The sequence below is a fragment of the Streptomyces sp. NRRL F-5650 genome (genome assembly GCF_000721365.1).
GTDB lineage: Bacteria > Actinomycetota > Actinomycetes > Streptomycetales > Streptomycetaceae > Streptomyces > Streptomyces ardesiacus.
The window spans coordinates 1-56418 of record NZ_JOGV01000034.1 but is presented as its reverse complement, the minus strand read 5'-3'; the positions used below and the strand labels follow the sequence as shown (position 1 = coordinate 56418).

Sequence of the window (56418 nt, the reverse complement as noted above, 5' to 3'; positions counted from 1 at the left end):
CTCCTGGCCGCGGTCATGGCGGCCCACTCGCGCATCCCCAACACCATCGGCAACCTCGGCAGCCTCACGGAGACCTTCCTGCCGTGGTTCGGCCTGCTGGTCCCCGTCCTGCTGGTGATCGCCCTGGTGCGCAAGTCGGCGACGGCGCTGATCGCGCTGGTGCTGCCGGTGAGCGTGTGGCTCCACCTCTTCGGCGGTCTGCTCTTCGACAAGACCGGCTCCGGCGGCGACCTCACCGTGGCCACGCACAACGTCAACGCCGACAACGCCGACCCGGCGGGCACCGCCCGCGCCGTCGCCGCGGCCGGCGCCGACGTACTGGCCCTGGAGGAGCTGAAGGCGTCCGCCGTGCCGACGTACGAGAAGGCGCTGGAGGAGAAGTACCCCCACCACGCGGTCGTCGGCACTGTCGGGCTGTGGAGCAAGTACCCGATCAGCGCGGTGCGGCCGGTCGACATCGAGATGGGCTGGAAGCGCGCGATGCGCGCCACCGTCACCACCCCGTCCGGGCAGATCGCCGTCTACGTCGCCCACCTGCCCTCCGTACGGGTGAAGCTGGAGGCCGGGTTCACCGCGCGGCAGCGGGACCGGAGCGCCGAGGCCCTCGGTGCGGCCATCTCCCACGAGAAGCTGCCCCGCAAGATCCTCCTCGGCGACCTGAACGGCACGATGAACGACCGCTCGCTCACCGCCATCACCGCGCAACTGCGGTCCCCGCAGGGTGCCGTGGGCGACGGCTTCGGCTTCAGTTGGCCCGCGTCCTTCCCGATGGCCCGCATCGACCAGATCCTGGTCACCGGCGTCGAACCCACGACGAGCTGGACCCTCCCGGCGACCGGCAGCGACCACCTTCCGATCGCCGCGCGTGTGAAGGTCGACACAACGGACTCCTGAAATTCGCCTGCGGAATACCCGCCCTGAGAGTCTTTGTTCCGTACGGGAACATACAGTCGTCCCCCTCACCCGTACGCACTCCGCTCTCGAAAGGCGAGACCCTTCATGCCCCTGGCCCTGCTCGCCCTCGCCGTGGGCGCCTTCGGCATCGGCACCACCGAGTTCGTGATGATGGGCCTGCTGCCCGACGTCGCGGACGACCTGGGTATCTCCGTCCCCACCGCCGGTCACCTCGTTTCCGCCTACGCGATCGGCGTCGTCGTCGGCGCCCCGCTGCTCGCCGCGGCGACGACCCGGATGTCCCGCCGCACGGTCCTCATCGGCCTGATGGCACTCTTCGTCCTCGGCAACGCCCTGTCGGCCGTCGCACCCGGCGAGGTCTCCCTGCTGGCCGCCCGCTTCGTCAGCGGACTGCCGCACGGCGCCTTCTTCGGCGTCGGCGCGGTCGTCGCCACCGGCATGGTCGCGCCGGAACGCCGGGCCCGCTCCGTCTCCCTGATGTTCCTCGGCCTCACCGTCGCCAACATCGTCGGCGTCCCCGCCGCCACCGCCATGGGCCAGCACCTCGGCTGGCGGGCCACCTTCCTCGGCGTGAGCGCGATCGGCGTGGCGGCGATGGCGGCGCTGGCCGTCCTCGTCCCGCGCGACCACGCCCCCGCCCCCACGGCCGGCCTGCGCGGCGAACTGGCCGCCCTGCGCTCCCTGCCCGTCTGGCTGGCGCTGGGCACGACGGTCGCGGGCTTCGGCGCGCTCTTCGCCGCGTACAGCTACATCACCCCGATGCTCACCGACGCCGCCGGGTTCGCCGAGACCAGCGTGACGCTGCTGCTCGCCCTCTTCGGCGTCGGCGCCACCGCGGGCAACCTGCTGGGCGGACGCCTGGCCGACCACTCCCTGCGCGGCACGCTCTTCGGGGGCCTGGTCTCCCTCGTCGTGGTGCTGGGGCTGTTCCCCCTGCTGATGCGCACGCCGGTCACGGCGGCCGCGTCGGTGGCCCTGCTCGGCATGGCCGCCTTCGTCACCGGGTCCCCGCTCCAGTTGATGGTGATGGAGAAGGCCGCGGCCGCCCCCTCCCTCGCCTCTTCCGCCAACCAGGCCGCCTTCAACCTGGCCAACGCCGGCGGCGCCTGGATCGGCGGCCTCGCCCTGGCCGCCGGATTCGGGGCCACCTCCCCGGCGACGGCGGGCGCCGCCCTCGCGGTCCTGGGCCTCGCGGTCGCGGGCACGGCATGGGCGGTGGACCGCCGCCGCGCCTCCCTCGCCCCGGCACCCGTCCGCGAGCGCGTGGTCGCGGGTCACGTGCCGGAGGAGACGGAGGCGGTACGGCGGTGACGCGCCGGTACGCGGTTGACGCGCCGGTGCGGGGGTGACCCGGGTGCGGGGCGTGCGGGCGATGCTCGGTGCCCGGCACGGGTCTGTCGCCCGGCACCCGCCCACGGCCGTTCCCGAGGCGTCCGGCTATCGGGTCGCCGCCGGGCGCCCGCGCTCGGCGCGAGGGTGTTGTGACCGGTGGCGAACACCGCGTGCAGGGTGTCCCGGCCCCCACCCTCCGCCAGGTCGAACCCCTCGTACCGGCCTTGCCCTGACAGCACGTCCGGGTGACGGGGTGACCGCATCCCGTCACACAGCGTCGCCGTTCCCTCTACCGTGTCGCACGTCGCGATACGACGCGTGGGACGGAGGGGTGCGGATGTCGGTGAACGGCGAGGCGGACGAGCCGGGTTGGGAGGTCGACCCGGACGACGAGTGGGGCGTGGCCGTCCTCACCACCGTGGGGAGGCAGTTGAGGCTGCGCCGCGAGGCGGTGGGCCTGCGGGCGGGCGACTTCGGGGTGGCCGTCGGCTACGGGGAGGACCTCGTCTACAAGGTGGAGGGCGGGAAACGGATCCCCCGGCGCGAGTACCTGGAGAAGGCCGACCAGGTGCTGCGGGCGGGCGGCCTCATCGCCGCGGCCTGGGAGGACGTGAAGAAGGTCCGGTACCCCAAACAGGTGCGGGACCTGGCGAAGCTGGAGTCGCGGGCCGTCGAGTCGCTTTCCTACGGCAGCTACAGCCTGCACGGGCTTCTCCAGACCGAGGAGTACGCGCGGGCACTGCTGGGCCGGCGGCGACCGGCCCTCACCGACGACGAGGTGGAGAGCGCTGTCGCCGCACGGATGGGCCGCAAGGCGATGCTCGAACGGGACCCGGCGCCGGAACTCAGTTTTGTCCAGGAGGAGGCGACCCTCAGGCGGCCGGTGGGAGGCATGATGGTTCTGCGGCGCCAGCTCGAACACCTGCTGGAAGTGCAGCAGTTGCGGCACGTGGAGATCCAGGTGATGCCGACGTCCCGCGGTGACCATCCGGGAGGTGGGCGGATGCAGGTGCTCAAGTTCGACGACGGCACCGCGGTCGGCCGCGCCGACGACGAGTTCGGCGGTCGGCCGGTCACGGACCCCCGGCAGTTGCGCATCCTCGAACTGCGTTATGGCAGTATCCGGGCCGAGGCGCTGCCCGTCAGGGAGTCGGTGGCCTTCATCCAACAACTGCTGGGGGAGACATGACCGGTAAGGACACATCCGTACACCTCGCCGACCTGGCATGGTTCAAGAGCAGCTACAGCGACACCAGCAACCCCAGCGACTGCGTCGAGGTGGCGAGAACGCCCGCCACCGTCCACATCCGCGACTCCAAGCGCCCGGACGGCCCCCGCCTCGCCGTCGGCCCGGCGACGTGGACGAGGTTCGTGGCCGGGACGCTCGCGGAATGACGGACCGTGCCTCCCGCCCCGCCGGCGGCATACCCGCCGAGATCGGTCACTACCGGCTGGAGCGGCTGCTGGGCGAGGGCGGGATGGGCCGCGTCTACCTCGGACGTACGCCCGCCGGGAGCGCCGTGGCCGTCAAGGTCGTCCACCGGGCGTACGCCGCCGACCCGGAGTTCCGCAGGCGGTTCGCGCTGGAGGTCGCGGCGGCCCGGCGCGTGCAGGGTCTCTACACCGTGCCCGTCGTCGCGGCGGACCTGGACGCCGACGAGCCCTGGCTGGCCACGGCCTACGCCCCCGGGCCCTCCCTCCAGCAGGCCGTCGGCGAACGGGGACCGCTGCCCGCCGCCGAGGTGCTCGCGCTGACGGCCGGAGTCGCCGAGGCGCTGGAGGCGATCCACGCCGCCGGAGTGATCCACCGCGACCTGAAGCCCTCCAACATCGTCCTCACCTCGGACGGGCCCAAGGTCATCGACTTCGGCATCGCCCGCGCCGCGGACGTCACCGCCCTGACCGCCACGGGGATGCGCGCGGGGACCCCCGCCTACATGGCACCCGAGTACATCCGGGGGCAGGAGGTCACCGAGGCCGGTGACGTCTTCGCGCTCGGCCTCGTCGCCCACTTCGCCGCCACCGGACGGCTCGCGTTCGGCGGCGGCAGTGACCACGGCGTGGCGTACCGGATCCTCGAAGCGGCCCCCGACCTCGACGGCTGTCCCGAGTCCGTGCGCGGCGTCGTGGCGCTCTGCCTGGAGAAGGACCCGGCCCGGCGGCCGACGCCCGCCGACGTGGTCCGGCTCTGCGGCCGGGCCGCGAACGGGGAGTTCGACGACGGCCGCACCCCCACCGTCGTCTCCGCGCCCCCGGCGACCGGCCCGGACGCGCCCACCGCCACCGCCCCGGCGCGCACCCCGGCCCCGGACACCGGCCTCGCGCCCCCGTCCACACCGCCGTACGCCGCCCTGCTCGGCGTCGTCGGGGTCGTCGCCCTGGTCGCCGTACTGGTCGCGGTGCTGCTGCCGTCCTCGGACGGCCCCTCGAAGAAGAAGCAGCCCTACCCCGTCGTCGCGGCGACCGACATCTTCGCCGAGGGGAGCACCGGCATCGCGTTCGGCCGGGACGGAAGGACGCTCGCCACCGGCGGCGAGGACGGCAGGATCAGGCTCTGGGACGTCACCACGCGCAAGGTGAGCGCCACGCTCACCGAGAAGGACCGGCGGGGGGCCGATGAGCGTCCTCAACGTGGCGTTCAGTGCCGACGGGAAGACGCTGGCCGCGAGGACCTACAACAACCTGGTCGGCGTCTGGGACGTGGCGGGGCGCAGGGAGATCCGCCGCATCGAGGAACACGCGTACGCCATCGCCCTCAGCCCCGACGGCAAGCGGATCGCCCTCGGCGACATCGTCGGCTCCGAACTGTGGGACGTCGACAGCCGCAGCGAGGAGGCGCGTGCCCACTTCACACAGGAGGTGCGCACGACGGACGTGGCGTTCAGCCCCGACGGGAAGGCCCTCGCCACCGTCGGCGACCCCTCCGACAGGCGCAGCTACCCGAACAACGAGCCGGCCAAGCTGTGGGACCTGACCCGGATCGACCCGGAGCCCCGCGGCCAGGGCGACCCCCGCCGCACCCTCGCCCTCGACGACGTCACCTACGCCGTCGCGTTCAGTCCCGACGGCAAGACCCTCGCCACCGGCGGACCGCACAGCGACGTCCGGCTGTGGGACGTGGCCACGGGCCGCCTCGAGGCAACCCTCGCCAACGACCGCGTCGAGGCCCGGGACCTGGCCTTCAGCCCCGACGGCCGGAGCCTCGCCGTCACCGCCGACGGCGGGGTGCTGCTGTGGAACCTGGCCGACCGCAGGCCGAGCGCCATCCTGTCCGACGACGACAGCGGCTACGGCGACGACGAGATCCAGGAGCTGGCCTTCAGCCCCGACGGTCGCCTCCTCGCCGGCACCACCCTCGGCGGCGTCGACGAGCCCGACGACGACTCCGGCGCCCCGGACGAGTACGGCCCCCCGGACAACCCCGGGGCGAACCACGGCGTACGCCTGTGGAAGGTGCCCGCGGGGGCCGCTCGTTGAGCGTGACCAGTGTGCGGCAGGCACGGAACGAGGCCCGCGGGAGGCGTGCGAAGCATCCCGTCCTGCTCGCGGTCGGCATCGGTTGCTACACGATCGCCGTGATCGCGGCGATGTTCCTCCTCGTCGGCGGAACCGGGCCCTTCGTCGAGACCGCTCTGTGGGTCGTGCACGGACTGCTGCTCCTCGCCCTGATCCGCGGGCTCGGTGCCCGGGAGTCCGGCACGTACGCGGCGCTGTTCGTCGTGGTCACCTCGGTGATGTCGGTGTACGTCTTCGACCTGGGGCGCGACGACCTGACCCTGCAGCAGCGCGGCGAAGAGGTCACGGCCACGGTGGTGAAGGAGCGGCTCGACCCGGCTGAGGGACGCAAGGCCCGCCACTCCCACTACGAGCTGCGGCGCAAGGACGGCTCCCGCGTGCCCGGGCCGGAGCTGGAGACGACGACCGACCTCTACGACGTCGGCCAGGAACTGACCGTGATCGCGGACCCGGAAGGCGCACTCCGCCCCCGGACGCCGGGGCAGGCGGACGCCACCGGTGAGCTGATCGGCGCGGGGGCGGCAGGTCTCGCCGCGCTCGGTGCGGTCGGGTGGATGGCATGGCGCGGCTCGGACGCCGCGAGCCGGCGGGAGGAACGCAAGCGCCCTGCCGGCGCGGGCACGGTGCACCGGCACGTCACCGGCGACTCCAGCACGCCGGATGAGCAGGAGCAGAAGCTGCGCGAAGTGCTGCGCACCCAACCCACCGACCGGCGCGGCTGTGTCAAGGTCCAGCCCGAGGAGTACCCCGACGTCCCCCAGCAGCGGGCCGCGCGCATCGCCTGGGAAATGGGGCTGCGCGCGGAGGCCCTGGGAAACCGGGGCTCGTGGCGGTTCGGTGAGACCGTGACCGAGGAGGTCCCGCACGACTGAACCGGGGGTGGCCGTCCGGCGCACCCCCGGTCCGCGGGGCGGCCGTCCGGCGCACCCCCGGTCCGCCCTACAGCACCGGCAGTGACTTCCGCAGTTCGAACGCGGTGACCTGGGACCGGTACTCCTCCCACTCCTGGCGCTTGTTGCGGAGGAAGAAGTCGAACACGTGCTCGCCCAGGGTCTCGGCGACCAGGTCGCTGCGTTCCATCAGGGCCAGGGCCTCGCCCAGGTTCTGGGGGAGGGGCTCGATGCCCAGGGCGCGGCGTTCCGCGTCGGACAGGGCCCAGACGTCGTCCTCGGCGCCCGGCGGGAGTTCGTAGCCCTCCTCGATGCCCTTGAGGCCGGCGGCCAGCAGGACGGCGTAGGTGAGGTACGGGTTGGCGCCGGAGTCGATGGAGCGGACCTCGACGCGGGCCGAGCCGGTCTTGCCGGGCTTGTACATCGGGACGCGGACCAGGGCCGAGCGGTTGTTGTGGCCCCAGCAGATGTACGACGGCGCCTCGCCGCCCGCGCCCGCCGTACGCTCCGTGCCGCCCCAGATGCGCTTGTAGGAGTTCACCCACTGGTTGGTGACCGCGGACGTCTCCGCCGCGTGCCGCAGCAGGCCCGCGATGAAGGAGCGGCCGACCTTCGAGAGCTGGTACTCGGCGCCGGACTCGTAGAACGCGTTGCGGTCGCCCTCGAAGAGGGACAGGTGCGAGTGCATGCCCGAGCCGGGGTACTCCGAGAACGGCTTCGGCATGAACGTGGCCTGGAGGCCCTGCTCCAGCGCCACCTGCTTCATGACCAGGCGGAACGTCATGATGTTGTCGGCCGTGGAGAGCGCGTCCGCGTAGCGCAGGTCGATCTCCTGCTGGCCCGGGGCGCCCTCGTGGTGGGAGAACTCCACCGAGATGCCCATCGACTCCAGCATCGTGATCGCCTGGCGGCGGAAGTCCATGCCGATGTTCTGCGGGGTGTGGTCGAAGTAGCCGGAGTTGTCGGCGGGGGTCGGCACCGAGCCGTCGACCGGCTTGTCCTTCAGCAGGAAGAACTCGATCTCGGGGTGCGTGTAGAAGGTGAAGCCCAGGTCGGAGGTGCGGGCCAGGGCGCGCTTGAGCACGTACCTGGGGTCCGCGAAGGACGGCGAGCCGTCCGGCATGAGGATGTCGCAGAACATGCGGGCCGTGCCGGGGGCCTCCGCGCGCCAGGGCAGGACCTGGAACGTCGACGGGTCCGGCTTGGCGATCATGTCGGACTCGTAGACCCGGGCGAAGCCCTCGATCGCGGAGCCGTCGAAACCGATGCCCTCGTCGAAGGCCTGCTCCAGCTCGGCCGGGGCCACGGCCACGGACTTGAGGAAGCCCAGTACGTCCGTGAACCACAGACGTACGAACCGGATGTCGCGCTCCTCCAGCGTCCGGATCACGAACTCCTGCTGCTTGTCCATCTTCCGCTTCCCCATCCTTGCTGGTCAGGCCGCCTGTCTCCGGTACGGCGGGAGGCGGTCGGGCACGTGAGCATCACACCACAGCGCCATTGCGTGGGCGTTGCCGACCTGTCTCACCGGCCCACCCCGTGACCGCAGCGTAGAGGCCACCTGTTCGATCGGGCCATTCCTGGGCCCCGGCCGCGACAGATCCTGTGCCCGCCCTACGAAGGACGGGCCCCGCGCCATTACGATCAGCGGACCCTCACCGCTCCTCCGTCCCGAGATTCCTTCCCAGAAGGGCAGCACCCCATGGGTTCCGCCAAGAAGAGCAGCAGCACGGCGCGCCAGGCCCGCATAGCCGAGATGCGGCGTGCCGAGGAGGCCCGCGACCGCCGGAGGAAGATCCTGGCGATCGCGCTCAGCACCGTGGTCGTCGCCGGTCTCGTCGTCGGCGGCGTCGTCCTCGTACGGTCGCAGTCGGACGACTCCGACGGCATGGAGTCCAAGGGCGACGGGACGAAGACCTCCGGCAAGTTCGTCACCGGCGCGGACGGACTGCGCACCTGGGACGGCGACCTGGGCCGCAACCACGTCACCGAGAAGGTGACCTACCCCGTCGAACCCCCCGTCGGCGGCGACCACAACCAGGTGTGGATGAACTGCAACGGCGACGTCTACACCAAGCCGCTGAACAACGAGAACGCCGTGCACTCCCTGGAGCACGGCGCCGTCTGGGTGACGTACACCGACAAGGCGCCCGAGGCCGACGTCGAGAAGCTGGCCGCCAAGGTCAAGAAGACCCCGTACTCGCTGATGAGCCCCGACGACAAGCAGAAGGACCCGATCGTGCTGTCCGCCTGGGGGCACCAGCGCACGGTGACCGGTGCCGACGACCCGAACGTGGACAAGTTCTTCGAGAAGTTCGTCCAGGGCGAGCAGACCCCCGAGCCGGGGGCCGCGTGCACCAACGGGCTGTCCCAGTGACCCCGAAACGGACCGGGTGGACCGTCGGGGCCGCGGCGGCGGTGCTCGTCGCGGCCGGCGGCATCACCTACGCGGTCGCCGGGGACGACGGCGGAAGCGAGGTGCCGGCCGCCGGCTCCGCGGACGCCGGATTCGCCCGGGACATGTCGGTCCACCACCAGCAGGCCGTGGAGATGTCGTACGTCGTCCGCGACCGCACCGACGACGAGGAGGTGCGGCGGCTCGCGTACGACATCGCGCAGACCCAGGCCAACCAGCGCGGCATGCTGATCGGCTGGCTCGACCTGTGGGCGCTGCCCAAGGTGTCGTCCGACCCGCCGATGACCTGGATGGGCATGGGCGACGCGCCCTCGGCCGGTGAGGGCTCGCTGATGCCGGGGATGGCCACCGACGCCGAGATGAAGAAGCTCGGGACGCTGAACGGCAGGCAGGCCGAGGTCTACTACCTCCAGCTCATGACCGAGCACCACAAGGGCGGCGTCCACATGGCGAAGGGGTGCGTCGAGCGGTGCACGGTCGGCGTGGAGAAGCGGCTGGCCCGGGGCATGGTGGAGTCGCAGGAGTCGGAGATCCGGCTGATGGCCGACCTGCTGGCCGAGCGGGGCGCGAAACCGCGGCCGTGAGGGCGAACCGCCCCGTGCCCGCCCCGGCCGGGCCGCGCCGCCGGTCGTCAGCCGTGCCGGAGGTCGGCCAGCACCTTGTGCAGCGGTTCGGTCACGCGGCGCCGGTACTCCTGGATCGCCCAGCCGTTGCCGTCCGGGTCCTGGAAGTACATGAAGGTCGCCCCGTCGTCGGGGGCGTACTGGACCGGCTCCGAGACCTCCAGGCCCCGCGCCGTCAGCTCCGCGTGGGCCGCCTTGATGTCGCCGACGCAGAGCGTGAGGGCCTGGTAGGAACCCGGCTGCGGCCGGGGCCCGCCCTGCGCCATGTCCCAGGGCGCGTCACCCAGGGCGATCGAGCAGCCGGAACCCGGGGGAGTGAGCTGGACGATGCGCTTCCCGGGCATGAGGTCGACGTCGACGTCGACGTGGAAGCCGACCTTGTCGCGGTAGAAGTCCCGCGCGCGGTCGACGTCGGTGACGGGAAGGGGGATGACTTCGAGCGTGAAGTCCATGCGTGACTCCTTCGGCCCCTGTGGTGCCTTTGTCCGTTGTGCCGGTCCGTTCGGGTACAACATGACCCACGGGCCCGGCCCGGACCACCGGGACCGGGAAGCGTCACTCTTCGGAGCTCACCCGCCGCTGCCCGGTTACGCTCACCTGTACGACCTTGATCCCCAGGGCACGTGGCCCGCACAGTCCGACAGGAGGCCGAGATGACGGCGCCGGGGCGCAGGAGCAGTACCTTCACGCGGCTGCTGCGGCACGGGTTCACCGACCCCTCCGCCGCCGAACGGCTCCTCGACGGCGCCGAGCTGGCCGAGCTGCGCGCCGATCCCGTCCTGCTCGACGCGCTGGGCGCCACCGCCGACCCCGACCTGGCCCTGCACGGGCTGGTACGGCTCCTGGAGGCGCAGCCCGGCCCCACCGCCCGGCGGGAGCTGCTGGACACCCTGATAGCGGCCAAGCCGCTGCGCGACCGTCTCCTCGGGGTGCTCGGCGCCAGCGAGGCGCTCGGCGACCACCTCGCCCGGCACGCCGGGGACTGGCAGGCCCTGGTGACGTTCGAGCCGCGGGACCTGCACCGCGGGGTCGAGGAGTTCGAGCGGGGGCTCGCCGAGGCCACCGACCCGGTCTCCCTGCGCGTCGCCTACCGGCGCTGCCTGCTGTCCATCGCCGCCCGCGACGTGTGCGGCACCATCGACGTCGCCGAGACCGCCGCCGAGCTGGCCGACCTCGCCACCGCCACCCTGCGCGCCGCCCTGGCCCTCGCCGAGGCGGCCGCGCCCGAGGACGCGGCGCGGTGCCGGCTCGCGGTGATCGCGATGGGCAAGTGCGGCGGCCACGAGCTGAACTACGTCTCCGACGTCGACGTGATCTTCGTCGGCGAGGCGGCGGACACCGGCCCCGACGCCGACGAGGCCAAGGCGCTGCGGTCCGCGACCGCGCTCGCCTCGCACATGATGCGGATCTGCTCCGAGACGACCGTCGAGGGCTCCATCTGGCCCGTCGACGCCAACCTGCGCCCCGAGGGGCGCAACGGCCCCCTGGTGCGCACCCTCAGCAGCCACGTCGCCTACTACCAGCGCTGGGCCAAGACCTGGGAGTTCCAGGCGCTGCTCAAGGCCCGCCCGGTGGCCGGCGACCCGGGACTCGGCGCCGAGTACGTCGCCGCGCTCCAGCCCCTGGTCTGGCAGGCCGCCGACCGCGAGAACTTCGTCCCGGACGTGCAGAAGATGCGCCGCCGGGTGGTGGAGACCATCCCCGTCGCCGAGGTCGACCGGCAGCTCAAGCTCGGCCCCGGCGGCCTCAGGGACGTCGAGTTCGCCGTGCAGCTCCTCCAGCTCGTGCACGGGCGGGCCGACACCTCCCTGCACAGCGGCACGACCCTGGACGCGCTGGAGGCCCTCGCCGCCGGCGGCTACGTCGGCCGGACCGACGCCGCCCAGCTCGAGGAGGCGTACCGCTTCCTGCGCTCCATGGAGCACCGCATCCAGCTCCACCGGCTGCGCCGCACCCACCTCGTCCCCGAGGACGAGGCCGACCTGCGCCGCCTCGGCCGCTCGCTGGGCCTGCGCACCGACCCGGTGAGCGGGCTGCTGCGCGCCTGGAAGCGGCACGCCTCCGTCGTGCGCCGGCTGCACGAGAAGCTGTTCTACCGGCCGCTGCTCGACGCCGTCGCCCAGCTCGCCCCCGGCGAGGCCCGGCTGAGCCCCGAGGCCGCCCGGGAGCGCCTGGTCGCCCTCGGGTACGCCGACCCGGCCGCCGCGCTCAGGCACCTGGAGGCGCTGGCGTCCGGCGTCACGCGCAAGGCGGCCATCCAGCGCACCCTGCTGCCCGTGCTGCTCGGCTGGTTCGCCGACTCCGCCGACCCGGACACCGGGCTGCTCAACTTCCGCAAGGTCTCCGACGCGCTCGGCACCACCCCCTGGTACCTCAGGCTGCTGCGCGACGAGGGCGCCGCCGCCGAGAACCTCGCCCGGGTCCTGTCCGCCGGGCGGCTCGCCCCCGACCTGCTGATGCGGGCCCCGGAGGCCGTCGCGCTGCTCGGCGACGGCGTCGCCGGGGGACTGCGGCCGCGCGGCCGGGCCGCCCTGGAGCAGGAGACCCTCGCCGCGGTCCGCCGCGCCGACGACGCCGTACAGGCCGTCACCGCGGTGCGCGGCGTGCGGCGCCGGGAACTGTTCCGCACGGCCGCCGCCGACATCGTCGGCTCCTACGGCACCGAGGCGCAGCCCGTCGAGGCCGACCAGGGCGCCCTGGTGGACCTGGTCGGCGGCGCGGTGTCCGACCTGACGGCGGCGACCCTGGCGGGCACGCTGCGGGCGGTGGTGCGGGACCGGTGGGGCGACGTCCTGCCGACCCGCTTCGCGGTCATCGGCATGGGCCGCTTCGGGGGACGCGAGCTGGGCTACGGCTCCGACGCGGACGTGCTCTTCGTGCACGAGCCCCGCGACGGGGTGGGCGAGCGGGAGGCGGGGGACGCCGCCAACAAGGTCGTCTCCGAGATGCGCCGCCTGCTCCAGGTGCCCAGCGCCGACCCGCCGCTGCTGATCGACGCCGACCTGCGGCCCGAGGGCAGGTCGGGGCCGCTGGTGCGGACCCTGAAGTCGTACGAGGCCTACTACCGGCGCTGGTCCCTCGGGTGGGAGTCGCACGCCCTGCTGCGGGCCGAGTTCGTCGCCGGGGACGAGGACCTGGGGCGGCGTTTCATCGAGCTGGTCGACCCCCTGCGCTACCCGGCAGGCGGGCTCACCGAGGACGCCGTGCGGGAGATCCGGCGGCTGAAGGCCCGCATGGAGTCCGAGCGGCTGCCGCGCGGCGCCGACCCCAAACTGCACGCCAAACTCGGGCCCGGCGGGCTCTCCGACGTGGAGTGGACCGTGCAGTTGCTCCAGTTGCGGCACGGGCACGAGGTCGCCGGGCTGCGCACCACCGGGACGCGCACGGCGCTGGCCGCCGCCCGGGACGCGGGGTTCGTGTCGGCCGAGCACGCCGAGATCCTCGACGAGGCGTGGGTGCTGGCGACGCGGGTGCGCAACGCGGTGATGCTGGTGCGCGGCCGGGCCGGGGACACCTTCCCGACGGACCCCCGGGAACTGGCGGCCGTCGGCCGCTACCTCGGCCACGGCTCGGGCCACGCGGGCGACATGCTCGACGAGTACCGCCGCACGGCCCGCCGGGCCCGGACGGTGGTGGAGGAGCTGTTCTACGCGTGAGGCCGCCCGGCCGCGGGCACGGCCGGCCGCGGGCACGGCGGCCCGTGGCCGCGGGCTACGCCCGCCCCGGCGACCACGCCCTTCGCCGCGCGGCGGCCGGCACGAGACGCGGCAGCGCGTACGGCAGCCTCCCGTACCACGCGACAGCCACCGCGTAGCCGAAGGCCAGGCACGCCACACCCCCCACCGCGTCCAGCCAGAAGTGGTTCGCCGTCGCCACGATCACCACCAGCGTCAGCACCGGGTACACCATCCCCAGCACCCGCACCCACGGCACCGACGCCAGCGCGAAGACCGTCAGTCCGCACCACACCGACCACCCGATGTGCATCGACGGCATCGCGGCGTACTGGTTGGACATGTTCTTCAGGTCCCCGGAGGCCATCGACCCCCAGGTCTCGTGGACCATCACCGTGTCGATGAAGTGCCCGCCGTTCATCAGCCGGGGAGGCGCGAGCGGATACAGGTAGTAGCCGGCCAGGGCCACACCGGTCGTCGCGAACAGGACCAGCCGGGTCGCCGCGTAACGGCCGGGATGGCTGCGGTAGAGCCACACCAGGACACCGAGCGTCACCACGAAGTGCAGCGTGGCGTAGTAGTAGTTCATGCCGACGATCAGCCAGGTCACCGAGTTCACGGCGTGGTTGACGCTCTCCTCGACGGCGATGCCGAGCTGCTGCTCGACGCGCCAGATCCAGTCGGCGTTGCGCAGCGCCGCCGTCCGCTGCTCCGGCACCGCGTTGCGGACCAGGGAGTACGTCCAGTAACTGAGCGCGATCAGCAGGATCTCGAACCACAGGCGTGGCCGACGCGGGGTGCGCAGCCGGCGCAGGAGTCCCTTCCCCGTCGTCCTGGTGACGGGGTGCGGAACGCCGTCCTCAAGGCGTTCCCCAGTCCTCACGGTCGCGTCACCCATAGGCATGAAGTCTGCCAGAAAAGCCTTCTGCCACCGATCATCCCCCAGGTCGGTCCGACCCGCATCCGGCCCGGACCCGCGACCCCGACAGGAGTCAGGGGCGGGGCCGCTCGCCCGGTGCGGACGCCGTCGAACCGCGTACCACCAGCTCCGGCATGAAGACGAACTCGCTGTGCGGCGCGGGGGTCCCGCCGACCTCCTCCAGCAGGGTGCGCACCGCCGCCTGCCCCATCGCCGGGACCGGCTTGCGGACCGTCGTCAGGGGCGGGTCGGTGAAGGCGATCAGCGGCGAGTCGTCGAAGCCGACGACCGAGATGTCCCTGGGCACGTCCAGGCCCTGCTGCCGCGCCGCGCGTATGGCGCCCAGCGCCATCATGTCGCTGGCGCAGACCACCGCCGTGCACTCCCGCGCGATGAGCGCGGCAGCCGCCGCCTGACCGCCCTCCAGGGTGTACAGCGAGTGCTGGACCAGTTCCTTCTCCACGGTCTCGGCGCTCAGGCCCAACTGCTCCTGGACGGTGCGCACGAACCCCTCGATCTTGCGCTGCACCGGCACGAACCGCTTCGGCCCGAGGGCCAGTCCGATCCTGGTGTGGCCGAGCGAGACGAGGTGGGTGACCGCGAGGCTCATCGCGGCCCGGTCGTCGGGGGAGATGAACGGCGCCTGCACCTGCGAGGAGAAACCGTCGACGAGGACGAACGGCACGCCCTGCGCGCGCAGTCGCTCGTAGCGCTGCATGTCGGCGGTGGTGTCGGCGTGCAGTCCGGAGACGTAGATGATGCCGGCGACCCCGCGGTCGACCAGCATCTCGGTCAGCTCGTCCTCCGTGGAGCCGCCCGGCGTCTGGGTGGCGAGGACCGGTGTGTAGCCCTGGCGGGTCAGTGCCTGGCCGATGACCTGGGCCAGCGCCGGGAATATGGGGTTCTCCAGCTCCGGGGTGATCAGGCCGACCAGGCCCTCGCTGCGCTGCCGCAGCCGCACCGGGCGCTCGTAGCCGAGCACGTCGAGGGCGGCGAGCACGGACTGGCGGGTGGTGGCGGCGACGCCCGGCTTCCCGTTCAGGACGCGGCTGACGGTCGCTTCGCTCACTCCCGCCTGGGCGGCGATGTCGGCAAGCCGTGTGGTCACAGGGGTGGACTGTACCTGTCGGCCGCCTCCTTGCACACCGATCGGGCGCCGTCGGCGGCCTGTTGGACGGCCCGTCGGACGGCCGGGCGCGGGCTGCTGCGTCATCGCGCTCCCTCGAGAAAGTGGTGGCAAGAGCTTGCAGAGTCTTGCACAACCCGCCGGATACCGCTCGGGCCCCGTAAACAAGCGTCTCATGACGGTCGCCAGGAGGTCACGCCCGGATAACTTCGGAGATCTCTTGCACATTTTTTCTGCAAGACCTTTCGCGGAGCTTTCAACGCTGTTACGTTCACGTCGCTCGGCGGCGGCAACGACGCGGCCGGCAGTGGCAGGAGCGGCGGACGGGCCCGCACCCTGCACCACACGGGCTTTTCACCCTCAAGGAGAACTCATGCGGCGTGGCATAGCGGCCACCGCGCTGGTGGCGTCCCTCGCTCTGGCGGCGACGGCGTGCGGCGGGGACGGCGACAGCGACAGCGAGTCGGGCGGACCGGTCACCATCACTTACTGGGACACCTCCAACGCGACCAACGAGGCGCCGACCTACAAGGCCCTGGTCAAGGAGTTCGAGGCGGCCAACAAGGACATCAAGGTCAACTTCGTCAACGTCCCCTTCGACCAGGCGCAGAACAAGTTCGACACCGCCGCGGGCTCCAAGGGCGCGCCCGACGTCCTGCGCTCCGAGGTCGGCTGGACGCCCGCCTTCGCCAAGAAGGGCTTCTTCCTGCCGCTGGACGGCACCGAGGCCCTCGCCGAGCAGGACAAGTTCCAGCCCAACCTGATCGAGCAGGCCAAGTACGAGGGCAAGACCTACGGCGTGCCGCTGGTCACCGACACCCTCGCCTTCGTCTACAACAAGGACCTCTTCGAGAAGGCCGGTGTCGAGGCCCCCAAGACCTGGGACGACCTGAAGAAGGCCGCCGCCACCATCAAGGACAAGACCGGCGTCGACGGCTACTGGGCCTCCACGGCCGGCTACTACGCGCAGCCGTTCCTCTACGGCGAGGGCACCGACACGGTCGACGCCGACGCCAAGAAGGTCACCGTCAACTCGCCCGAGGCCAAGAAGGCCTACGGCACCTGGCTGAGCCTCTTCGACGGCAAGGGCCTGCACAAGGCCGACACCACCGCGGACGCCTACGCCCACATCCAGGAGGCGTTCGTCAGCGGCAAGGTCGCCTCGATCATCCAGGGCCCGTGGGAGATCACCAACTTCTACAAGGGCTCGGCCTTCAAGGACAAGAACAACCTCGGCATCGCCACCGTCCCGGCCGGCTCCACCGGCAAGGCGGGCGCCCCGACCGGCGGCCACAACCTGTCGGTCTACGCCGGCTCGGACAAGGCCCACCAGGAGGCGGCGCTCAAGCTCGTGAAGTTCATGACCTCGGCGAAGTCCCAGGAGACCGTCGCCCTGAAGAACTCCACGCTGCCGACCCGCGACGACGCCTACACCGACAAGGTCAAGACCGACCCGGGCATCGCCGGCTTCCAGACGGTCCTGCCCGCCGCCCAGCCGCGCCCGGCGCTGCCCGAGTACAGCTCCCTGTGGACGCCGCTCGACGACGCGCTGCCGCAGATCGCCGGCGGCAAGAAGTCCCTGGACGACGGCCTGGGCGACGTCGAGACCGCGATCGCCAAGCTGGTGCCGGACTTCAGCAAGTGAGTCCGGGTGGCCGCCGGGCCCCCACCGGAGGGGAGGGGCCCGGCGGCCACCGGCCGTGCGCCGCACGCCCGACGTCCTGATCTTCCCCATGCTCCCGAAGGTGTCGAACCATGACAGTCGCCATCGACCGCGCGACCGGCAAGCGCCGCGGTGACCGCACCCCGCGGCCCGGCCTCGGCCGGCGTCTGAAAGACGGCTACCAGAAGCACTGGTACGCCTACGCCATGATCGCGCCGGTGGTCGTCGTGATCGGCGTCCTCGTGCTGTACCCGCTGGGTTACGGCCTCTACCTCACCCTCACCGACGCCAACAGCCTCAACAGCGCGCGCACCATCGGCGTCAACGAGATCGAGGCCACCTACAAGTTCGTCGGCCTGGACAACTACGCCGACATCCTGTGGGGCCCGACGGCCTACGACCGCTTCTGGTCGCACTTCATCTGGACCGTCGTGTGGACGGCCGTCTGCGTCGGCCTGCACTTCTTCATCGGCCTCGGGCTCGCCCTGCTGCTCAACCAGAAGCTGCGCGGCCGCACCCTCTACCGGCTGATCCTGGTCCTGCCCTGGGCCGTGCCCACCTTCGTCACCGTCTTCGGCTGGCGCTTCATGCTCGCCGACGCCGGCATCATCAACACCGCCCTGGACTGGCTGCACCTGCCGACCCCCGCCTGGCTGGAGGACACCTTCTGGCAGCGGTTCTCCGCGATCATGGTCAACACCTGGTGCGGTGTGCCGTTCATGATGGTCTCGCTCCTCGGCGGCCTGCAGTCCATCGACAACAGCCTCTACGAGGCCTCCGAGATGGACGGCGCCAACGCCTGGCAGCGCTTCCGCTACGTCACCCTGCCCGGCCTCAGGACCGTCAGCTCCACCGTCGTCCTGCTCGGCATCATCTGGACCTTCAACCAGTTCGCCGTGATCTTCCTGCTGTTCGGCAACACCGCCCCCGACGCGCAGATCCTCGTCACCTGGGCGTACCAGCTCGGCTTCGGGCAGCAGCCGCGCGACTTCGCGCAGTCCGCGGCCTACGGCATCCTGCTGCTGGCCATCCTGATCGTCTTCACCTCCTTCTACCGCCGCTGGCTGAACCGCAATGAGCAGCAGCTCGCGAACTGAGGCAGGAGCCGCCATGAGTACAAGCACCGCACCCGCCGAGGCGCCCGCCGAGCGAGTCACCGCGCCCACCGCGCCGCCGCGCAAGCTGCGCCGCCGCGGCGAACGCAGCCGCGCGGCCTCCCTCGCCTCCCACGGCATCCTGACCGTCGCGAGCCTGGTGGCCCTCTTCCCGGTCGCCTGGCTGGTCTACCTGTCCCTCGGCCCGGACAAGGACGACTACCTGCACCCCGGACGCATCTGGTCGAAGATGACCTTCGACAACTACGCGTTCGTGCTCCAGGACACCAACTTCTTCGACTGGCTGAAGAGTTCGCTGATCGTCTCGCTGGGCACCACCGTCATCGGCGTGATGGTCGCCGCGACGACCGGCTACGCGGTCTCGCGGATGCGCTTCCCGGGCTACAAGAAGCTCATGTGGGTCCTGCTGGTCACCCAGATGTTCCCCATCGCGGTCCTGATCGTGCCGATGTACCAGATCCTGTCGAAGCTCCAGCTCATCGACAACTACTTCGGCCTGGTCCTCGTCTACTGCTCCACCGCCGTGCCGTACTGCGCCTGGCTGCTCAAGGGCTACTTCGACACCATCCCCTTCGAGATCGACGAGGCCGGACGCGTGGACGGGCTGACCCCGTTCGGCACCTTCTTCCGGCTGATCCTGCCGCTGGCCCGGCCGGGTCTGGCGGTGGCCGGCTTCTACAGCTTCATCACGGCCTTCGGAGAGGTCGCCTTCGCCTCGACGTTCATGCTGAGCGACACGAAGTACACCTTCGCCGTCGGCCTGCAGAGCTTCGTCAGCGAGCACGACGCGCAGCGCAACCTGATGGCGGCCACCGCCGTGCTCGTCGCGATACCCGTGTCCGCGTTCTTCTACCTCGTGCAGAAGAACCTCGTGACCGGCCTCACCGCGGGCGGCACGAAGGGCTGATCACCGCCCTGCCCGGAAAACGTCCGGCCGCGGTGCCCATCCGACCCCGCTGCACCGCGGCCGGCCGCCTCCCCCCCCGCCCACGCCTCCACTCCGTTCCGCTACGTACCAAGGACGACATGAGCCAGCAGCACTCCGCCGCACCGGCCCCCACCTCCGCCGTCGCCACCGTCGCAGGGCGCCACGACTGGTGGCGGGACGCGGTCATCTACCAGGTGTACCCGCGCAGTTTCGCCGACAGCAACGGCGACGGCATGGGCGACCTGGAAGGTGTCCGCACCCGCCTGCCCTACCTGCGCGACCTGGGCGTGGACGCCGTGTGGCTCAGCCCCTTCTACGCCTCCCCGCAGGCCGACGCCGGCTACGACGTCGCCGACTACCGGGCCGTCGACCCCATGTTCGGCACCCTCCTGGACGCCGACGCGCTGATCCGCGACGCCCACGCGCTGGGCCTGCGCATCATCGTCGACCTGGTGCCCAACCACTCCTCCGACCAGTACGAGTGGTTCAGGCGCGCGCTGGCCGAGGGCCCCGGCTCCCCGGCGCGGGACCGCTACCACTTCCGCCCCGGCAAGGGGAAGAACGGCGAACTGCCGCCCAACGACTGGGAGTCCATCTTCGGCGGCCCCGCCTGGACCCGGGTCACCGAGCCCGACGGCACACCGGGGGAGTGGTACCTGCACCTGTTCGCCCCCGAGCAGCCCGACTTCAACTGGGAGCACCCGGCCGTCGGCGACGAGTTCCGCTCCATCCTGCGGTTCTGGCTGGACATGGGCGTGGACGGCTTCCGCATCGACGTCGCCCACGGCCTGGTGAAGGCGGAGGGCCTGCCCGACCTCGGTTCCCACGAACAGCTCAAGCTGCTGGGCAACGATGTCATGCCGTTCTTCGACCAGGACGGCGTGCACGAGATCTACCGGCAGTGGCGCCGCATCCTCGACGAGTACTCCGGCGAGCGGATCTTCGTCGCCGAGGCGTGGACCCCGACCGTCGAGCGCACCGCCCACTACGTGCGCCCCGACGAGCTGCACCAGGCGTTCAACTTCCAGTACCTGGGCACCCACTGGGACGCCGAGGAACTGCGCGCGGTCATCGACCGGACGCTCGACGCCATGCGCCCCGTCGGCGCCCCCGCCACCTGGGTCCTGTCCAACCACGACGTCACCCGGCACTCCACCCGCTTCGCCAACCCGGCCGGCCTGGGCACCCAGATCCGCCTGGCCGGCGACCGCGCACTGGGCCTGCGCCGGGCCCGCGCCGCGACCCTGCTGATGCTGGCCCTGCCCGGCTCGGCCTACGTCTACCAGGGCGAGGAGCTGGGCCTGCCGGACGTCGTCGACCTGCCCGACGAGGTGCGCCAGGACCCCGCGTACTTCCGCGGCGCCGGCCAGGACGGCTTCCGCGACGGCTGCCGGGTGCCGATCCCGTGGACGCGCGAGGGCTCCTCGTACGGCTTCGGCGACGGCGGGAGCTGGCTGCCGCAGCCGGCCGGCTGGGGCGAGCTGAGCGTCGAGGCGCAGACCGGAGCGCCCGGCTCGACCCTGGAGCTGTACCGCGAGGCCCTGGCCGTCCGCCGCGCCACCGCCGACCTCGGCGCGGGCGACACGGTGGAGTGGCTGCGCGCCCCAGAGGGCGTCCTCGCCTTCCGGCGCGGGGACTTCGTGTGCGTCGCCAACACCACCGGCGAGTCCGTGGTGGTGCCCGCGCACGGCCGGGTGCTGCTGGCCAGCGGCGAGGTCACCGAGACGGCCGGCGAGGCCAAGGTCCCGGCGGACACCACGGTGTGGTGGACCCGCGCCTGACCCGCCGTCACGCGAGCGCCGAAGGGCCCGCCACTTCCCCACCGGGGGAGCGGCGGGCCCTTCGCGCGTCCGCCGGTCCAGGGCGGCGCGGGCAAGTCCGGTGAAAATCCTTTCCGTTACTTTCGCAAGTCTTGCCGCAAGACTTGCGGCAGCGCTACGGTCACGCCCGGGGTCGGACCCGAACGAGCCGTACTCGCAAGGAGCTCACACCTGTGATACCGAGATGGCCGGTGCCTTCCGCGCGCCGTACCGCACGAGGGGGACGGGTCGCGGCCGTCACCGCGACCGCGCTCGCCGCCACCCTGCTGACCCCGCTCGCCGCACGGGCCGACGCCCCGCCCGCGCCCCCGTCCGACGCGACACTGGCGAAGACCGCCGCACGTCACGACCTGACCCGTGAGCAGTTCTACTTCGTCCTGCCGGACCGATTCGCCAACGGGGACGCCGGGAACGACCGCGGCGGCCTGACCGGCACCCGGCTCACCACCGGCTACGACCCCACCGACAAGGGCTTCTACCAGGGCGGCGACCTCAAGGGCCTGACCCAGAAGCTCGACTACATCAAGGGGCTGGGCACCACCGCCCTCTGGTTGGCGCCCCTCTTCAAGAACCAGCCTGTCCAGGGCACCGGCAAGGACGCCTCGGCCGGCTACCACGGCTACTGGATCACCGACTTCACCCAGGTCGACCCGCACTTCGGCACCAACCAGGACCTGAAGAACCTCATCTCCAAGGCCCACGCCAAGGGCATGAAGGTCTTCTTCGACGTCATCACCAACCACACCGCCGACGTCGTCGACTACGAGGAGAAGTCCTACGACTACCTCTCCAAGGGCGCCTTCCCGTACCTGACCAAGGACGGGCAGCCCTTCGACGACGCCGACTACGCGGACGGCTCCCGCCGCTTCCCCCGCGTGGACACCGGCTCCTTCCCGCGCACCCCCGTGGTGCCCGCCGCCAAGAAGAACCTCAAGGTCCCGTCCTGGCTCAACGACCCGGCGATGTACCACAACCGCGGCGACTCCACGTGGGCCGGCGAATCCGCCACCTACGGCGACTTCAACGGCCTCGACGACCTGTGGACCGAACGTCCCGAGGTCGTCGACGGCATGGAGAAGATCTACCAGCGGTGGGTCAAGGACTTCGCCGTCGACGGCTTCCGGATCGACACCGTGAAGCACGTCAACATGGAGTTCTGGACCCAGTGGGCGACCGCGCTGGACGCCTACGCCGCCAAGAAGGGCCGCGACGACTTCTTCATGTTCGGCGAGGTCTACTCCGCCGACACCTCCGTCACCGCGCCCTACGTCACCGAGGGCCGCCTGGACGCCACCCTCGACTTCCCCTTCCAGGACGCGGCCCGCGCCTACGCCTCCCAGGGCGGCAGCGCGCGGAAGCTCGCCTCGGTCTTCGGCGACGACTGGAAGTACACGACCGACAAGGCCAACGCCTACGAGCAGGTCACCTTCCTCGGCAACCACGACATGGGCCGCATCGGCACCTTCCTCAAGCAGGACGCCCCCGAGGCCACCGACGCCGAACTGCTCCAGAAGGACCGGCTCGCCAACGAGCTGATGTTCCTCAGCCGCGGCAACCCGGTGATCTACTACGGCGACGAGCAGGGCTTCACCGGCGCCGGCGGCGACAAGGACGCCCGCCAGCCGATGTTCGCCTCCCGCACCGCCGACTACCTCGACGACGACCAGCTCGGCACCGACCGCACCCACGCCGAGGCCGCCTACGACACGAGCGCGCCGCTGTACCGGCAGATCAGCGTCCTCGCCAAGCTGCGCAAGGACAACCCCGCCCTCGCCGACGGCGTCCAGACCGAGCGCCACGCGGCCGACGGCCCCGGCGTCTACGCCTTCTCCCGCACCGACGCCAGGACCGGCACCGAGTACGTCGTCGCCTTCAACAACGCCGGCACCGAGAAGAGCGCCACCTTCTCAACCGGCTCGGCCGGCATGACCTTCCGCGGCCTCTACGGCACCGACGCCACCGTCAGGTCGGGCGCCGACACCAAGGTCGACGTCACCGTCCCGGCCCGGTCGGCCGTCGTCCTCAAGGCCGCGGGCAGGCTCGCCGCGCCCGCCGCCAAGCCGAGGGTCACCCTGCGCGCGCCGGACCCCGGCGCCACCGGCACCGTCGAGCTGAGCGCCGACGTCGCGGGCGGGCAGCTCAACCGCGTCGTCTTCGCCGCCCAGACCGGGAACGGGAAGTGGCGCACCCTCGGCACCGCCGACCACGCGCCCTACAAGGTCACCCACACCGTCGACGCGGACACCCCGGCCGGCACCGCCCTGCGCTACAAGGCGGTCGTCGTCGACTCGGCCGGCCGCACCGCGAGCGCCACGGCCGCCTCCACCACCGGCACCCCGCCCGCCGAGGAGGTGCCCACCGCCGCCTCCCGGGACTACGCGGTCGTGCACTACCAGCGCGAGGACGGGAACTACGACGACTGGGGCCTGTACGCCTGGGGCGACCTCGCCGACGGCGAGGCGACCACCTGGCCCGAAACCCACCCCTTCACCGGCCGCGACGCCTACGGCGCCTTCGCCTACGTCAGGCTCAAGCCCGGCGCCTCGGACGTGGGTTTCCTCGTCGTGGACAAGGACGGCAACAAGGACGTCGCCGCCGACCGCACCATCGACGTCACCGAGACCGGCGAGGTATGGATCCGGCAGGGCGCGGAGAAGGTCGCCACCGAGCGGCCCGAGTACCCGGCCCAGGACACCACCAAGGCCGTACTGCACTACCACCGGGCCGACGGCGACTACGACGGCTGGGGCCTGCACGTCTGGGGCGACGCCGCGAACCCGACCGACTGGGCGAAGCCGCTCCGGCCGGTCAGGACCGACTCCTACGGCGCGGTCTTCGAGGTGCCCCTCACCGAGGGCGCGAGCAGCCTGAGTTACATCGTCCACAAGGGCGACGAGAAGGACCTGCCCACCGACCAGGCCCTGGACCTCAAGGCCGACGGCCACGAGGTGTGGCTGCTGGGCGGACAGGAGCAGTACCTCCTGCCGCAGTCCGCGGGATCGGCCGCCGCCGTCGACCTCACCACCTCCAAGGCCGTCTGGATCGACCGGAACACCGTCGCCTGGAACGGCTCCGAGGGCGCCGCCTCCACCCAGCTCATCGCCTCCCGCACCGGCTCCGTCGCCGCCGGGGGCGGCCGGCTCACCGGCGACGACCAGCGGTGGCTCCGGCTGGCGAAGACCTCCCTCACCGCCGCCCAGAAGGCGAAGTTCCCGCACCTGGAGGAGTACACCGCCTGGTCCGTCGACCTGCGCGACCGCGACCGGGTCCGCGAGGCCCTGCGCGGCCAGGTCGTCGCCGCCCAGCACACCGCCACCGGCGCCCTGCTCGCCGCGACGGGCGTGCAGACGGCGGGCGTCCTGGACGACCTGTACGCGGCCCGGGCGGCCGAGGCCGACCTCGGCCCGGTCTTCCGGCACGGCAGGCCCTCCCTCTCCGTGTGGGCGCCGACCGCGCAGAGCGTGTCCCTGGAGATCGGCGACCGCACCGTGCCGATGCGCCGCGACGACGCCTCCGGCGTCTGGTCCGTCACCGGCCCGAAGTCCTGGAAGGGCAAGCCCTACCGGTACGCCGTGAAGGTCTGGGCCCCCACCGCGGGCGAGGTCGTCACCAACAAGGTCACCGACCCGTACTCCCTCGCCCTGACCACCGACTCCGAGCGCAGCCTCGTCGTCGACCTGGGCGACCGGTCCCTGGCCCCGCGCGGCTGGGAGGGCTACGACAAGCCGAAGGCGGTGCCGCTCAGGGACGCCCAGATCCAGGAGCTGCACATCCGCGACTTCTCCGTCGCCGACCCGACGGCCGACGCGGACCACCGGGGCACCTACCTCGCCTTCACCGACAGGAACAGCGACGGCTCGAAGCACCTGCGGGAGCTGGCCGAGGCCGGCACCTCCTACGTGCACCTGCTGCCCGCCTTCGACATCGCGACCATCCCCGAGAAGAAGTCCGGGCAGACGGCGCCCGACTGCGACCTCGCCGCCCTCCCCGCCGACTCCGACCGGCAGCAGGAGTGCGTGACGAAGGCCGCCGCCAACGACGCCTTCAACTGGGGCTACGACCCGTACCACTACACGGTCCCCGAGGGCTCCTACGCCACCGACCCGGACGGCACCGGGCGCACCGTCGAGTTCCGCAGGATGGTCAAGGCCCTCAACGACGACGGCCTGCGCGTCGTCATGGACGTCGTCTACAACCACACGGCCGCGAGCGGACAGGCCAAGACCAGCGTCCTCGACCGGATCGTGCCCGGCTACTACCAGCGGCTGCTCGCCGACGGCTCGGTCGCGAACAGCACCTGCTGCTCCAACACCGCCACCGAGAACGCCATGATGGGCAAGCTCGTCGTCGACTCGGTCGTCACCTGGGCCAAGGAGTACAAGGTCGACGGCTTCCGCTTCGACCTCATGGGCCACCACCCCAAGGCCAACATCCTCGCGGTCAGGAAGGCGCTGGACGAGCTGACCCTCAAGAAGGACGGCGTCGACGGCAAGAAGATCATCCTGTACGGCGAGGGCTGGAACTTCGGCGAGGTCGCCGACGACGCCCGCTTCGTCCAGGCCACCCAGAAGAACATGGCCGGCACCGGCATCGCCACCTTCTCCGACCGGGCCCGCGACGCCGTGCGCGGCGGCGGCCCCTTCGACGAGGACCCCGGCGTACAGGGCTTCGCCTCCGGCCTCTACACCGACCCGAACTCCTCGACGGCCAACGGCACCGAGGCCGAGCAGAAGGCCCGCCTGCTGCACTACCAGGACCTGATCAAGGTCGGGCTGACCGGCAGCCTCGCCGACTACTCCTTCACCGACACCCGCGGCAAGGAGGTCAAGGGCTCCGAGGTCGACTACAACGGCGCCCCCGCCGGATACGCGGCGGCACCGGGCGACGCCCTCGCCTACGCCGACGCGCACGACAACGAGTCCCTCTTCGACGCGCTCGCCTTCAAACTGCCGAAGGACACGTCCGCCGACGACCGGGCCCGCATGCAGGTCCTCGCCTTGGCGACCGCCGCCCTCTCGCAGGGCCCGGCGCTCTCGCAGGCGGGCACCGACCTGCTGCGCTCCAAGTCGCTGGACCGCAACTCCTACGACAGCGGCGACTGGTTCAACGCCCTGCACTGGAACTGCGCCGACGGCAACGGCTTCGGCCGGGGGCTCCCGCCGGCCGCCGACAACCAGGACAAGTGGCCCTACGCCAAGCCCCTGCTGACCACGGTGCAGGTGGGCTGCCCGCAGATCACCGGCGCCTCGGCGGCGTACCGGGACCTGCTGAGGATCCGCGGCGGGGAGAAGGACTTCTCCCTCGCCACGGCCGGGCAGGTGCAGTCCCGGCTCTCCTTCCCGCTCTCCGGCGAGGAGGAGACGCCCGGCGTGATCACCATGCGCCTCGGTGACCTGGTGGTCGTCTTCAACGCCACGCCCCAGCGGCAGGAGCAGCGCGTCGACGCGGCGGCCGGCACCGGCTACCGGCTGCACCCGGTGCAGGCGGCGGGCGCGGACGCGGTCGTGAAGGAGTCGGCGTACGCGGCGAAGACCGGCACGTTCACCGTGCCGGCCCGCACCGTCGCCGTCTTCCAGCGGACCGGCTGACGGCAGGGGGTCTGCGGTTAGGGTGAGCCCTGCTGTTCACGCAACGGGAGGGCTCATGCCGCAGATCACCGTCGACTACTCCGACCGGCTCGCCGGCGGCTTCGACCGGCCCGCCTTCGCGCGGGCCCTGCACGAGGCCGTCGTCGAGATCGCGGCCGCGAAGCCGCCGGCGTGCAAGACGCAGTTCCGCCGTACCGAGGACACCGTGGTCGGCCCGGACACCGACGGGCACGCCGTCGTGCACGTCACGCTCGGGCTGCTCGCGGGCCGCACCGACGAGACCAAGGCGCGCCTCACCGAGGCCGTGCTGGAACTGGCACGGCGGTACACCGAGCCGGGCGACGGCCTCGCCCTGCACGTCTCCGCCGAGGTCCGCGACCTGGACCCGTCGTACCGGAAGTTCGAGACCCCGTAGGCCCGCGCCTCAAGGGCGGGGTGTCCCGGGGTCCGGCCCCGGGGCCGCCCCGGCGCTCACCGGGCCGTCAGGGCGAGCAGCCGGCCCATCAGCTCGCCGAAGGGACCGTCGGCCGGCTCGTCGGCGGTGACGCGGCGCAGCAGGGCGGCCATCTCCTCGTCGTGGGCGGCGGCCACCGCGAGCAGCGCGCCGAAGTCCTGCACGAGCTGCGCCTCCAGCTCGGCGCGCGGGATGCGGCGCCCGTCCAGCCAGATCAGCGCCGTCGACTCGGCGAGCGAGATCCAGGAGCGGACGACCAGTTCCAGGCGCGCGGGCGGCTCGCCGACGCCCAGGTGCGAAAGGATCTGGACATACGCGGACTGCCGCACGGAGTCCACGAGCGCGTTGGCCGTCGACGAGCCCCCGGCCGGACCGCCGCGCATCAGGGCCGAGAAACCCGGTCCGTGCTCGTCCACGAAGTCGAAGTAGCGGCCCATCACGCGCAGCAGCCGCGCCCCCAGGGGGCCCTGCCCGGGCTCCACGAACCGGGCCGCCAGGTCGTCCGAGGCACGCTTCAACGCGGCCTCGTACAGGCTGAGTTTGCCGGGGAAGTAGTGGTAGACCAACGGCCGCGAGATGCCCGCGGCCGACGCTATCTCGTCGATGGAGACCTCGTCGGGCGAGCGGCGGCTGAACAGTTCGAGCGCGACGCCGATCAACTGCTGCCGCCGCTCCTCGACGCCCATCCTGCGGCGTACCCCGGTAGTCATGCGAACACCTTACCGATTGAATCCGGCCCCGAACGGGCCGGACGGGACATCGGTGTTCACATGTCGAGCACGAGCCGCGTGCCGCGGCACCGGGACACGCAGATGAGCATCGAGTCGCCTCTCTCCGAGTCGGTCAGCAGCTCGTCCCGGTGGTCGATCTCGCCCTCCAGCACCTTCTGCTGACACGTGCCGCACCAGCCCTGCTCGCACGAGTACGGGGTGTTCGGCAGCTCCGCGCGCACGGCGGCCAGCACCGAGGAGTCGCCGGGCACCGTCAGCGTGCGCCCGCTGCGGCGCAGCTCGACCTCGAACTCCCCGTCCCCGTCGGCCGTCGTACGCGGCGCGAACCTCTCCAGGTGCAGGGCGGCGCCCTCGGGGAGGTGCTCCGCCACGGCCGCCATCAGACCCTCGGGGCCACAGCAGTACACGGCCGCACCCTCGGGCAGGTCCGCCAGGAAGGCGCCGGGTTCCGGCCGCCCGTCCTCGTCCTCGGCGACGACGGTGACCCTCCCGCCCTCCGGGTCCAGCTTCCCGACCTCCTCCAGGAACGGCATCGACGCCCGCGTCCGACCGCCGTACAGCAGCCGCCAGTTCGCGCCCTCCGGCAGCGCCCGCAGCATGGGCAGCAGGGGCGTGATGCCGATGCCCCCGGCGACGAACGCGTAGGCGGGCGCCTCGACCAGCGGGAAACGGTTGCGCGGACCGCGCACCTCCAGTTCCGTCCCCTCCTGCACCTGCTCGTGCAGCTCGCGCGAGCCGCCCCGCCCGTCCTCGACCAGCCGCGCGGCCACCGTGTACGACGAGGTGTCCTCCGGGTCCCCGCACAGCGAGTACTGCCGCACGAGACCCGAGGGCAGCACCAGGTCCAGATGCGCGCCCGGTTCCCAGCGCGGCAGGCCGGTGCCCTCCAGGCGCAGCAGCACCACCCCGTCGGCCAGGCGCTCGTGCGCGGTCACCAGCAGCGTCAGCGGGCGGACCGCGGACTGCCCGGGGACCGGCGGCCGCGTGGCGGACCCCGCCCGGGGCCGCGCGCCGGATGCCCGGCGCCGCACCGCACGGCCGACGAGGAGGGCGGCACCGGCCGCCAGGAGCAGGGGTGCCGGCTTCCGCAGCCGTGCCGGGAACGGGAACGGGACAGGCTTGTTGGACATGGCGTCAATGTACTGACGGGTAGCCCCGCGGGGAACCCTTCGGCCGGTACTTGTTGACGTTGGCGTCAACTAGCGGGCGGGCGGCCCTAGTGCAGCCCGCCGATCGTCCGCCCGTTCTCCAGCGTGCCCTTCAGCTCGGCCCGCGCGCCCTGTTCGGCCTTCGCCGTCAGCAGGTTGCCGTCGGCGGAGCCGCTGATACCGCCGGTGGCCTCGACCGACGTCGTACCGCGACTGCCCGCGGCGAGCAGGTACCAGTGCCCGCCCTGCGACTTCCACAGCACCCCGGCCAGCACGTGCGGGTCGCGTTCGCCGCAGGCCGGCACGTCCTGCGCCTTCGCCGCCACCGCGCCCTGCGTCCCGCCCGGCGTCCGGAACTGCGCCAGCACCCGGGCCCCCGCACCGCGCCAGGTGTCGGCACGGGTGCACACCCAGTCCCCCGACCCCGTCCCGTCGGGCAGCGGCTGCGCCGCGAACTCCCAGGCGTTCACCGACCGCACCCCCTGCCCGCGCACCGCGCCCAGCGAGCAGGCGTACGGCGCCCAGGCGGCCCGCGCCTTCGCGCCCGAGGCGTCCTTCGCGGAACCGGGACGCCCGGTGGTGAGCCGGGCCGGCACCAGCTCGCCCAGGTCGGTCACCACCCGGGTGTCCGAACCGTCGGTCAGCTCCAGCGCGTTCCACGACGTGCACGCGCCGGACCGCTGCTGCACGGGGCTGGCCAGCGGCGAGGTGACGCCGTCGGTGAGCGTCAGCTCCCTGCTGCCGGAGCCCGGCGCGGCCAGGTCGCGCGTCGCGGCCCCCGTCACCCAGGGCGCCGTCAGATAGCGGACGTTGCCGTCGGCACGGCCCAGCACCACCGCGGTCGCCGTGGCCCGCCCGGCCCCGTCGGTGCGCGCGAAGTCCAGGGCGGCACCGGCGGAACCGTCCTCCGGCTCGGCGTACCGCACCAGGCGCAGACCGTCGTGCAGGACCACCACGCGCGCGTTGTCGACCTCCCCGGCGTACAGCAACTGCGGCGGACCGGCCGGGCCTCCCGTCGGCGTCCCCGGCGTCGTGGAGACCCCGACGCCCTCACCGGGCCGGGCCCAGACGGCCAGGGCGCGGCGCAGCAGCTCCCGGTCGCCGGTGAGGCCGCCGCGCGCCGGCCACACCGAGAAGTCCGTGCGCGCGGACGTCTGCCACGCGGCGGGCGCGACGCGGGTGAGCCGGCCGGGGTCGAGGGCGGCCTCGGCCGCGGGATTGCGCGCGTAGGGCGGGGCGGCGGCGCCGTCCGGCCCCCAGCCGTCCCCGGGCAGCCCGAGCAGCGCCCCGCACACCACCAGCGCCGCCCCGGCCACCAGCGCGGCCTTCGTGTGCTGGCGCCGGCGCAGCAGATCGGTCGGGCGCGCCTGCAGCGAGCACGGGTCGAACTCGGGGGAGCCGAGCAGTTCGTACTGCCCCGGCACCCCGTCGGCCTCCCGCAGCGCGGCGCCCGCGTCGGCCACCCCGGCGGCCGTCAGCACCTGCCGCACCGCGTCGTCGGGCAGCCGCTCCAGACCGCGCAGCACGAACGCGGCACGCCCGGGGCCCGAGAGTGCGGACAGCCGCTGCTCCAGGGCGAGTTCGTCGGCGCCGCCGGAGCGCGGGAAGAGCTTGAGGCCGCGCACGTGGGGCAGCAGCGGCGGGAACTGGGACCGCCGGGGCCACGCCCGCCGCCGCAGCGGCAGCCCCGCGTCCAGCGCCGTACGCACCACCCGCAGCCGGACCAGCGCGTACCCGGGGTCGGTGGCGCGGCCGGCCGACTGGGCCGGGATCAGGGGCGTCGTCGTCCGGCCGCGGGGCAGGGCACGCTGGGCGAGGGCGTGCGCGGTCAGGACACGGCGGCCCCGGCCGAGGCCCGGCGGCAGCACCAGATAGGCCAGCCGGGCCAGGCGCGGGTAGTGCTCGACGAGCGCCGCCTCGGCCTGCTCGACGTCGACGACCGGGTCGGCCGACGAGGCGGAGGACGGTCCGGGGCGCGGGGCGACATCCTGTGGCTGCACGTTCAGCAGAACGAGCGAACGGCACGATGGTCACCGTACGGCGGCCCCGCGCGGGGCGTGCCGTGCGCTACTCGCCCTCCGGTTCCTCCTCCACCAGCAGCCGCGCGTAGGCGGCCATCGACCGCTGGTACCGGGGGAGATGCGGCGCCAGCGCGCCCAGCACCAGGGACAGCCCCTCGCGGTCGCGGCCCATGCTCGACAGGCACAGCGCCAGCGTGGCACGCACGGCGTCGTCCAACTCGTCGGACGGCGCCACCAGTTCCGGCGAGAGCAGCTTCACACCCTCCTCCGGGTGCCCGGTGTTGCGCAGGGAACTGGAGAGCTGGATCTTCGCCCGGCGCCCCTTGTACGGGCTGATCTCGCCGAGCCCGCGCGCCAGCGCCTCGCGGTACAGCGGCACCGCCCGGTCGGAGTGGCCCGTGGAGTCCCAGGCGCAGGCCCGCTCGAACAGGCCGAGGGGGCTGTCCGGCGGCAACTCGTCGGCGAGGGCGTCGACGACCGCCCGGAAACCGGCGGCGTCCTCCTCGGCGCAGTCGTCGAATGCCGCCCAGGCGGCCGTCACGCGCTCTTCCCAGTCCTGGTCCACCCCGTCACTCTCGCACGGTCCCGGCACGGGAGCGCCCGGTCGTGCTTCCTGAGCGGTTCGCGCCCCGCGTCCGTACCCATGACGAGAGCCCCGCACGGGGGCTCGGTGCGGCACGCCGCACCACGCGGACCGGAGGAACACATGAGGCCGACCCGACCGATGCTCGCGCCGGCCGCCCTGGCGGCGGTCCTGGCGCTGACCGGCTGCGGCGCCGAGGGGGACGGCGGGGCCGCCGTCCCCGAGACGGCGACCGGCAGCCTGGAACACCTGGCCGCCGAGGCGGAGTGCGCCCCGGACCTGCAGACCGACGCCGACACCGTCCGCCAGGCCCTGTGCGGAACGGGCGAGGAGAAGTACGTCCTCGCCACCTTCGCCACCGACCGCGGCCAGCGGGAGTGGATCAACACCGCCAAGGACTACGGCGGTTACTACCTCGTCGGCCGCAAGTGGGTCGCCGTCGGCCACCAGGACGTGGTGGCGGACCTGCGGGGCCGGCTCGGCGGAACCCTGGAGCAGGGGGCCCGGCACGGTGGCGGCGGCGGGCACCCGGCCGGACACGGCGGCTGACCGCGCGTACGGGGACCCGCGGAGGGCCGGTGGCGGACGTCCGCCACCGGCCCCCTTCCGGCTGCCGGGCCCGCGCCGCTACCGGCAGTCCTTGCCGCGGTTGATGCAGTCGACCACCTTGTTCATCAGGTTCTCGTCCATGACGTTGATGAAGTCGTTGTGGTCGGTGACCGGCTTGTGCAACTGCTCCGGGAAGCTGTCCACGGCGTACGGGTTGCGCACCTGGCCGTTCTCGACGGCCGGGGTGGGGATGTCGTACGCGAGACGGACCTGGAGCTGGGGTACGGCCCGGAAGCCCTCGGGGCAGCGGCCGTCCTCCTGGACGAACGCCATGTGGTCGCGGTGGTTGGCGCTGTCGGTGTTCTGACCGTCCCAGCAGCTCTGGAAGTTGGTCGTCCGCAGCACCTGGCTGCCCTCCGGGCACAGCGGGTACTTGTCCGTCACCTGGCGGTCCTCGAAGCCGGAGCAGCTCCAGGAGGTGTTGGCGTTGGCGTCGCCGTTGGTGAAGGACTTGGCGTCACCGGTGATGATGCGCAGGAACTTCGGCATCGCGACCACGTCGCCCTGCCGGCTGCCGACGAACTTCAGCTCGGCCCGCGCCGGTTTGAGGATCCTGCCGACGTTGCCCTCGGCGCCGCCGCCCTGGTCGTTCGCGTCGAACTCCTCGGTGCCGTCCTGGAGGCGCAGCACCGGCCAGTAGTACGTGGACCTGTCGCCCTGGTTCTGACACGTGGTGTCCGCGTCGGCCAGGTCCTCGTCGCTGGAGAAGGCGTTGTTGTCCTGGTTGCCGACGTAGTCGTGCGTGTGGTGGGCGCCGTTGTCGACACCCGGAGCGGCGATCAGGTTGTCGCTGTTGAACAGGTTGTTCTCGTTGACGCCGCAGTCGGTGGTGAAGGTGCCGGTGGAACCGCCGTCGCCGTCGGCGGCCAGGCCGTTGCGGCTGTCGCGGGAGTTCGGCCGGACGTCGCCGATGTCGACGAAGTCCTCGGCGACCGGGCCCGCGACGCCGTTGCCGTTGTCGTCGCCGCCCTGGTCCTGGCCGCCGCCGTTCTGCCCGCCCCCGTTCTGGCCGCCGTTCTGGCCGCCGTTCTGCTGGTCCGCGGGGCGGCCCTGGCACGCGGCCAGCTCGTCCAGGCTGTCGTCGGCCTTGCCGCCGGCCCGGTTGATCTCCAGCTTGATGCGGTCGATGAGCGCCTTCCGCCGGTCCTTGAGCGGGCCCAGAATGGCGTTCTGGACGAACTGCGGGTCACCGGCCTGCGCCCGGCGCGTGGTGGCCAGCCGCTGGTAGGCGTCGGTGATCTGGCTGTCCATCGCGGCCAGTTCGCCGTCCACCTCGCCGCGCGCCCGGTGCGGCACGCCGCGGATCCGCTGGCCGACGTCGGGGCAGTCGATCGTCGCCACCTGCACGGCGGCCGACCTGGTCCGGTCGTGGCGCCCGTGCTCCTCGTGCGCCGAAGCGTAGAAGTTGGCCCAGACCAGCCCGCCCCCGCCGACCGCCAGGGCCGCCGCCCCGGCAACTATCCTGGTGGCCAGCGGCATACGGCGTTTTCTCGTGTTGCGTCCCATGGAACTCCTCTGACTTCCTTGCGGGGGGCATCGCCTGCGGGGCGTCGAGGGCGCCCGGCAGGAGCGAAGCGGCTCCCCTCCATACGCAAGCCGCTCCCGAGGTGTTCACCCGGGCGGGCAATCGCCGGGTCCCGTGGGACGTGCGGGACCCGGGACGTGGTCAGCGGCCCCGGTCCAGATAGGCCAGAACCGCCAGGACACGGCGGTTGTCGTCGTCCGAGACCTCCAGGCTCAGCTTCGCGAAGATGTTCGCCGTGTGCTTCGCGATCGCCCGCTCCGTGACGACGAGCCTGCCGGCGATCGCCGCGTTGGTCCGGCCCTGCGCCATCAGCTCCAGCACCTCCAGCTCCCGGGGGGTGAGCCGCTCCAGCGGCCGGTCCTCCGCCGCGCGCCGGCTGAGGAGCTGCTGGATGACCTGCGGGTCCATCGCCGTGCCGCCCGCCGCCACCCGCCGTACGGCGTCCACGAACTGCTCCGCGTCGAAGACCCGGTCCTTCAGCAGGTACCCCACCCCGCCGCTCCCGTCGGCCAGCAGCTCGCGGGCGTACAACTGCTCCACGTGCTGGGAGAGGACCAGCACCGGCAGCCCGGGCCGGTCGCGGCGGGCCTGGAGCGCGCACTGCAGGCCCTCGTCGGTGAGCGTGGGCGGCAGCCGGACGTCGACCACGGCGACGTCCGGCTGCAGTTCGGCCAGGGCCCGGGTGAGTTCGGGGCCCGTCTCGACGGCCGCGGCGATCTCGAAGTCGTGGGCCTCGAGAAGCCGGACCAGCCCGTCGCGCAGCAGGAACAGGTCTTCGGCTAGGACAACGCGCAAGGGATCTCCATGGTGACCATGGTGGGGCCGCCCGCGGGCGAGCTGACGGCCAGGACGCCGTCGAATGTACCCAGTCGCCGCTCCACCCCGGACAGGCCCGACCCCGCTCCGATCACGGCACCGCCCTTGCCGTTGTCGGTGACCGAGACCCGCAGCAGTCCCGCGTCGTGGTGGATGTCGATCCACATCCGGTCGGCGCCGGAGTGCTTCACGGCGTTGGTGAGTACCTCGCTGACGGCGAAGTAGGCGGCCGACTCCACGGGGGCCTCGGCCCGGCCCGGCAGATCCACCTCGACCTCGACGGTGACCGGCAGCCGCAGCGCCAGGGCGCGCACCGCGTCGCCCAGGCCGCGTTCCGCGAGCACCGGCGGGTGGATGCCGCGCACGAGTTCGCGCAGCTCGGTCAGGGCGTCGGCGGAGGAGCGGCGGGCCTGCGCCAGCAGTTCCCGTGCCTTGGCGGGGTCCTTCTCCAGCAGCGCCTCGATGGTGCCCAGGTCCATGCCCATGGCGACCAGCCGGGCCTGTGCCCCGTCGTGCAGGTCGCGTTCGATGCGGCGCAGCTCCGCGGCGGAGGTGTCGACGGCGTCGCGCCGGGTCTCGGTCAGCACCCGTACCCGCTCGGCGAGTTCGGTCTGGTCCGAGCCGAGGACCGCGCCGGTGAGCCGGAAGTGGGCCTGCAGCAGGAGCGGGGAGAGGCGGAACGCGGCGACGAGGAGGACGGCGCCCAGCGCCGCCGCGTACAGGCCGGTGATCTGGTCCGAGACGGGCACGAAGCCGTACCAGTAGGTGTCGTCCCAGGCCCGCCACAGTCCGGCCGCGATCACGAACCCCTCCAGCGGGTAGACCGCGAGCACGAAGGCCAGCAGCGCGGTGACGAAGCCCGCGGTCATGTCGACGGGCAGCCAGCGGAAGTCCCGCCAGGTCGCCGGGTCACGGAGCATCCCGAAGGTGCGCGCCCACGGGTTGGCGCCTTCGGGCAGCGGCCGGTAGGCCCGCGGGATGCGCACCCCGCCCCACTCGGCGGCGAGCAGCCGCCGCCAGTCCGCGAACATCCGCACGCCGGTCAGCACCCACGGCGTGGTGACGATGCCTATCCCGATCGGGACGAGGGCGACGGACACCAGGGTCAGGCAGAAGCACAGCACCGCCCCGGGCAGGGAGACGAACGCGAGCGCCAGCCCCCGCAGCGCCGACAGCGCCAGGTGCCGCGCCGATGCCCGCCTCCGCCCCGGGGCCGGGGTCCGCCGTGTGCCGCTCTTCGTCTCGATGCTCATGGCGTCAGTCTCCCCAAGACGGCGGCGCGGGGCACGGGGCCGGGCACCCCGGTCAGGGGGTGGTGCCAGATACACCCCCGCCGGGACCGCCGGGACCGCCGGGACCGCCGGGACCGCCGGGACCGCCGGCGAGGGCGAGGACCTCCGCCTCCCGCTCCGGGTCCAGGCCGACCGATGGCCGGTCCGGGCGCAGCGGTGCCGTGCCGCCCAGGTCCCGCAGCCAGGCCCAGGTGTCGGCCACGGTGTCCGTGACGGGCCGGCAGGCCAGGCCCGTCGCCCGCGCCCGGGAGACGTCCAGGCTCTGCAGGGCGTCGTGCAGATCGCTGCCGGGCGGGGTCCACACGGGCAGCTCCCCCCACGGCTCGATGCCTGCGGCGAGGACGGTCTCGGGGGCGGTCCAGCGCAGCTCCGCGGCGGTGCCCGTGGCCGCGACGCAGGCGTCGAGCAGGCCGCCCATGGTGGTGTGCCCGGGCGGGGAGGCCAGGTTGTACGGTCCGCCCAGCTCCCGCTCCACCGCGCCGAGCACCCAGCCGGCGAGGTCGCGGACGTCGATGTACTGCAGGGGCAGGTCCCGGGGGCCCGGGGCGAGGACGGGGCCGCCGCGGGCGACGCGGTTCAGCCACCACGGCAGCCGGCCGATGTTCTCGTACGGGCCGAGGATCAGCCCGGCCCGCACCAGCACCGAACGGTCGGCGCCGAAGGCGTCCGAGGCGGCCAGCTCGGCGCCCCGCTTGTCCCGGGCGTAGTCGAGCCGCCCGGCGTCCGCCGAGGCGCCCTCGACGAGCGGGGCGTCCTCGGCGTACCCGGGGGGCGGCGCCCAGGCGTACACGGAGCAGCTCGACACGTAGACGTACCGTCCGGCGCGGCCCCGCAGCAGCCGCGCCGCGTCCCGGACCGCGCGGGGCGCCCCCGACCAGGTGTCGACGACGGCGTCCCACGTGCCCCGGTCCAGGGCGGCGAGCCCGTCGGACGCGGTGCGGTCGCCGTGCAGCGCCCGCACCCCGGGCGGCGGGGCGTGCCGTCCGCGGTGCAGGACGGTGACCTCCCAGCCCCGGCCGAGGGCCGCCTCGACCACGGCCCGCCCCACGAACTCCGTCCCGCCCAGCACCAGTAGTCTCATGCCGGTCACTGTGCCGCACACGGCGGCCGGAGGGAACGGGACTCTGCCGACGGCAGACGGACCCGGGGCCGGGCGGCCCGGTGGCTCAACGGCCGGTGGGCGGCGTGTACTTGTAGCCGACGCGCCGCACGGTCTGGATCGTCTGCCGGTGCTCCGCGCCGAGCTTGCGGCGCAGCCGCGCCACGTGCACGTCGACGGTGCGGCCGTCGCCCACGTGTCCGTAGCCCCACACCGTGGTGACCAACTGGTCGCGGGTGTGCACCCGGTTCGGGTGGGTGACGAGGTGGGCGAGCAGTTCGAACTCCAGGTACGTCAGGTCGAGTTCACGTCCGTCGACGGCGGCGGTGCGTCGTGCGGGGTCGATCCGGACGAGCGGGTCCTGCCCCTGGCCCCGGTCCGGGCCCCGGTCCCGGGCGGGCACCGGGCCCTGGAACGGCGGCTGCTGGTCGGCCGGGACCAGGACGAGGTAGCCGACCATCGGCGGGTGGCCCGGCAGCGCCGGCAGGGTGTGCGGGGGCGCGGGCAGCCAGGTGGCGCCCGGCGGCAGCAGGTCCGCGACGTCCGGCACCTCGTCCGGGGCGACGGCGCGCAACCGGTGCCGGGGCCCGCCGGAGTCGGGGAGGACGGCGGGGGAGTCGAGGGTGACGGTGGACAGGGAACGGGTGGTCGCCATGAGACGTCAGCTCTTTCGCGCGAGAGGTTCGTCGGGAAGGGCGACGGGCGCGAGTTCGTGGTCGGGCGCGTCGCGGGACGTACGTCGTGCGCACCGGCGGCAGGCGCAGAGGCCTGGGGGGACTACGGCTTCTGGCGGGCCGGCGCGGTCGTCGCGCGGCAACACACCCGGTCGAAGTCGTCGTGCTGACGGGAAGGCCAGAAGGGCTCGAGGTCATGGCGACCCGTCGCTGCGTACTTCCGGAAGCTGGCCATGGGCTCATTGAAGCAGACGGCGGCGGGGGAGAGGAGGGGCCTCTCAGTGTGTGGACGCCGACTGGCCGGAAGCAGACGGCCGGCCACTCATCCCTCCAGGCGTTTGCGCCAGTTCAGCGGGGTGAGGGCGATCGCCCTGCCCGGATCGCCGTCCCACTCCGTGGACAGCCCGGACCCCGCGAACGCCGCCACGACCTCGTGTCCGACGGCCGTCGTCGTCTCCTCGGAGCCGTCGAAGCCGCCGTAGTGCAGCATGAGCCCGTACCCCTCGGCGGCGGCCTCGGTGCTCTGCCGGTGGAAGAAGACGAAGCCCCGGGCCCCCTCGCGCTCCGCGCCGATCTCCGCCGTGCCGCAGCCCCGGCAGCAGGTGAAGTCCTCCCGGGCGGTGATGCCCGCCGCGTCCAGGGCGCGGAAGACCCGGGTGAGCCTTTCCGGGTCGGTGGTCTCCGTGCCCCAGGTCTCCTGCTCGGCCAGCCGCTCCAGCCACAGCCGGTCCACCAGCCGCCGGGCCTGGGCCCCGGAGACCGGCTGCGCACCGTCGGCGGTGTCCGGGGCGAGGTAGTCCCGTGCCGCCTCGGCGAGCCTCCCGCGGCTGTCGTAGCCGCAGCGCAGCAGCTTCCGGACCAGCGGCTCGACCTCCTGCCGGACCTCGTCCGGCAGCTCCGGGACGTCCTCCTCGGGCCCCAGGCCGACCGGTTCCCAGGCGACGCCCGCGTCCCAGCCGGGCTGCCGGCGGGCCCAGCCGGTCAGCAGGTCCGCCACCCGGTCCGGATCGCCCAGGTCCGCACCGAGGAACGCGTCCGCGGCGGACCGGTGCTCCAGCCGGTAGTCCCCGCCCGTCTCGTGCCACACCTGTGCGAACACGTCGGGGATGTCCGGTATCCGCTGCACGACCAGGAAGCGGTCGCCGGCGCGGCCGATGCGCGTCACCAGCTCCCGCAGCTCCGCGGCCCGGACCCGGGCGTGCGTCCGCCCGCTCTCCGTCTCGACCTTGACGGCGAGGTCCTCGTCGATCTCCATGCCCCTACCCTGGCACGCGCCACTGACAACGCGGCCCGGGGGCGGGGCGACCGGGAGCGGGCGGCCCGGACTCAGACCTGGCCGGCCTTCTCCAGCGCCGTGCAGCAGGTGTCGACGAGCAGGCGCGTCACGACGTACGGGTCGACGTTGGCGTTGGGACGGCGGTCCTCGATGTAGCCCTTGCCGTCCTTCTCGACCTGCCACGGGATGCGCACCGAGGCGCCGCGGTCGGAGACGCCGTAGGAGTACTCGTTCCACGGGGCGGTCTCGTGCAGGCCGGTGAGGCGGTCGTCGATGCCGGCGCCGTAGTGCTTGACGTGGTCCAGGGGCTTGGTGCCCTCGCCGAGCGACTCGCAGGCGGTGATGATCGCGTCGTACCCCTCGCGCATCGCCCGGGTGGAGAAGTTGGTGTGGGCGCCCGCGCCGTTCCAGTCGCCCTTGACCGGCTTGGGGTCGAGGGTGGCGGAGACCTCGAAGTCCTCGGCGGTGCGGTAGAGCAGCCAGCGGGCGACCCACAGCTGGTCGGAGACCTCCAGCGGGGACAGCGGGCCGACCTGGAACTCCCACTGGCCCGGCATGACCTCGGCGTTGATGCCGGAGATGCCGAGACCGGCCTTGAGGCAGTTCTCCAGGTGCGCCTCGACGACGTCGCGGCCGAAGATCTCGTCCGCGCCGACACCGCAGTAGTAGCCGCCCTGCGCGGCCGGGAAGCCGCCCTCGGGGAAGCCGAGCGGACGGGAGCCCTTGAAGAAGGTGTACTCCTGCTCGATGCCGAAGACCGGCTCCTGCGCGGCGAAGCGCTCGGCGACCTCGGCCAGTTCGGCACGGGTGTTGCTCGGGTGCGGGGTCAGGTCCGTGTCGAGGACCTCGCACAGCACCAGGATGTCGTCGCCGCCGCGGATCGGGTCGGGGCAGGAGAAGACCGGCTTGAGCACGCAGTCCGAGGAGTTGCCCTCGGCCTGGTTGGTGGAGGAGCCGTCGAAGCCCCACACGGGCAGGGCGTCCAGGCCGGCGGGCGCGTCCGTGATGATCTTCGTCTTGGAACGGAGCTTGGCCGTCGGCTCGGTGCCGTCGATCCAGATGTACTCGGCCTTGAAGGTCACCGGGGCCACATCCTTCGGGGTCTGGGCGCACTCGCGGGTGCTGCGGCGCTGGGCGGCAGGGGCGCCGCGTCTACTTGCCGTGCAGCGTGTCAACGGGCGATTTCCCGACCGTTGCCCAGGTGTGAACCCCGTGTTACCCGGAGCCGTTGTGGCCCGGCTCACGCCCACCGCCCCCGACCGCCTCCCGCACACCGGCCAGGAAGGCCCCCGGCCGCGGCCGGTCGAGCGGCAGCACTGCGCGCCCCGGGCGGCCCCGCCCCCACCCCCTAGCGGGACAGGGCGTCGCGGACCGCCTCGTCGGTGCGGCCCACCACGGCCGTGCCGTCGTCCGCCGTGATGATCGGGCGCTGGATCAGCTTGGGGTGCTCGGCGAGCGCGGCGACCCAGCGGTCGCGTGCCGCCTCGTTGCGCGGCCAGTCCTTCAGGCCCAGTTCCTTGGCGGCCGCCTCCTGGGTGCGGGTGATGTCCCACGGTTCGAGGCCGAGCCGGGCGAGCACCTCGCGGATCTCGTCCGCGCTCGGCACGTCCTCCAGGTAGCGGCGGACGGTGTAGTCGGCCCCTTCCGCGTCGAGCAGGCTGAGCGCGCTGCGGCACTTCGAACAGGCCGGATTGATCCAGATCTCCATGGCGCACACGGTAGCCGGAGGGCGCCGGAACCCGTTCGCCACGCGTGCCCCAGAGGCCCCGAAAGCCCTTGTGGGCAGGGGCTTTTGTCAGTGGTGGGCAGTAAAATAGAAGCAGTGTTCGAGGGTGTCGCCGGGAAGTCCGGACGGCGCCCCGACCGCGACAGGAGGATGCCCGTGCCCGCTGCCGCACTGAAGCCGAAGCCGTTGCCCACCCAGTCCACCGCCAAGCGGCCCGTCCTGCTCGACCTGCCGTACGAACCCGTGGAGAAGCGTCCGCTGCCGGCGGGCCGCCCCCGCGAGTGGTACATCACGCACAACCGCCGGCTCAAGGCGATGCGGCTCGCCATCGCCCTGCTGGACTCCGGCGTCTACCTCCCCAGCCAGGCGCGCAACGAGCGGATACGCAGCGCCGCGCTGGCCGTCGGGATCCACCCGCCGTCGGACACGACCTGCCACATGGTGCGGGCGTTGATGCGGTACTCGCGCTGAGCGGAGCGCCGGGTGCCGTGCCGCTTCGGCGGCGCCCGGCGCCCGGCGCTCGCGTCCGGAACCGGGGGCGGACCGGGTCACAGCCCGGGCGCCCCCCACACGGGGAACCAGCGGCCGAGGTCGTCCTCCACCGGCAGTTCGTCGGCGAGCGCCGCGCGGACCCGCAGCTCCAGCGCGTTGTCCCGCCGCTGCCGTTCGCCGGGCAGGGGCGCGAAGGGGTAGAAGGTGCCCCGCTTGTAGAGGTAGACGAGGGCGAGCCGCCGGTCGGCGTCGTCCGCGAAACCGGCCAGGGAACACAGCAGCCGCGGTCCGAAACCGCCCGCCTCCAGGGTGCTGTTCACCGCGTGCAGGTCGTTCACCAGCTCCGGCAGCTCGCCGGGGGAGCGCCGCGAGACGAGCCAGGAGTAGCCGTAGTCGTCGTGGGTCAGCTCCACCGGGACCCGCCCGGCGTCCGCGTCCAGCAGGGCGCGGATCTCGCGGTGCGTGCGCTCGAAGGCGGCGCCCTCGACCGTCGCGAAGCACACCGCCCCCTGCCCGGTGGGCCGGAAACCGGCCGCGGCCTCCAGGCCCACCGCGGCCGAGGGCAGTGCGAAGAGCCGGTCCAGATCGGGTGCCACCGGCCGGGAGCGGCCGAGCAGGATGTCCAGCAGTCGCATGCCCGTGTCGTCCGTCCTTTCCGCGGCCGCCCGCGTCTCAGGCCTTGCCGGGTGCCGTCGCCTCGCCCAGCTCGGTGGAGATCCGGCCCAACTGCTCCAGCCGCTGCTCCAGGGTCGGGTGGGTGGCGAAGAACCGGCTCAGGCCGGGCTCGGCACCGAAGGCCGGGGTGAAGTAGAAGGCGTTGAAGGCCTGGGCCGTGCGCAGGTCCTTGGTCGGGATGCGCGCGATGTCGCCGGTGACCTTGGTGAGGGCCGCCGCCAGGGCCGAGGGACGCCCGGTGAGCAGGGCCGCGGCCCGGTCCGCCGCCAGCTCCCGGTACCGGGACAGGGCCCGGATCAGCACGAAGCTGATCGTGTACACGGCGATGGAAACACCCATGATCACGGCCAGGGCGGCCATCGTGTTCTGGTCCCGGCGTCCCCCGAAGAGCTGGGAGTAGAAGGCGAACCGCACGATCAGTCCCGCGAGCACGCCGAGGAACGACGCCACCGTGATCACCGCGACGTCCTTGTGCGCCACGTGCGACAGCTCGTGCGCGAGCACGCCCTCCAGCTCCGCGGGCTCCAGCCGCCGCAACAGGCCGGAGGTGACGCAGATGACCGCGTTGTCCGGATTGCGGCCGGTCGCGAAGGCGTTCGGCATGTCGATCTGCGACACCGCGACCACCGGCTTCGGCATGTCGGCCATCGCCGCCAGCCGGTCCACCACCCCGTGCAGCTCCGGATACTCGTCCCGCTCCACGACCTTGCCGTGCATGGCGAACAGCGCGATCCGGTCGGAGAACCAGTACTGCGCCGCGAACACCAGCGCCACGATCACCACAACCAGCACCCAGGACTTCAGCACCGCGATCAGCGCGGCCACGAAGCCCACGTACAACAGACCGAGCAGGAACAGCGTGATCCCCATGCGTACGGTCAACCGCCGGTCGCTCGGGAAGCGGCTCTGCATCTGCACCACCTCGCAGTCGGGCACTCGTCCCGATGTCCAGTGTGCACCCGCAGGTCCCTCAGTAGGGCGCCCTGAAGTCGAGGTAACCGAGCAGTACGATCACCGCGGCCACGCAGCCGAGGACCACGGCGGTGGACACCCACGACGACCGGCGGCCGGAGCCCACGTGGTCGGGGTCGGCACGGAAGGGGACCGGACCGGGAGGGTTCTCCTTCCAGCGCGCGGCGAGCATCCGGGCCCGCGCCGAGGGCTCCTTGTGCTCCGCGCCGTCCGCCCACTTCAGGTCGTACTCGCGCTCCTCGTCGTCGCGTTCCGGCATCTCCGGCACTCTCCCCGTCCCCCTGGTTCGAACTGTCGTCCAAGAGACATGATCCCGGCCCGGCCGCGCCCTGTGAAGGGTTTTCGGCCAGGCCGCCCACGCACGACGGCGCCCCCGCTCCCTCCGGAAGAGGGGACGGGGGCGCCGGACGGCTCCGCGTCGGGCCCGGACCCGGACCCGGCCTGTCACACGTCGAAGTACATCTCGAACTCGTGCGGGTGCGGACGGAGCTGCAGCGGCGCGATCTCGTTGGCGCGCTTGAAGTCGATCCACGTCTCGATCAGGTCCGGCGTGAACACGTCGCCCTGGAGGAGGAACTCGTGGTCGGCCTCCAGGCGGTCGAGGACCGCGCCGAGGGAGGTCGGCACCTGCGCCACGTTGGCGTGCTCCTCGGGAGCCAGCTCGTAGAGGTCCTTGTCGATCGGCTCGGCCGGCTCGATCTTGTTCTTGATGCCGTCCAGACCGGCGAGCAGCAGCGCGGAGAACGCCAGGTACGGGTTGCCGGAGGCGTCCGGGGCGCGGAACTCGACGCGCTTGGCCTTCGGGTTCGAGCCCGTGATCGGGATGCGCATCGCGGCGGAGCGGTTGCGCTGCGAGTACACCAGGTTCACCGGCGCCTCGAAGCCCGGCACCAGGCGGTGGTAGGAGTTCACCGTCGGGTTGGTGAAGGCCAGCAGCGACGGGGCGTGCTTGAGGATGCCGCCGATGTAGTAGCGGGCGGTGTCGGAGAGGCCGGCGTAGCCCTGCTCGTCGTAGAAGAGCGGCTCGCCGCCCGACCACAGCGACTGGTGGACGTGCATGCCCGAGCCGTTGTCACCGAAGATCGGCTTCGGCATGAACGTCGCCGTCTTGCCGTTCTTCCAGGCCACGTTCTTCACGATGTACTTGAAGAGCTGGAGGTCGTCCGCGGCCGCGAGCAGCGTGTTGAACTTGTAGTTGATCTCCGCCTGGCCCGCGGTGCCCACCTCGTGGTGCTGGCGCTCGACCTTCAGGCCGGACCGCTCCAGCTCCAGGGAGATCTCGGCGCGCAGGTCGGCGAAGTGGTCGACCGGCGGGACCGGGAAGTAGCCGCCCTTGTAACGGACCTTGTAACCGCGGTTGTCCTCCAGCGCACCGGTGTTCCAGGCGCCGGCCTCGGAGTCGATGTGGTAGAAGGACTCGTTCTCGCGGGTGGCGAAGCGGACGGAGTCGAAGACGTAGAACTCGGCCTCGGGACCGAAGAACGCCGTGTCGGCGATGCCCGTGGAGGCCAGGTACGCCTCGGCCTTCTTCGCCACGTTCCGCGGGTCGCGGGAGTACTGCTCGCCCGTGATCGGGTCGTGGATGAAGAAGTTGATGTTGAGCGTCTTGTCCCGGCGGAACGGGTCGACGCGCGCGGTGGACAGGTCGGGACGCAGGGCCATGTCCGACTCGTGGATGGCCTGGAAACCGCGGATCGAGGATCCGTCGAAGGCCTGCTCGTCGTCGGGGTCGAACGCCTCGGCGGGCAACGTGAAGTGCTGCATGACGCCCGGCAGGTCGCAGAACCGGACATCGACGAACTTGACGTCCTCGTCCGCGATGAACTTCTTGACGTCGTCGGCGTTCTGGAACATCCAGCTCCTCCTACTCCCGACCGTCCCGCCGGGTTGGTAGATCGTTTGTGCGGCCAGTGCGGGTGGCGCACGCTTTCTCGACCCTAGGGACGGGTGATTTCTCGGGCGTGACCCGTTTGTTTCGCAGAAGTTAACCGGCCGCCTCCCCAGCCTAGGCCGGATCGGGAACGGTCACACCCCACCGCCACCGGTCCGTATACGGGCGCAGTACCGTGGTCGGGTGGACAACAGGCAAGCAATCGGTTCGTGGCTCTCCGGCCCCCGCGCCGCCATCGAAGAGGCCGGTGCCGATCTGGGATACCGCGGTGAGCAGCTCGGTCTGCCCGAGGAGGGGCCGGGTTCCCTCGCCCGCCCGGGCAGGCGCCTCGGCGCGCTGGCCGTCGACTGGGCCCTGTGCTCCCTGATCGCATACGGCCTCATCACCGGCAGCTACGGGCAGACGGCGAGCAACTGGGCCCTGCTGATCTTCTTCGTGCTGAGCGTGCTGACCGTCGGCACGATCGGCTCCACCCCGGGCAAGCGCCTCTTCGGCCTGCGGGTCGTGGACCTCGCCACCGGCCGGCCCAGCCCGCTGCGCGCGCTGCTGCGCTCGGTCCTGCTGTGCCTCGCCCTCCCGGCGCTGATCTGGGACCGCGACGGCCGGGGCCTGCACGACCGGCTGGCGCGCACCGCGGAGATCCGCGTCTGACCCTGACCGCGGAGGCCCACGGCCCGACGTCGCGGACACCGGTACGGCGAGGGGGGCGGCCCGGGTGATCGGGCCGCCCCCCTCGCCGTACCGGCGTATCGGAGTGCCGCGGGTCAGCGCTGCCTGGGGTTGCCGCCCCGGGGCATCCGCATGCCCTTGGGCATCGGGCCCTTGGGCAGCGGCATGTTGCTCATCAGGTCGCCCAGGGCGCGCAGCCGGTCGTTGGTCACGGTGACCTGCGGGCCGCTCAGGACGCGGGGGAGCTTGAGCATGGTCGTACGCAGCTTCTTCAGCTCGACCTGGCCCTCGCCGGTGCCCACGATCAGGTCGTGCACGGGGACGTCGGCGACGATGCGGTTCATCTTCTTCTTCTCGGCGGCGAGCAGGGACTTCACCCGGTTCGGGTTGCCCTCCGCGACCAGCACGATGCCGGCCTTGCCGACCGCGCGGTGCACCACGTCCTGGTTGCGGTTCATCGCCACCGCGGGGGTGGTCGTCCAGCCCCGGCCGATGTTGTCCAGTACGGCCGCCGCGGCGCCCGGCTGTCCCTCCATCTGCCCGAAGGCCGCCCGCTCGGCCCGGCGCCCGAAGACGATCGCCGTCGCGAGGAAGGCGAGCAGCAGGCCCAGGATGCCGAGATAGATGGGGTGACCGATCAAGAAACCGATCCCGAGGAGGACACCGAAGACGACGATGCCGACACCCGCGAGCACAAGACCGATCTTCTTGTCGGCCTTGCGGGTCATCTTGTAGGTCAGAGCGATCTGCTTCAGTCGCCCGGGGTTCGCAGCGTCCGCTGCGGGTTCCTTCCTCGCCATGGCACGAAGTCTACGTGCCTCCGAAAGCGCCGACGACGGCAGTGCCCGGCGGGCGGGAGGACGGGAAGGCGGGAGGGCCGGAGCCGGGGCTCAGGGGCGGCCGACGGCGGACTGCCGCATCGCGCGCTCCGTCTCGATCCGGTCCTTGGCGCGGCGGCGGTCCTCCAGGACGGAGTTCCACGCGTTGCGCCGGGCGGTGCGCTGGCCGCCGCCCATCAGCAGCGACTCGACGGCCCGCAGGGCGGTGGTGAACGACGGGATGGCGGTGGCACGGACTGCGGTGACGCGAACGGGCGCGGCCTGCATGGTGAAGGTCCCCCCTCGGTACGGCTCCGGGTACGGAGACGGGTGTACGCGGTGGTGTACGTGCTGTGATTCCAGGGTCACTGATTGGTGTTACCAGGGCGTGACCCGCCGGTCAAACGGACATGAAGGCGCGTTGCCGGGCCCCCGAACGGGAGCGCGGCCCCGACCGGTGCCCTCATCAGCGAGGACGGTCGGGGCCGCGGCGCCTCGCCGATTACCGGCGAGTAGGTGCTTGTGCGGGAATTCACACGGTGGCGGACCGGCGCTGCTCCATGGCCATGCCGTAGAGCCGTCCCGCCCGGTACGAGGACCGCACCAGCGGGCCCGACATCACGCCGGAGAAACCGATCTGCTCGGCCTCCTCCTTCAGCTCCACGAACTCCTGCGGCTTGACCCAGCGCTCCACGGGGTGGTGGCGCACCGACGGGCGCAGGTACTGGGTGATGGTGATCAGCTCGCACCCGGCCTCGTGCAGTTCCTTCAGCGCCTCGCTGATCTCCTCGCGGGTCTCGCCCATGCCCAGGATCAGGTTCGACTTGGTGACCAGGCCGTAGTCGCGGGCGTCCGTGATGACCTTCAGGGAGCGCTCGTAGCGGAAGCCGGGGCGGATGCGCTTGAAGATCCGCGGGACCGTCTCCACGTTGTGCGCGAAGACCTCGGGGCGGGAGTCGAAGACCTCGCGGAGCAGTTCCGGCACCGCGTTGAAGTCGGGGGCCAGCAGCTCGACCTTGGTGCGGCCGGCCTCGCGGTCGGCTGTCTGCTGGTGGATCTGGCGCACCGTCTCCGCGTACAGCCACGCGCCGCCGTCGGGGAGGTCGTCGCGGGCGACGCCGGTGATGGTGGCGTAGTTCAGGTCCATCGTGACCACGGACTCGCCCACGCGGCGCGGCTCGTCGCGGTCGAGGGCCTCGGGCTTGCCGGTGTCGATCTGGCAGAAGTCGCAGCGCCGGGTGCACTGGTCGCCGCCGATGAGGAAGGTTGCCTCGCGGTCCTCCCAGCACTCGTAGATGTTGGGACAGCCGGCTTCCTGGCAGACCGTGTGCAGGCCCTCGCTCTTCACCAGGTTCTGCATCTTGGTGTACTCGGGACCCATTTTCGCCCGGGTCTTGATCCACTCGGGCTTGCGCTCGATGGGGGTCTGGCTGTTGCGGACCTCCAGGCGCAGCATCTTGCGTCCGTCGGGTGCGACTGCGGACACGACCGGCTCCCTAGCGATTGATTCTTCGGCGTTCTTCAGGGTACGCCCGATGATTTGTTGGTCGGCGGTGGTGCTGGCCTTGCCGGGGGCTGCCGCCCCCAGGCCCCCGCTTCGGCCCTGACGGGCCCCGTCCTCAAACGCCGGACGGGCTGGATTTATGCCTCCGGCGCTGGATTCGTGCCGCCCGGCTGGATTCGTGCCGCCCGGCTGGATCTGTGCTGCCGGGCTGGATCTATGCCGCCGGGGCCTTCTCGATGACCCTCGGCTTGAGTTCCGCGTTCTCCAGGACGTCCCGGAGGTGGCGTTCGACGACCGGGAGGACCTCCTCGACGGTCACGTCGCGGCCGAGTTCGTTCGCCAGGGAGGCCACGCCCGCGTCGCGGATGCCGCAGGGGATGATCTTGTCGAACCACTTGTTGTCGGGGTTCACGTTCAGGGCGAAGCCGTGCATCGTGACGCCCTTGGCGACCCGGATGCCGATGGCGGCGATCTTGCGGTCCTCGCGGCGCTGGCCCGCGTTGGACGGGGCGTACTCGGGGCCGTTGAGCCGGGGGTCGAACTCCTCGTCGGTCAGCCGGGGGTCGAAGTCCAGGGAGAGTCCGCCGAGTGCCGGGCGCCGCTCGACCGGGTCGCCGAGGACCCAGACGCCGCTGCGGCCCTCGACGCGGGTGGTCTCCAGGCCGAACTCCGCACAGGTGCGGATCAGGGCCTCCTCCAGGCGCCGGACGTGGGCCACCACGTCGACCGGACGCGGCAGTTTCTGGATCGGGTAGCCCACGAGCTGGCCCGGGCCGTGCCAGGTGATCTTGCCGCCGCGGTCCACGTCGACGACCGGGGTGCCGTCCAGGGGCCGTTCGCTGTCCTCGGTGCGCCGGCCGGCGGTGTAGACCGGCGGGTGTTCGAGGAGCAGCACGGTGTCGGGGACCTCGTCGGCGAACCGCGCGGCGTGCACCCGGCGCTGTTCGTCCCACGCCTCCTGGTACTCGACGCGCTCGGCACCGAACCCCATCCGGACGAAGCGCAGCTCACTCACGGCACGTGCCTCCCTGCAAGGTCGTAAGGCACGAAGCGTGCCCACGCCACTGTACGACCGTCCGCGCGCCGTCAGCCGGGCGGGCAATCCTCACACGATCGGATGAATGCCGGGTGAATTGTGCGACCGGATGCTTACTCTCCGCTACATTCGCGCCGTTCACGAGGCCATAAGGGCTGCTCACAGGCGCTCCGGGCAATCGAACGCCCGGAAGGCAGGAGACCGCACCGCACCATGACGGAACGACCCGCGCAGCGCACCCCCAACCGCCAGCTCGCCGCGCTCATCGCCGAAGCGGGGTTCTCGAACGCGGGTCTCGCGCGTCGCGTCGACCAGCTCGGCCTCGAACACGGCCTGGACCTGAGATACGACAAGACGTCCGTCACCCGGTGGCTGCGCGGCCAGCAGCCCCGCGGCACCACCCCGGCGCTGATCGCCGAGGTCTTCACCCGGCGCCTGGGCCGCCGCCTGAGCGCCCAGGACCTCGGCCTGGACGCCTGCGCGCCCGTCTACGCCGGCCTGGAGTTCGCCGGGAGCCCCGAAGAGGCGGTCGACATCGTCGGCGGGCTGTGGCGCAAGGACTCCGGCAGCCACGCCGAGCTGCGGAAGATCGCCTTCACCCCGGCCGGGCTCGTCGTGCCCAGCCGCGACTGGCTGATCGGCCGCGCCGACGAGAAGGTGGCCCGCGCCGAGGTGCCCGTCCGCATCCCCGCCCAGGGCCGCCCCGCGACCCCGAGGCCCGCCGTCCCGCTCGACCCCTCCAGGCGCCGGGCCGCCCCTGTTGAACGCGGCCCCGGCCAGCGGGTCAGCGGCGGCGACCTGTCCGCGCTGCGCTCGGTCGGCGAGCTGTTCCGCAGCCTCGACGACCGGTACGGCGGCGGCCACGCCCGCCAGGCCCTCGTGCGCTACCTGGAGCACGAGCTGGAGCCCATGCTCCGCGGCACCTACGGCGAGCAGACCGGCCGGCGCCTCTTCGCCGCCGCCGCCGACCTGACCCGGCTGGCCGGGTGGACGTCGTACGACATCGCCGCGCACGGACTCGCCCAGCGGTACTTCGTGCAGGCGCTGCGGCTGTCCCAGGCGGCGGCGGACCGGGCGTACGGCTCGTACGTGCTGGTCACCATGAGCCGGCAGGCCGTCTACCTGGGGCACGGGCGGGAGGCCGTGCAGCTCGCCCGGGTCGCGCAGCAGGGGGTGGGGACCTCGGCGCCGCCGGTGGTGCAGACGCTGCTGCACGCCGCCGAGGCGCGGGCGCACGCCGTCCTCGGCGAGGTGCGGGCCTGCACCGCGGCCCTGGGGCGGGCCGAGCGCGCGCTGGAGGCCGCCCGGCCCGGCGACGAGGTGCCGCACTGGGCGCGCTTCTTCGACGAGGCCCAGCTCGCCGACGAGTTCGGGCACTGCCACCGCGATCTGCAGCAGTTCCGCGCCGCCGCCCAGCACGCGGAGCGCTCGCTGCAACTGCGCGCCCCGGTCTACGCCCGCAGCCGCCTGTTCAGCCGGGTCGTCCTCGCCACCGCCCGGCTCGGCCTCGGCGAACTCGACCAGGCCTGCCTCCTGGCCGCCGAGGCGGCGGGCCAGGCGGCCGAGATGCGCTCGGTGCGCGCCACGGAGTACGTCCGCGACTTCGAACGCCGTCTGGAGCCCTACCGGGACGCGGCCCCCGTCCGCGGATACCGGGACAAGGTGGCCGCCCTCGGGTAGACGAGCCGCGCCTGACGACCCGGGAGGCCGGCGCGCGGGCCGCCCCGCCGGGTCGTCGGGCCTCCCCGCCGCGTCGTCAGGCCGCCCGTGCCGGGCCGAGCGCCTCCGCCGAGTTCATCGGCCGGCCCGCGCCCAGGTCGGCCAGGATCGCCGCCGAGGCCCGGTGGCCCGAGTGCAGGGCGCCCTGGACGGTGCTGGTGTCGCGGTGGTCGCCGCACACGTACAGCCCGGCCAGCAGCCGTACCGGCCTGCGCGGGTCGTGGGGCGGGCGCATCGCGGGCACCGCCTCGGGCGTGTGGTGCACGGCGAGGGTCTCCCAGCGGGCGGTCGGGGTGCCGTAGAGACGGGACAGGTGGATGCGTACGGCGGTGTCGAGGTCGGGCGGCGGAGTGCCGAGGACCGTCGACGAGACCAGGACGCGGCCTGCGGGGGCGCGGGACGGGTCGACCCGGCTGATCTGCGCCGTGTGCGCGACCGGGCCGCCGCGATCGGCGTCGAGCAGCAGGGACGCGCCGGTGGCCGGCGGCTCGTCGGTCGTGTGGTGGACCACCGTCACCGGGTGGAAGCCCGGCACCCTCAGGCCCGGCAGCAGCTCGGCCGCCGCGCGGGCGTCGGTCGCCACCAGGACGGCCCGGCAGCGGACGACCCCGTGCTCCGCCGTGGTCACGGCGTTGGTCGCCACCGAGGTGACCCGCACCCCCGTGTGCACGGTGCCCGGCGGCAGCGACCGCGCCATGTGGTCCGGCAGGGCCTCCGCACCGCCCTCCGGCAGCGCCAGCCGCCCGCCCGCGAAGGCGCGCAGCGCCAGGTCCGCGCACCGGCTGGAGGTCGTGAGGTCCGGGTCGTACAGCAGGGCGGCGAGCAGCGGACGCAGGAAGCCCTCGATGGTGCGGGCCGGCAGCCCGCGGGCGGCCAGCGCCCGCGCGGCGGGCAGTTCCGGGCGGGTCAGCAGCCGTTCGGCCGGGGTGTGCGCGAGCCGGGCCAGCGCCGCACCGAGCCGGGCCTGGTCGACGGCGGTGCCGAGCGGGGCGCCCGCGCGGGTGCGGGGCGTGGCGGCCGGCCTGCCGGGCCCTCCGGGCGTGTGGCTCGCCCGCCGGGGCGCCGGCATCGAGCGGGGGGCGCTCGCGAGGGCGCGCACCGCGTGGAGTGCGCCCCGCGCGCTCCGTACGCCCGCCGGGGCGCCCGCGCGATGGTGCCGGCCCTCGCTGTGCAGCAGGACCCCCGGCGCGAACGGCAGCAGCGCGAGGCCGTCGAGCCCGGGGGTGCGGTGCAGTTCGGGACAGGCCGTGGACAGCAGGTGTCCGATTCTGTCGAGCCGGAAACCGTCGACCTTCTCGGTGGCCATCCGGCCGCCCACCGCAGGGGCGGCCTCCAGGACCGTGGTCGTCACTCCTGCGCTGGTCAGCCGTTGTGCCGCGGCGAGTCCGGCGATCCCGGCCCCCACGACGACGACGTCCGCCTGGTACGCGGGCTCAAGCACGTGCCCCTCCTCGAGGTTGCGCGGCCGCTGGGAACGTCATGCCCCCAACAGGCTTGAGGAATACCCGAGTTCGAGACGAGGTTACGGTCGGGAACGGTCCGGGGGAGTCGCACGGGGGCGGTACACGGTCGCACACCGGTCGCATACCGGTCGCATACCAGTCGCCTACGGATGCGATCCGGTCCGGTGTGGCCGGCGGTACCGCTCCGTGGTGGCCGGTACGCCGGCGGGAGCGGTCTACAGGGCCGCCCGGATCGCCCCGTCGATCTCCGGGAACGCGAAGCGGAAGCCCGAGTCCAGCAGGCGGGCCGGCAGCACCCGGGCGCTGCCCAGCACGTCGCCCGCCATCTCGCCGAGCACCGCCCGCAGCACCGGCGCGGGCACCGCGAACGGCGCCGGTCGGTGCAGCACCCGGCCCATGGCCACCGTCACCGCACGGTTGGTCACCGGCTGCGGGGCGGTCAGGTTGAACGGGCCGGACAGGTCGTCCCGGTCCAGGAGGTGCCGGATCGCCGCCACCTCGTCGTGCAGCGCCACGAAGGACCAGTACTGCGACCCGTCGCCCAGCCTTCCGCCGAGCCCCGCCCGGAAGAGCGGGAACAGCCGCCCCCAGGCCCCGCCGCCACGGGCCACCACCAGGCCGGTCCGGGCGAACACCGTCCGCACGCCCGCCTCCCGGGCCGGGGCCGCCGCGGCCTCCCACTCCACGCACAGTCCCGGCAGGAAGCCCTCCCCTGCGGGCGCGCTCTCGTCCACGGGCCGGTCGCCGGTCTCGCCGTAGAAGCCGATCGCGCTGCCGTTGACGAAGACGCGCGGCGGCCGTTCCATCGCGGCCACGGCCTCCGCGAGCGCCGTCGTGCCGTGCACCCGGCTGCTGCGGATGCGGGTCTTGTACGCGTCGCTCCAGCGGCGGTCGCCCACCCCGGCCCCGGCCAGGTTGACCACCGCGTCGCAGCCGTCGAGGCCGGCCGCGTCCACCCGCCCGTTCTCGGGGTCCCAGCGGACCTCGTCCGGGCCGCCGGGCGCGTGCCGCACCAGGCGCACCACCTCGTGCCCGTCGGCGGTCAGGGACCGCGCCAGCGCCCCGCCGATGAGACCGGAAGCACCGGCCACCGCGATGCGGGAACGTCCCGTGCCGGAACGTCCCTCCTCGTGCCCGCCGTCCACGCGTGCGTCGTTCATGGGCCCATCCTGCCGGGTGGCCGGGCGAAAACCGCGGAACGGTCCCCGTCACCGCGTCGTACAGTGACCGTCATGCCAGCCCCGTACATACGCCCCGCCAGGCCCGAGGACGAGCAGCCGCTGCACGCGATCGACCTCGAGACCTGGTCCTACCTGCACGCCGTCTCGCCCCCGCCGGCGCCGGACGACCCCTTCTTCCGCGACACCTGCGGACCCGACGCCCACCTCGTCGCCGAAGTCGACGGCGCGGTCGTCGGCTACGTCCGCCTGGGCTTCCCCACCCCGTTGGCCTCCAACACCCACGTCCGCCAGATCCGCGGCCTCGCCGTCTCCGGCGCCGCCCGCGGCCACGGCGTGGGGCGGGCCCTGGTCCGGGCCGCCGTCGAAGACGCCCGGCAGAGGGGCTTCCGCCGCATCACGCTGCGGGTCCTCGGCCACAACACGGCCGCCCGGAAGCTCTACGAGTCGGAGGGCTTCGTCGTCGAGGGCGTGCAGCCCGAGGAGTTCCACCTCGACGGGCGGTACGTCGACGACGTGCTGATGGGGCAGGTGCTGACGGGGCCGAACGGTCCGGACGGTCCGAACGGTCCGGATGGACCGGGTGAAACGGAAGGAACGGGCGGGGTCGCGGTCACGACGTGACCGGCGGGCCCGTGTCCACCGCCCGTGTGGCGTCCGCCGCCTCCCGCGCCTGCGGGGCCACCTCGGCGGCCGTCAGCACGTAGCCGGTCTCCGCGTCGGAGGTGGAACGGGCGAACACCACGCCGTACACCCGGCCGTCCGTGGTCAGCAGCGGTCCGCCCGAGTTGCCGGGGCGGACCGTGGAACGGACCGCGTAGATCTCCCGGGTCACGCTCGCGTCGTTGTAGATGTTCTGACCGGTGGCGCGGACCCGGTTCGCCACCGTCGCCGCCCGCAGGTCCAGGGCGCCGTCCTGCGGGTAGCCCGCGACCACCGCCGCGTCGCCGCGCGAGGCGTCCTCGTCGAACCGCAGCACCGGCGCCCTCAGACCGGGGACGTACAGCACGGCCACGTCCTCGTCCGGGTCGAACAGCACCACCCGCGTCTCGTACGCCGGGCCCACCCCGCCGACCCGGACGGTCGGGTCGTCGATGCCGGCCACCACGTGGGCGTTGGTCATCACGTGCTCCGGGGCGTACACGAAGCCGCTGCCCTCACGGCCCTGGGTGCCGGTCACGCCCTCCACCTTCACCGTGCTGAGCTTGGCCGCCCGGGTGGCCGCGGGCGTGACGCTGTCGCCGGAGGGCTCGGCGACCTCGGCGGCCGATTCCTGCTCGAACGGGTTGAAGACCTGCGGGAACCCGGCGTCGGCCAGCGCGGACGTCGCCCGGGAGAACCACGCCGGGGTGGTGTCCGGCATGACCCGGTGCACCGCGCCCAGCACGCTTGAGTCCCGGATCGCCGAGGTGAGCAGCGTGGACGAGGAGGCCGCCAGCACGCTCGCCGCCACCCACGCCACGATCAGCGCCGCCGCCGCGTTCGCCACCGCCCCGCCGACGCCGTCGGCCACCCGGAGCGGGCCGGCGTCCAGCTCCCCGCGCAGCCGCAGCGCGAGGCGTCCCGCCAGTTCGTGGCCCACCATCGCCGGCAGCAGCACCGTGATCACCGCGGCCACCGTCGCCCCGGTCGAGCCGCGCTCCACCTGGTCCGTCACCCACGGCAGCAGCCACACGCCGAGCACCGCGCCGCCGACGAAGCCGGCCAGCGACACGCAGCCGGCCACCAGACCGCGCCGGTATCCGGACGCCGCGTAGGCCAGCACCACCAGGGCCAGCACGAGGTCGAGCAGGTCCACGCGAACCGCCTTTCTGCCGGAGCGCACGTGTGCGGTCAACGGTGAAACGCCGTGCACCGGGACGATGGTTCCACCGGGTGGCACACCACACATCGCGGACAGAGCGGATCCGCCGGACAGTAAGAGCATGCCCGTCTTCCGAGGACCGCGCCGGGCCCGGGAGCGCCGTACCTCCCGCATACCCGGCGCCGCGCACATGCTGGCCGCGGCCCGGGCGGTGCTCGGCGCCCTGCCCGGGCTGGCCGCCGTCGCCGCGCTCTTCCTGTGCGCGGGCGGCGTGGAACGGGCGGCCGACGCGCAGTCCGCCGCGCCGGCCGCCGCCGGCGACCGGCACACCGCGCCCCGGCCCGACATCGTGCCCCGGTCGGTCTGGCTGGGCGACGCCGCCCGGGCCCAGCCCGCGCCCCGCTACGACGACGAGATCGTCGCCGTCTTCGTCCATCACACGGACACGCCGAACGGCTACGACTGCGCCGACGTGCCCGCGATCCTGCGCGGGGTGTACCAGGGGCAGACCGGCGCCCGGGACTGGGACGACATCGGCTACAACTTCGTCGTCGACCGCTGCGGCACCGTCTACGAGGGCCGTGCCGGCGGCATCGACCGTGCGGTGACCGGCGCCCACACCCAGGGCTTCAACCACCGCACCACCGGGATCGCCGCCCTCGGCACCTACACCGCGGGCGTGCCCGTGCCCCACGAGCTGACCGACGCGATCGCCGCCGTGGCCGCCTGGAAACTCGGCGAGAGCGGGACCGACCCGCGCGCGAAGGTCGCGCTGGTCTCCAGCAACGGGCTCAGCCGGTTCGCCGCGGGCGCCACCGCCACGCTGCCCGCCGTCGCGGGGCACGACGACGGATACGCGACGAGCTGCCCGGGCGCGGCCCTCACCGCCCGCCTCGGGGACATCAGGGAGACGGCGGCCCGCCTGCAGGGGCGCGTCTGACCGCCGTGGGCGCGCCTGACCGCCGCGGGCCGGCGGTGCGCGTCACTCCGGTCCGAACCTGGCCCACAGGCGGGGCAGGCGCTCGGCCAGGGCGCGGTCGTCCTCCAGGTCGACCGGGGTGCCGAGCGGCTCCGCGGGGGCGGGTGCGATGCCCAGGTCCGGGGCGACCGTGCCGGTGAGCTGCTCGTACGCCTCGTCGGCCGCGTAGCCCAGGTCCTCGCCGTCGCCGTCCAGCTCCTCGTCGAAGTCGTCCAGCAGTTCGGCGAGCGAGTCGGGGTCGTGCACCGCGCCCTCGTACACCTCGCGGCCCTGGCCGATCAGCCAGCAGCGGAAGAAGTCGAAGGCGTCGTCACTGGCCCCGCCGAGCAGCACCCACGCGGCGGCCCACAGGTCCCAGGCGCAGGCGCGGTTGTAGCGGGCCTCGAAGTGACGGGCGAAGTCGAGCACCAGGTCCGGGTCCATGCCGAGCAGCCGCTCCACGAGCAGATCGGCCTGCTCCTCGACGTCCCCGTCCGCACCCTCCCGGGTGGCGTCGATCAGCTCCCAGAACTCCGTCTCGTCCATCACGGCTCCAGCATCGTCCTTGCACACGGAGGGCGCACGCGGAGGATGCGGGTGCCTGCGGCGCCTGCGGCGCCTGTGCGTGGTGGGTGGGGGTGCGTTGTGGGTCGGGGCCGCGCCTGCGGGCAGCGTAGCTGCGGGCAGTCGTGCCGCTGGGGCGGCACGGGTGGGCGCAGCGGCACCCGCCAGCGCCGGGCTCGCGACCCCACCCCGCCCC

50 protein-coding genes and 1 pseudogene (1 of these 51 only partly in view) are annotated in these 56418 nt (G+C 72.8%); 22 read left to right on the top strand and 29 right to left on the bottom strand.

The annotated features are described in order from the left end of the window. The 5 genes and pseudogenes from IG88_RS0126575 to IG88_RS44495 form a co-directional block, all read left to right on the top strand. Nucleotides 1-894 carry the 3' portion of an endonuclease/exonuclease/phosphatase family protein gene (locus tag IG88_RS0126575; protein WP_031046204.1) on the top strand. The gene continues 159 nt to the left of window position 1, outside the view, so only the last 894 of its 1053 coding nucleotides appear in the window; the start codon falls outside the window, past its left edge; it ends in the stop codon at nt 892-894. A gap of 105 nt (nt 895-999) precedes the next feature. Continuing rightward, on the top strand, nt 1000-2226 hold the full coding sequence (locus IG88_RS0126570) for an MFS transporter (protein WP_031046201.1): 1227 nt from the start codon (nt 1000-1002) through the stop codon (nt 2224-2226). 358 nt (nt 2227-2584) lie between these two features. After that, nucleotides 2585-3436, top strand: a complete 852-nt coding sequence (locus tag IG88_RS0126565) for a helix-turn-helix domain-containing protein (protein WP_031046198.1) — start codon at nt 2585-2587, stop codon at nt 3434-3436. Next, a complete protein-coding gene (locus IG88_RS0126560; RefSeq protein WP_031046196.1) occupies nt 3433-3642 on the top strand; it encodes a DUF397 domain-containing protein in 210 nt (69 codons plus the stop codon). Before IG88_RS0126565 ends, IG88_RS0126560 begins: the two co-directional genes overlap by 4 nt. Then, a pseudogene (locus IG88_RS44495) lies at nt 3639-4370 on the top strand (serine/threonine-protein kinase); the annotation flags it as partial. The gene IG88_RS0126560 and the pseudogene IG88_RS44495, both read left to right, overlap by 4 nt. Before the next feature lie 320 nt (nt 4371-4690). On the opposite strand, the gene IG88_RS44985 reads toward IG88_RS44495, so the two are convergent. Beyond that, complete coding sequence (locus IG88_RS44985) at nt 4691-4813, bottom strand: hypothetical protein (protein ID WP_267884669.1); 123 nt, start codon at nt 4811-4813, stop codon at nt 4691-4693. 50 nt (nt 4814-4863) lie between these two features. On the opposite strand from IG88_RS44985, the gene IG88_RS44490 reads away from it, so the two are divergent. Both IG88_RS44490 and IG88_RS41665 read left to right on the top strand, forming a co-directional pair. Then, on the top strand, nt 4864-5724 hold the full coding sequence (locus IG88_RS44490; protein ID WP_234332312.1) for a WD40 repeat domain-containing protein: 861 nt from the start codon (nt 4864-4866) through the stop codon (nt 5722-5724). 2 nt (nt 5725-5726) lie between these two features. Beyond that, the gene (locus tag IG88_RS41665) at nt 5727-6635 is read left to right on the top strand and encodes a hypothetical protein (protein WP_078861622.1); all 909 of its coding nucleotides are present in this window, start codon (nt 5727-5729) and stop codon (nt 6633-6635) included. 67 nt (nt 6636-6702) lie between these two features. Here the strand turns inward: IG88_RS41665 and glnA (IG88_RS0126545) are convergent, their stop codons facing one another. After that, on the bottom strand, nt 6703-8064 hold the full coding sequence (glnA, locus tag IG88_RS0126545) for a type I glutamate--ammonia ligase (protein WP_031046192.1): 1362 nt from the start codon (nt 8062-8064) through the stop codon (nt 6703-6705). A 291-nt stretch (nt 8065-8355) separates the two neighbouring features. On the opposite strand from glnA (IG88_RS0126545), the gene IG88_RS0126540 reads away from it, so the two are divergent. Then, nucleotides 8356-9030 carry a DUF3105 domain-containing protein gene (locus IG88_RS0126540; RefSeq protein WP_031046190.1) on the top strand — a complete coding sequence of 225 codons (675 nt, stop codon included), beginning with the start codon at nt 8356-8358 and terminating at the stop codon, nt 9028-9030. Next, complete coding sequence (locus tag IG88_RS0126535; protein WP_031046188.1) at nt 9027-9653, top strand: DUF305 domain-containing protein; 627 nt, start codon at nt 9027-9029, stop codon at nt 9651-9653. Before IG88_RS0126540 ends, IG88_RS0126535 begins: the two co-directional genes overlap by 4 nt. 47 nt (nt 9654-9700) lie before the next feature. Here the strand turns inward: IG88_RS0126535 and IG88_RS0126530 are convergent, their stop codons facing one another. Next, nucleotides 9701-10144: a VOC family protein gene (locus IG88_RS0126530; RefSeq protein ID WP_031046185.1), complete on the bottom strand. Its 444-nt coding sequence runs from the start codon at nt 10142-10144 to the stop codon at nt 9701-9703. Between the two features lie 201 nt (nt 10145-10345). On the opposite strand from IG88_RS0126530, the gene IG88_RS0126525 reads away from it, so the two are divergent. Then, nucleotides 10346-13348: a bifunctional [glutamine synthetase] adenylyltransferase/[glutamine synthetase]-adenylyl-L-tyrosine phosphorylase gene (locus tag IG88_RS0126525; protein WP_031046181.1), complete on the top strand. Its 3003-nt coding sequence runs from the start codon at nt 10346-10348 to the stop codon at nt 13346-13348. Between the two features lie 55 nt (nt 13349-13403). Here IG88_RS0126525 and IG88_RS0126520 read toward each other — a convergent pair whose 3' ends face one another. Continuing rightward, the gene (locus tag IG88_RS0126520; protein WP_037836745.1) at nt 13404-14264 is read right to left on the bottom strand and encodes a phosphatase PAP2 family protein; all 861 of its coding nucleotides are present in this window, start codon (nt 14262-14264) and stop codon (nt 13404-13406) included. Between the two features lie 94 nt (nt 14265-14358). Further along, a complete protein-coding gene (locus IG88_RS0126515) occupies nt 14359-15393 on the bottom strand; it encodes a LacI family DNA-binding transcriptional regulator (protein ID WP_031046175.1) in 1035 nt (344 codons plus the stop codon). Nucleotides 15394-15784: 391 nt separating this feature from the next. On the opposite strand from IG88_RS0126515, the gene IG88_RS0126510 reads away from it, so the two are divergent. The 6 genes from IG88_RS0126510 to IG88_RS0126485 all read left to right on the top strand — a co-directional run bounded on the left by IG88_RS0126510 (nt 15785) and on the right by IG88_RS0126485 (nt 26940). After that, nucleotides 15785-17056: an extracellular solute-binding protein gene (locus tag IG88_RS0126510; RefSeq protein ID WP_031046173.1), complete on the top strand. Its 1272-nt coding sequence runs from the start codon at nt 15785-15787 to the stop codon at nt 17054-17056. 110 nt (nt 17057-17166) lie between these two features. Then, a complete protein-coding gene (locus IG88_RS0126505; RefSeq protein WP_031046171.1) occupies nt 17167-18171 on the top strand; it encodes a carbohydrate ABC transporter permease in 1005 nt (334 codons plus the stop codon). 13 nt (nt 18172-18184) lie between these two features. Continuing rightward, nucleotides 18185-19096 (top strand): sugar ABC transporter permease, encoded by a 912-nt coding sequence (locus IG88_RS0126500; protein ID WP_031046169.1) that lies wholly within the window; start codon nt 18185-18187, stop codon nt 19094-19096. A gap of 119 nt (nt 19097-19215) precedes the next feature. Next, nucleotides 19216-20898, top strand: a complete 1683-nt coding sequence (locus IG88_RS0126495) for a glycoside hydrolase family 13 protein (RefSeq protein WP_031046164.1) — start codon at nt 19216-19218, stop codon at nt 20896-20898. A 212-nt stretch (nt 20899-21110) separates the two neighbouring features. Further along, entirely contained in the window at nt 21111-26525 is a 5415-nt protein-coding gene (gene pulA, locus IG88_RS0126490; protein ID WP_031046161.1) for a pullulanase-type alpha-1,6-glucosidase, read from the top strand. Nucleotides 26526-26580: 55 nt separating this feature from the next. Beyond that, nucleotides 26581-26940: a 5-carboxymethyl-2-hydroxymuconate Delta-isomerase gene (locus IG88_RS0126485; RefSeq protein WP_031046159.1), complete on the top strand. Its 360-nt coding sequence runs from the start codon at nt 26581-26583 to the stop codon at nt 26938-26940. 56 nt (nt 26941-26996) lie between these two features. On the opposite strand, the gene IG88_RS0126480 is transcribed toward IG88_RS0126485, so the two are convergent. The 4 genes from IG88_RS0126480 to IG88_RS0126465 all read right to left on the bottom strand — a co-directional run bounded on the left by IG88_RS0126480 (nt 26997) and on the right by IG88_RS0126465 (nt 31444). Beyond that, nucleotides 26997-27689 (bottom strand): TetR/AcrR family transcriptional regulator, encoded by a 693-nt coding sequence (locus IG88_RS0126480; RefSeq protein ID WP_063760644.1) that lies wholly within the window; start codon nt 27687-27689, stop codon nt 26997-26999. Between the two features lie 56 nt (nt 27690-27745). After that, complete coding sequence (locus IG88_RS0126475; protein WP_037836741.1) at nt 27746-28840, bottom strand: PDR/VanB family oxidoreductase; 1095 nt, start codon at nt 28838-28840, stop codon at nt 27746-27748. Nucleotides 28841-28926: 86 nt separating this feature from the next. Further along, the gene (locus IG88_RS0126470) at nt 28927-30858 is read right to left on the bottom strand and encodes a hypothetical protein (RefSeq protein ID WP_031046153.1); all 1932 of its coding nucleotides are present in this window, start codon (nt 30856-30858) and stop codon (nt 28927-28929) included. A 67-nt stretch (nt 30859-30925) separates the two neighbouring features. After that, complete coding sequence (locus IG88_RS0126465) at nt 30926-31444, bottom strand: tetratricopeptide repeat protein (protein WP_031046150.1); 519 nt, start codon at nt 31442-31444, stop codon at nt 30926-30928. Nucleotides 31445-31585: 141 nt separating this feature from the next. Between IG88_RS0126465 and IG88_RS0126460 the strand changes: the two genes are divergently transcribed. After that, the gene (locus tag IG88_RS0126460) at nt 31586-32011 is read left to right on the top strand and encodes a hypothetical protein (RefSeq protein WP_031046148.1); all 426 of its coding nucleotides are present in this window, start codon (nt 31586-31588) and stop codon (nt 32009-32011) included. Nucleotides 32012-32089: 78 nt separating this feature from the next. On the opposite strand, the gene IG88_RS0126455 is transcribed toward IG88_RS0126460, so the two are convergent. The 8 genes from IG88_RS0126455 to IG88_RS0126415 all read right to left on the bottom strand — a co-directional run bounded on the left by IG88_RS0126455 (nt 32090) and on the right by IG88_RS0126415 (nt 40461). Then, the gene (locus IG88_RS0126455) at nt 32090-33577 is read right to left on the bottom strand and encodes a DUF1996 domain-containing protein (protein ID WP_031046146.1); all 1488 of its coding nucleotides are present in this window, start codon (nt 33575-33577) and stop codon (nt 32090-32092) included. 160 nt (nt 33578-33737) lie between these two features. Continuing rightward, nucleotides 33738-34391, bottom strand: coding sequence for a response regulator (locus IG88_RS0126450; protein WP_031046144.1), 654 nt, complete (start codon nt 34389-34391; stop codon nt 33738-33740). Continuing rightward, nucleotides 34376-35665 carry a sensor histidine kinase gene (locus IG88_RS0126445; protein ID WP_031046143.1) on the bottom strand — a complete coding sequence of 430 codons (1290 nt, stop codon included), beginning with the start codon at nt 35663-35665 and terminating at the stop codon, nt 34376-34378. The genes IG88_RS0126450 and IG88_RS0126445 overlap by 16 nt, the downstream gene beginning before the upstream one ends. A gap of 52 nt (nt 35666-35717) precedes the next feature. Then, nucleotides 35718-36785, bottom strand: coding sequence for an SDR family oxidoreductase (locus IG88_RS0126440; RefSeq protein WP_078861621.1), 1068 nt, complete (start codon nt 36783-36785; stop codon nt 35718-35720). An 85-nt stretch (nt 36786-36870) separates the two neighbouring features. Then, nucleotides 36871-37458 carry a winged helix-turn-helix domain-containing protein gene (locus IG88_RS0126435; protein WP_031046136.1) on the bottom strand — a complete coding sequence of 196 codons (588 nt, stop codon included), beginning with the start codon at nt 37456-37458 and terminating at the stop codon, nt 36871-36873. A 341-nt stretch (nt 37459-37799) separates the two neighbouring features. Then, nucleotides 37800-38732 carry a DUF6891 domain-containing protein gene (locus tag IG88_RS0126425; protein WP_031046134.1) on the bottom strand — a complete coding sequence of 311 codons (933 nt, stop codon included), beginning with the start codon at nt 38730-38732 and terminating at the stop codon, nt 37800-37802. 71 nt (nt 38733-38803) lie between these two features. Then, complete coding sequence (gene glnII / locus IG88_RS0126420) at nt 38804-39835, bottom strand: glutamine synthetase (RefSeq protein WP_031046131.1); 1032 nt, start codon at nt 39833-39835, stop codon at nt 38804-38806. A 266-nt stretch (nt 39836-40101) separates the two neighbouring features. After that, nucleotides 40102-40461 (bottom strand): arsenate reductase family protein, encoded by a 360-nt coding sequence (locus tag IG88_RS0126415; RefSeq protein WP_031046128.1) that lies wholly within the window; start codon nt 40459-40461, stop codon nt 40102-40104. A 174-nt stretch (nt 40462-40635) separates the two neighbouring features. Between IG88_RS0126415 and IG88_RS0126410 the strand changes: the two genes are divergently transcribed. Continuing rightward, on the top strand, nt 40636-40950 hold the full coding sequence (locus IG88_RS0126410) for a hypothetical protein (RefSeq protein ID WP_031046126.1): 315 nt from the start codon (nt 40636-40638) through the stop codon (nt 40948-40950). Between the two features lie 77 nt (nt 40951-41027). Here the strand turns inward: IG88_RS0126410 and pspAB are convergent, their stop codons facing one another. The 4 genes from pspAB to glnA (IG88_RS0126390) all read right to left on the bottom strand — a co-directional run bounded on the left by pspAB (nt 41028) and on the right by glnA (IG88_RS0126390) (nt 44472). Beyond that, a complete protein-coding gene (gene pspAB / locus IG88_RS0126405; protein ID WP_031046124.1) occupies nt 41028-41606 on the bottom strand; it encodes a PspA-associated protein PspAB in 579 nt (192 codons plus the stop codon). Between the two features lie 37 nt (nt 41607-41643). Further along, nucleotides 41644-42558 carry a zinc metalloprotease HtpX gene (htpX, locus tag IG88_RS0126400; RefSeq protein WP_031046122.1) on the bottom strand — a complete coding sequence of 305 codons (915 nt, stop codon included), beginning with the start codon at nt 42556-42558 and terminating at the stop codon, nt 41644-41646. 58 nt (nt 42559-42616) lie between these two features. Next, nucleotides 42617-42877 carry a hypothetical protein gene (locus tag IG88_RS0126395; RefSeq protein WP_031046121.1) on the bottom strand — a complete coding sequence of 87 codons (261 nt, stop codon included), beginning with the start codon at nt 42875-42877 and terminating at the stop codon, nt 42617-42619. A 185-nt stretch (nt 42878-43062) separates the two neighbouring features. Then, nucleotides 43063-44472, bottom strand: a complete 1410-nt coding sequence (glnA, locus tag IG88_RS0126390; protein ID WP_031046118.1) for a type I glutamate--ammonia ligase — start codon at nt 44470-44472, stop codon at nt 43063-43065. Between the two features lie 220 nt (nt 44473-44692). On the opposite strand from glnA (IG88_RS0126390), the gene IG88_RS0126385 reads away from it, so the two are divergent. Next, complete coding sequence (locus IG88_RS0126385; protein ID WP_031046117.1) at nt 44693-45160, top strand: RDD family protein; 468 nt, start codon at nt 44693-44695, stop codon at nt 45158-45160. Nucleotides 45161-45273: 113 nt separating this feature from the next. Here the strand turns inward: IG88_RS0126385 and IG88_RS0126380 are convergent, their stop codons facing one another. The 4 genes from IG88_RS0126380 to lipB all read right to left on the bottom strand — a co-directional run bounded on the left by IG88_RS0126380 (nt 45274) and on the right by lipB (nt 48515). Further along, complete coding sequence (locus tag IG88_RS0126380) at nt 45274-45978, bottom strand: DUF4191 domain-containing protein (protein WP_030403934.1); 705 nt, start codon at nt 45976-45978, stop codon at nt 45274-45276. Between the two features lie 90 nt (nt 45979-46068). Then, a complete protein-coding gene (locus IG88_RS0126375) occupies nt 46069-46284 on the bottom strand; it encodes a hypothetical protein (protein ID WP_031046114.1) in 216 nt (71 codons plus the stop codon). Between the two features lie 244 nt (nt 46285-46528). Next, on the bottom strand, nt 46529-47482 hold the full coding sequence (gene lipA, locus IG88_RS0126370; protein WP_031046110.1) for a lipoyl synthase: 954 nt from the start codon (nt 47480-47482) through the stop codon (nt 46529-46531). Nucleotides 47483-47714: 232 nt separating this feature from the next. Then, nucleotides 47715-48515, bottom strand: coding sequence for a lipoyl(octanoyl) transferase LipB (lipB, locus tag IG88_RS0126365; RefSeq protein WP_031046108.1), 801 nt, complete (start codon nt 48513-48515; stop codon nt 47715-47717). Nucleotides 48516-48749: 234 nt separating this feature from the next. Between lipB and IG88_RS0126360 the strand changes: the two genes are divergently transcribed. Then, the gene (locus IG88_RS0126360; protein ID WP_031046105.1) at nt 48750-50216 is read left to right on the top strand and encodes a hypothetical protein; all 1467 of its coding nucleotides are present in this window, start codon (nt 48750-48752) and stop codon (nt 50214-50216) included. Between the two features lie 76 nt (nt 50217-50292). On the opposite strand, the gene IG88_RS0126355 is transcribed toward IG88_RS0126360, so the two are convergent. Further along, a complete protein-coding gene (locus tag IG88_RS0126355) occupies nt 50293-51696 on the bottom strand; it encodes an NAD(P)/FAD-dependent oxidoreductase (protein WP_031046103.1) in 1404 nt (467 codons plus the stop codon). Between the two features lie 237 nt (nt 51697-51933). Further along, nucleotides 51934-52878, bottom strand: coding sequence for a TIGR01777 family oxidoreductase (locus IG88_RS0126350; RefSeq protein WP_051852071.1), 945 nt, complete (start codon nt 52876-52878; stop codon nt 51934-51936). A 72-nt stretch (nt 52879-52950) separates the two neighbouring features. Between IG88_RS0126350 and IG88_RS0126345 the strand changes: the two genes are divergently transcribed. Then, a complete protein-coding gene (locus tag IG88_RS0126345; protein ID WP_234332311.1) occupies nt 52951-53520 on the top strand; it encodes a GNAT family N-acetyltransferase in 570 nt (189 codons plus the stop codon). Here the strand turns inward: IG88_RS0126345 and IG88_RS0126340 are convergent. Further along, a complete protein-coding gene (locus IG88_RS0126340; RefSeq protein ID WP_031046095.1) occupies nt 53510-54694 on the bottom strand; it encodes a MarP family serine protease in 1185 nt (394 codons plus the stop codon). The two genes, IG88_RS0126345 and IG88_RS0126340, sit on opposite strands and share 11 nt — an antisense overlap. 64 nt (nt 54695-54758) lie before the next feature. On the opposite strand from IG88_RS0126340, the gene IG88_RS0126335 reads away from it, so the two are divergent. Beyond that, nucleotides 54759-55640, top strand: a complete 882-nt coding sequence (locus tag IG88_RS0126335; protein ID WP_051852070.1) for a peptidoglycan recognition protein — start codon at nt 54759-54761, stop codon at nt 55638-55640. A 42-nt stretch (nt 55641-55682) separates the two neighbouring features. Here IG88_RS0126335 and IG88_RS0126330 read toward each other — a convergent pair whose 3' ends face one another. Next, nucleotides 55683-56204: a DUF4240 domain-containing protein gene (locus IG88_RS0126330; RefSeq protein ID WP_031046090.1), complete on the bottom strand. Its 522-nt coding sequence runs from the start codon at nt 56202-56204 to the stop codon at nt 55683-55685. Nucleotides 56205-56418: the final 214 nt, after the last annotated feature.

Bases quoted from the DNA above. Each gene is read 5' to 3' on its own strand.
- IG88_RS0126505 (WP_031046171.1), top strand. From the start codon at position 17,167: ATGACAGTCGCCATCGACCGCGCGACCGGCAAGCGCCGCGGTGACCGC.
- IG88_RS0126350 (WP_051852071.1), bottom strand. From the start codon at position 52,878: ATGAACGACGCACGCGTGGACGGCGGGCACGAGGAGGGACGTTCCGGC.
- IG88_RS0126485 (WP_031046159.1), top strand. From the start codon at position 26,581: ATGCCGCAGATCACCGTCGACTACTCCGACCGGCTCGCCGGCGGCTTC.
- IG88_RS0126510 (WP_031046173.1), top strand. From the start codon at position 15,785: ATGCGGCGTGGCATAGCGGCCACCGCGCTGGTGGCGTCCCTCGCTCTG.
- IG88_RS0126460 (WP_031046148.1), top strand. From the start codon at position 31,586: ATGAGGCCGACCCGACCGATGCTCGCGCCGGCCGCCCTGGCGGCGGTC.
- IG88_RS0126380 (WP_030403934.1), bottom strand. From the start codon at position 45,978: ATGGCGAGGAAGGAACCCGCAGCGGACGCTGCGAACCCCGGGCGACTG.
- IG88_RS0126475 (WP_037836741.1), bottom strand. From the start codon at position 28,840: ATGTCCAACAAGCCTGTCCCGTTCCCGTTCCCGGCACGGCTGCGGAAG.
- IG88_RS0126335 (WP_051852070.1), top strand. From the start codon at position 54,759: ATGGTTCCACCGGGTGGCACACCACACATCGCGGACAGAGCGGATCCG.
- IG88_RS0126530 (WP_031046185.1), bottom strand. From the start codon at position 10,144: ATGGACTTCACGCTCGAAGTCATCCCCCTTCCCGTCACCGACGTCGAC.
- IG88_RS0126570 (WP_031046201.1), top strand. From the start codon at position 1,000: ATGCCCCTGGCCCTGCTCGCCCTCGCCGTGGGCGCCTTCGGCATCGGC.
- htpX (WP_031046122.1), bottom strand. From the start codon at position 42,558: ATGCAGAGCCGCTTCCCGAGCGACCGGCGGTTGACCGTACGCATGGGG.
- IG88_RS0126455 (WP_031046146.1), bottom strand. From the start codon at position 33,577: ATGGGACGCAACACGAGAAAACGCCGTATGCCGCTGGCCACCAGGATA.
- IG88_RS0126345 (WP_234332311.1), top strand. From the start codon at position 52,951: ATGCCAGCCCCGTACATACGCCCCGCCAGGCCCGAGGACGAGCAGCCG.
- IG88_RS0126330 (WP_031046090.1), bottom strand. From the start codon at position 56,204: ATGGACGAGACGGAGTTCTGGGAGCTGATCGACGCCACCCGGGAGGGT.
- pspAB (WP_031046124.1), bottom strand. From the start codon at position 41,606: ATGCGACTGCTGGACATCCTGCTCGGCCGCTCCCGGCCGGTGGCACCC.
- IG88_RS0126415 (WP_031046128.1), bottom strand. From the start codon at position 40,461: ATGGAGATCTGGATCAATCCGGCCTGTTCGAAGTGCCGCAGCGCGCTC.
- IG88_RS0126395 (WP_031046121.1), bottom strand. From the start codon at position 42,877: ATGCCGGAACGCGACGACGAGGAGCGCGAGTACGACCTGAAGTGGGCG.
- IG88_RS0126445 (WP_031046143.1), bottom strand. From the start codon at position 35,665: ATGAGCATCGAGACGAAGAGCGGCACACGGCGGACCCCGGCCCCGGGG.
- glnA (WP_031046192.1), bottom strand. From the start codon at position 8,064: ATGGACAAGCAGCAGGAGTTCGTGATCCGGACGCTGGAGGAGCGCGAC.
- IG88_RS0126540 (WP_031046190.1), top strand. From the start codon at position 8,356: ATGGGTTCCGCCAAGAAGAGCAGCAGCACGGCGCGCCAGGCCCGCATA.
- IG88_RS0126375 (WP_031046114.1), bottom strand. From the start codon at position 46,284: ATGCAGGCCGCGCCCGTTCGCGTCACCGCAGTCCGTGCCACCGCCATC.
- IG88_RS0126360 (WP_031046105.1), top strand. From the start codon at position 48,750: ATGACGGAACGACCCGCGCAGCGCACCCCCAACCGCCAGCTCGCCGCG.
- IG88_RS0126565 (WP_031046198.1), top strand. From the start codon at position 2,585: ATGTCGGTGAACGGCGAGGCGGACGAGCCGGGTTGGGAGGTCGACCCG.
- IG88_RS44490 (WP_234332312.1), top strand. From the start codon at position 4,864: ATGAGCGTCCTCAACGTGGCGTTCAGTGCCGACGGGAAGACGCTGGCC.
- IG88_RS0126435 (WP_031046136.1), bottom strand. From the start codon at position 37,458: ATGGCGACCACCCGTTCCCTGTCCACCGTCACCCTCGACTCCCCCGCC.
- IG88_RS0126520 (WP_037836745.1), bottom strand. From the start codon at position 14,264: ATGGGTGACGCGACCGTGAGGACTGGGGAACGCCTTGAGGACGGCGTT.
- glnA (WP_031046118.1), bottom strand. From the start codon at position 44,472: ATGTTCCAGAACGCCGACGACGTCAAGAAGTTCATCGCGGACGAGGAC.
- IG88_RS0126525 (WP_031046181.1), top strand. From the start codon at position 10,346: ATGACGGCGCCGGGGCGCAGGAGCAGTACCTTCACGCGGCTGCTGCGG.
- IG88_RS0126425 (WP_031046134.1), bottom strand. From the start codon at position 38,732: ATGGAGATCGACGAGGACCTCGCCGTCAAGGTCGAGACGGAGAGCGGG.
- IG88_RS0126480 (WP_063760644.1), bottom strand. From the start codon at position 27,689: ATGACTACCGGGGTACGCCGCAGGATGGGCGTCGAGGAGCGGCGGCAG.
- IG88_RS0126500 (WP_031046169.1), top strand. From the start codon at position 18,185: ATGAGTACAAGCACCGCACCCGCCGAGGCGCCCGCCGAGCGAGTCACC.
- IG88_RS0126440 (WP_078861621.1), bottom strand. From the start codon at position 36,785: ATGAGACTACTGGTGCTGGGCGGGACGGAGTTCGTGGGGCGGGCCGTG.
- IG88_RS0126495 (WP_031046164.1), top strand. From the start codon at position 19,216: ATGAGCCAGCAGCACTCCGCCGCACCGGCCCCCACCTCCGCCGTCGCC.
- IG88_RS0126560 (WP_031046196.1), top strand. From the start codon at position 3,433: ATGACCGGTAAGGACACATCCGTACACCTCGCCGACCTGGCATGGTTC.